This is a genomic window from Paenibacillus caui, assembly GCF_019904135.1.
Taxonomy (GTDB): Bacteria; Bacillota; Bacilli; order Paenibacillales; family Paenibacillaceae; genus Fontibacillus; species Fontibacillus caui.
This window is the reverse complement of the sequence record NZ_JAIOGQ010000006.1, coordinates 57,672-115,055: the sequence shown is the minus strand read 5'-3', so window position 1 is coordinate 115,055 and position 57,384 is coordinate 57,672. Positions and strand designations below refer to the sequence as shown.

Below are 57,384 nucleotides of genomic sequence, written 5' to 3'. Positions count from 1 at the left end.
ATTCTGCTGCTGAAGGTGCTGAGCAAATACAAGCAATCGCTTGTAGTCAAGGGAATGACTCTGCTGGTTCAGCCCGTCATCGCGATCATGATGCTCGAATTGGTATGGCAAAGCGCCAGGGACTCCGTGCAGACGATCGGTTACGTGCAGTTTATCATTATTGCGGCTGCCGCCTACTGGCTGATGCAGCACCGTAAAATGCATCCGGCTCTCGTGATTGTCATCGCGTTTGTGTACGGAGGTATTTTTACTTACCTTAACATTTAAACCATTTTATGTCTGTGTCAAGTTTTATTACATCCCTATAGCCGCCTGGCTCTTCAAAGGTATATAATAAACCCAATACCGGCTGCTGCCATTTTCCTTCATACCACAACGAAAGGGTGAACTGCCATGTACATGACCGTTGAAGATGCGTTGTCCATATATCCGCTCTCAGAAGGCAAGCTTATCGCCGGCAAATCCGGCCTCCAGCGAATCGTCAAATCCGTGAATGTCATGGATGCTCCCGATATTGTAGACTGGGTTCATGAAGGGGAAGTGCTGTTTACTACCGCCTATCTGATAAAAGATCGGCCCGAAGATGGCGTTCAGCTCGTTCAGAAGCTGGCAGGCAAAGGAACTGCCGCTTTAGGAATCAAGCTGGGCAGATTCTGGACCACTGTCCCCGAATCCATCATTGAGGAAGCGGATCGCCTTGGTTTTCCTATTATCGAGCTTCCTTTTCAATTTACGTTTTCCGATCAGATGAACGGGCTGTTCCGCGCAGAAATCCAGAAAAGCACACATCAGCTTCAGCGCATTCTGGAAAAACAGCAGGCGCTTATCCGGTTTGCCCTTATGAACCGAAGCAGCGATTTCTTTCAGGGGCTTTCCGCTATTCTGGAATGCCCGATGGCCGTCATTCATGCCCGGGGACGATTGCTCTTTAACAATCTTCCCCTCACCGAAGCGCAGCTGCTGAAAGGCTGGCCATGGAAGCCGAATGTGCAGTGGCGGCGCAGCGAAAGCGGCAAGCTGACCTTGATCCCGCTGCGGGGCAATGATGCCCAGCCGATCGGATTCGCGGTGTTCCGTTCTCCAGATGGATTCCCGTCCAAGGAAGAAGAAGGGCTGTACCTTCAGGCGGCCGAGATTATTTCGTTCCATCTGGAAGCGATGAGCCGCAAGCAGTTTGTCAGCGCCGCCGATAACGAGCTGGCCTCGATTCTGCGAAGCTATTTGCAGCAGGACGTGTCGATCGATGCGGTGCTTGAGTGCGCGAAAAAAATGGACGTCACCCTTTGCGACGGCCCTTATCAATGCTTGCTGACAACGGTTTCGGAGAAAAGCGGCCGCAGCGAAGACAATCTGCTGAATACGATCCGGCAGGAATTTCAGTATCATCCGCTGCTTAAGGATTTATTTCATCTTCATTTTTTCATAGACGGCGCTCTCTTCTCCATCTTCCCCGCCAGCATGCCTGCAGGGGAACGCAAGCTTTCCGATCTGCTGACCAAGCTGTTTGCCAAAACAGCGGCTGAAACACGCGGCTCTCTTCGTTTTTCCCTGAGCCACCAAAAGGAGAAACCCGATCAGCTCGGCGATGCTTACCGGGAATGCCTGAATGCGAGCGAGACGGCAAAGCAGCTTAACTTAAGCCAGCTCGTCGTAGAGTACGGCAATGTGGAAATGGCCTATCTGTTCCAGTCCGTTCCCCGCGATAAAATGAAGCGGTTCTGCCAATTTGCCCTTGCGCCCATTCTGGAGAAATCGCCCGATTCCGCTCAGGAGATGATTAACACGCTGAGTCTCTTCATCACGCATAACGGCCAAGTAGGCGAAGTCGCCAAGGAGATGTTTGTCCATCGAAATACGGTCGCTTACCGTCTTGAAAAGATCAGCGAGCTGCTGCAAATGGATCTCAAAAATTACGAGCATCTGCTGAAGCTGAACCTTGCCTTTCTATTCCAAAGCATTCTCGAACAGGAAGTTGAGCTAGTGTAAGCAAAATAAATAATCAAAGGGGCTTACTCCAAGGTTGTGTAACCTCGGAAACAGCCCCTTTTTTGTGCGAAAAGCGTTCCTTCCAATTCGTTTATTCAGCTCACATCGACATCCGTCAGCCCAGCTGTTTGATCATGCTCCTGTGCGGAATGCCCACCTCGGTAAAAGGCTCGCCCACCTGCACATATTCCAATTTTTCATAAAAAGGAACCGCAACCTTCCGGGCATGCAAAACGATTGTCTGATATCCGGCTTCCGCGGCCAGCCGTTCGGCAAAGTCCACCATCTGCCTGCCCACGCCCGTTCCTCTTACTGAGTCATCAACGGCAACCTGCTTCATTTGCAGGGTGATTTCGTCTACCTTCCGCAGAAAAAGCACTCCAACTACCCCGGAATCCGCTGCCGCCAAAATATGAATATCATTCTTCTCGCCCTTCAGGTCGTCATTATAAATACTCATCCCGAGCGGTTGTCTGAGCACTTTGTCTCTTAATTTCAACCCTTCGGAATATTGAGGCGTACCCCATTCCACTTTTTCCAGTACAATCTGACTACTCAAGCTCCTATCGCCTCCTGATTTCCGCTTTTCTTCCGTTCGATTTGCATGTAGCTAAGGATCGATCCGGCACAAGCCAGTACGGCCAGCCCGGACGCAAGCAATGGAACGGAAGGCAAACCGGCGTAAACAATGATTCGCCCGCCAAGAAATGCGCCGGCCGCGTTGCCCAGATTCAGGGCGGAGTGGGCGGAGGTAGAGGCAAGCAAAGGCGCTTCATGGGCCAGATTCAGAATACGCACCTGTACGCCCGGCATGATGCCGAAAGCGGCAACGCCCCATACAAAAACCGTAATGACCGCCAGCACGGGGTTAGGCAGCATCAAGCTCAGCACAGCGAGAATAATCGCGAGCGCGATAAAATTGCCGATGAGCGACGGCATCAGCTTCCAGTCCGCGAGTCTTCCTCCGATGATGTTGCCCAGCGTCACTCCAACCCCGAACAGAACGAGAATCCAGGTCACCTCATGCTCCGCAAAGCCGCTGATGGACTCCAGTTCAGGTGTGATGTACGTGAACATGGAGAACAGGCTTGCACAGCCGAATGCCCCCGTCAGCAGCATTAGCAGCACCTGGGGGTTCACCAGGCTGCGGAATTCTTTGGCCAGACTTGGAACCTTAGACTGTGAAATGGCAGGGATGAACCGGATAATGCCGAGCAGCGAAAAAAAGCCAAGCACGGTAATGGCGCCGAAGGAGGATCTCCAGCCAAGCTGCTGGCCGATAAAGGTTCCGAAGGGGACGCCGACGATGTTCGCTATGGTCAGTCCGGCAAGCACCATGGACACCGCTCCGGCCCGTTTGTCCGGACGGACAAGCCGCGAAGCCAGCAGGGAGCCTACGCCAAGAAACGTGCCGTGGGCAAGCGCCGTCATAATCCGCGCAGCGATCAGAAGCTCATATGTAGGAGCAACCATCGACAGCCCGTTGCCGAGAATAAAAATACCCATCAGCAGCACAAGCAATTTCTTCTGCGGCATTTGGTGGGTCAGCACCGTAAGCAAGGGAGCGCCCACGGCAACTCCGAGCGCATAGCTTGTAATAAGCTGGCCGGCCTGAGGAATGGACACATGCAGATCATGTGCCACGTTAGGCAGCAGGCCCATAATGATAAACTCGGTCATGCCTATGGCGAATGCGCCGAGCGTCAGACACAGCAGCGACAAGGGAAAACGGCCGTTCCCTGAAGCGGGCGGCTGCTCCGCAATGGTTGATGAATTCAAGCGTTTCTCTCCCTCTCTCTATATTGATGCGTGCCTTTAAGAGGGCGACAGCCAGCATAGATGCGTATCCGAGTCTGCCGCTTCTTCGGCACCCTTTTATATTGAGCATATCATCCGCGTCAAGAGCCGCAAGAAAAGACCGCTTTGCTTATAGTGCGTGTTCAAAAAGTAAGCTTTTCAGCACATGACATTACCACTTGGAGCTTCCTCCACTGCTTCCGCCGCCAAAGTTGGAATCTCCGCCGCTGCTTCCACTGCCATAATTGGAATCCCCTCCGCTGCTTCCGCTGCCGTAGTCTGTACTTCCCCCTTGGCTGTTTTGGCCAAAGCTTGAGTCTCCGCCGCTGGAAGAGGAACGGTTATCAGCGCTGCTGCGTGACTCCTGACCGCTGAAAGGTCCTCCAAAGGATAGGTCAGGCTGTCTAAACTCTCTTTGGGAAACCACTAATTTTCTCCTGAGCTCTTCCTCATTCTCTTCAAATTTGTCTTCCATTTCACCCACAAGGAAATGGCCCTTGTTTACATACCGGCTGACCTCTTCAAAATTCAGCGCAAGCAAAGCCTCACTCGCAGACTCCCGGATCTGTTTAAAGTCGGAGGTGTATTCTGCGGACTTCAGCCACCCTAATTGGCCCTTCATTTTTGAATAGCTGCGCTCAAGCTCTTCCAGCATCTCTTCAGCATTCGCCTTTTCCTCCTGCACCTTTTCGAAGACGATGTCCAGTCTGTTTACCGCTCGCTCCGCTTGATCTATACACTTGTCCAGCTCATTCAATTTACGCGGTACCGCGTTCACAGCCGCCTCAGCCGACGTCAGCGCTTTATCCGCTTCCCGTCCTCTTTGCTGAATGCGGGGAGCAGGCATCAACTTCTCGTCCTGAATTTTTTGCACAGTCACATTATATCGCTTTTGCAGAGCGCGAAGCTGTTGGAACCATTTATCAAATTTTTGATCCAACTTCGGTTTCAGCCCTTTAATCCTCTCCGCGGTATCCTCAAACTGATCAAGCTGGCTAAAGACCTGCTCCAACTCCTCTTTGCAAGCGGCGTATTTCTGTTCAGTCGGCTGATAGCCGGCCTCGACACTGGAGATCTGTCTGGATATATCCTTAACCTTGCCACTAAATTGGTCCAGCAATTGCTGATGCTCGCTCCAGAGCGAATGATCGTATGCGGCCTTTACTTCATCCAAGCACTTTTCCAGCTCGGCATACAAATTTTCTGCCTTGAAATGCGATCCTTGGCTGACGCAAGCATGCTGCCTACCCAATCACGTGCCGCAATGGTATCCTTGACGATGGCAAGCGCAGTTGCCCGGTCCTGCTCCAGTTCAGAGGCAAGTGCGTCTCCCTTCTTGATATCTGCCTTTTCAATGAATCTTGCAAATTGCTGAATGCGGCTCTCCGCAGCATCGAGCAGTTCATAAGGATTCGCTTCGGACAAAATCAGCCCTTCTTGCTCTGCAAGCTGCTGTATCTCCTGGCGAAGGAGCTTCGGGAGCTCGTCCCATTTCTCTTTCAGCGCAAAAAGGGAGGCTACATCCTGCTTCCATTTTCCAATCTGCTGCTGCATGGTGTCGGAGAATTTTTGAGCTTCCAGCGGATCAAATGCCAACGCACCCTGACTTTGTCCCAGCCGTTCCTTCAGCGCCTGCCCTTTCCGAACAAGCTCCTCAAATTCATTCCCCGTTTCCCGGATTAACCGGGCCAGCATTTCGTTCGTCTCATCCCAATCCTTATGCAGGGATTTAAGTCCGACAGTAACATCGGCTTCCAGATCCCGGTACCTCTCCAAAGCGTTCCTGACATCCTGAACTTCCTTGGCAATAACCAGTACTCTGCGTTTGGCTTCCAGATAGCTTTTGGCTTTTTTGCCAAAAATAAAGTTCCTGGCTTTATCATTCAGGATAACAGGCGAATCCGCAGTAGCCATTTGAAGCAGTCTGTTATACTTGCTTTCCACCTCGGTCAGGAAGGCTTCGGATGTTCCATCCGACATTTTAAGCAGAGGACCGATCTCCTGCTCGATTTGATAGAGACCGGATAAATTTTCCTGATGCTGTTTGGAGATGACAAGAAACTCTTTCGTCAGGTTTCTTTTATTTTTACGTAAATAGAAGATTAAGGCTAATGGCGATAATAGAATGCCTAATGCCAAGTTGAGCAGGAAAACAACAACAATGGTGCCAATAATATTGCCAACTCGCTTAGCCGTTGCCGCTGAATTCGAAGACGCTGCTGAAGACGGAGCAGTTGTAGCTGGCGCTACGCTGGATCGCTCAGCGCTTGCAGGTGCGGCGCTGGATGGAGCAGATGTAGACGGGGCAGTGGCTGCCGGTGCGGCCGTCGCCGGCGTGGCCGGTACCGCCGTCGCTGGCGTGGTCGTTGCAGCCGCCTGAGACAAGGCTGTCCCATTCTTATTCCCGGCTGTATATGTCTGTTCCAGTTCACTCATTCTGCTCATCAAAGAAAGGGTTCCGGAACCAAACTCCCCATCCGCCGCACTGGGGATAAAGACATCGTCGAGCAGTCCGGATACAGGATTAGCATTATCTTTATAATCCGGCGACTCCAGGATGGAGCTCTGCAGGTCGCTGCCTGTTGACAGCTCCAAGCGGGCCTCCCTTTCATCCATCGACACGAGGAGCAAGCCGTCATCTTTACCCAAAGACCAGGACTTAAACACGGATGAGGCGACCGATCCGCTTGTCTTGCCATTCAGGCTGTTGATGGTATAAACATACAAATGAAAAGGCGCAGTGCCATTTCTCTTTACAATCTCCGCCTCATCATCCTTGCTCAAAATATCCGCTGTATCCTGGACATAGCCATTTTTGGCAGGAATGGTTGCTGCAAAAGCGGAAGAAGCATGGACGAGCAAAATCGCGAACAGCACAAGTACCCCTATCGAAATTTTCCTTATTCTCATGAACATTCCTCTTTCTATTAATGCTATAAATTGCATCACTGTATCAACATATAGATTTAAAAAAGCCTGGAAGCACAGCATACTTCCAAGCTTCATTTACTCTTTGGTGTAGAACCTACTTCTGGTTCAGCTCTGCTTTAAGCTTAGCGAGCTCATCCTCGATTTCGTGATCCTTGCCTTGCTTCGCCAGTTTCTCGAATTTATCGTCGAGCGACTGCCCTTCATTAGCCAGCTCCTGCGCAGCTGAAGCCTGGTCCTGAAATCGCAAAATTTTATCTTCCAATTTGGCAAATGTATCACTAAGGTTGTCATCGCCCACGCCGCTCATCGTCTCGTTGATGGTTTTCGAGGCTTTGGCCGCTTCCGCCTGGGCAACGAGCGTGCTGCGCTTCAATTTCATGTCCTGAACCTTTTCCTTCATATCTTCCAGCTGCTCCTTCAGCTTGCCGGAGCTCGCCTTGGCTGTCTGGTAATTCGCATCAAGCTCTTCCCGTTTCTCTATATAACGCTTCTTATCGATCAGCGCCTCACGGGCCAGCTCCTCTTCTCCCTGAGCCAATGCCTGGCGGGCCTGGGCATCCCGCTTCTCGATCATGGCATCCGCCTCAGTCAGTTCCCGCTCGAACCGCTTCTCAACCGCCATCTGGGACGTAACGGCAGTCGTTACCTTGGCAATATTCTCATCCAACTCCCGGAGCACCTCGTCAATCATCAATATCGGATCTTCAAGGTTGTCTAGTGCCGAATTCAAGTTTGCACTCGCGATTCTCTTTAATCTTTCAAAAAACCCCATCTACTTTCCACCTTCCCCTAGAGATCATTAGGACGGACGACACCGTTTCTCTTTTTAGGAAAAATTTCCTACTCAATGCAGCCAGTTTCTCACAATTTGGCCGTTCCGTCAATAAGTGAACAGCATCGCCAATTTAGATCTACAGGCAATGTTTACCATTATATACGGGACTTTAGGCGGATAGTTTCATTTTATGGAATGATATTAACGAAGCATATATTTGCGGGTGCCGATTCGGGCAGCGCCTTCTTTCAATTTACGGATATGCTCAAAGTCAAGAATAAGCACTTCATCTATTAAATAAGCGGACGTCAGGCTGCCCGGCTTTCGTTTCGAATTCAATATAGCGATCATAGCGGCAGAAGAACGGATCCCCGGTCCATGCCCATAAAAGAGATCGGGTCCCAGCAGAACGGCATTTTCCCCCCGCCAGCCCGGTGTGGCCGGATCGAAATCAGGGTTGTTGAAATAAAGCACATCTCCCGGATAAGCCTCCGGAAGAGTCGTCCTGTTAAACCTCAAATCATTATCGTAATACCAGGTATAGAGCAGCAGGTCCTGAAAATAAGTGTTGAACGTGTTCCTGTCAATCAAATCCAGAATCGCCTTGTACATAACGATTACAATCGCTGTCGCGCATTCGAAGGCATAAAGACGTCCGTTCTGAAAAATATCATTAATGCCGTCAGCAGGCGAAACGCCGCTTTTTAACCGGAATCCGCCCTGGTTCGTGCGCATCCAGAATTGCTCGTTGCATTTGCTGCGTTTAAAATCCGAAAAGCTTGCGCCGCTCTCCTGCAAAGCTCTGGCCGATTGTACGATTCGGGTTCTTGCGTTCATTTCGAATTTCAAGCTTTCAAGTGAACTGTACCGGTACTCCGCCGGGCTCATTTGCTTCATATTTACAATATTCCGTTCCCATGGGGTCAGGTTCAAACCGGCGATTTGCTGCGCATCGCCAGACAAAAGAATAATCATATCAGGCCCTCCCATATTGTACATATAGGTTATTGTACGTGGAGAGGGCTTGGCTGGTGTTTTACCGGACAGTCCTTTTTGGCCTTCTTCCGGTCAAACGAAAGAAGCCCGGGGAGATCCTGCTGCATGACCCAATCAAGCAGCGTATGATCTGTCCCGGACTTAAGCGTTAGAAGAGCAAGGCAACCGGATCACTGTCCGCCTTGCCCGGCGGAAACGTTACCTGGGGGACGCCGGCTATACAGCAATACAGATAGAGTAGCTTGATATGAGTCAATTACAACCTTTATTCGGCATCCTCATAGCCTTGTCATTCAGCTTTCGTGCTTATATGGAATGGAGATACATTAGAGAAACAAAAAGCCACTTCATTTCATTGGTTTTGGTTGCTGTTTCACTCATTTTTACAATAGCTTTTTTTATTTTCCGTTGACCTTTACAGGAGCAGGCCAATTTGTTTCTAGGAGTGATCAGGCGGCGCGTCCGGCGTTCTTCCAGCTCTAGCCCCCCTGCCTACAGCTTAGAAAGCGCAACTGCCGTCTCAGCGGCGGCGCGGGCTGCTTCAACAAGGAGAGCCCTGTTCGCTTCGGCCGAACGGCCCTTGGTATGCTCTTCAATGGCCCTGATAATATATGGGGTTACTCCTTTGCCGCCTGCCTTACCTTTTGCCTCCTGCAGGGCGGCGGAAACGACGGACTCAATTTCCTCAGCATCAAATGCGCTTTCTTCCGGAATCGGCACGCCCAGCACGATGCCTGTCTCCAAGCCGAGCTTCCAGTGGGCCGAAGCCATGACGGCAGCTTCCGTCGCCGAATCGACCCGCAGCTTTGCGAATGCCGAGCGGGGGGTGAAATAACCCGGAAACCTGTCGCTGCGGTAAGTCCAAACAGGCACGCCCAACGTCTCCAGCGCCTCCAGACTTTTGCCGATATCGAGAAATGTCTTGATCCCGCCGCAAAACATCAGAACGGGATAATGCCCCATTGCGCTGAGATCTCCGGAAATGTCCCACGTTTCCCCGACATCGCGATGCACTCCGCCAAGACCTCCGGCCAGAGCTACCCTGATACCCGCCCGGTGGGCCATCCAGGCTGTTGTCGCTGCGGTCGTTCCGCCGCTGCAAAGCTTGGCGGCTGCAGATCCCAGATCTGCGAGCGTCAGCTTGATGGTACCTTTAGCCCGGGCCAGCCATTCCTGCTCCTCGGGCTCCAAACCGATGCGGAGCTTGCCTTCCAGCATGGCGAAGACCGCCGGCTCTGCGCCTTGCCCCCGAATATTCTGTTCAATGTCCCGGACAAGCTCCAGCGATTTCGGGTATGACAGCCCGTGAGTCAGCAGGCTCGACTCAACACCGACTACAGCTTCGCCACGGGCCAGTGCAGCCTTGATTCGTGGCGATATCTCCATCTCTTTTCCCCTCCCGGCTTACTAAAGATCAAGCATAAATTTGTAGTTTTCAATGACGGTCCGGCCCCCGCAGACAAAATGGCTGATGTCCGAAGGGCCGCAGCGGTGAACAACGGAGGAAACCAAGTCGTGGCTGTATGCCAACGAGTCCCGGTTCTTGCCAAGGACCAGGAAGGCAGCTTGCTTTCCGGGCTCGATCGAGCCCATAAGGCGGTCAAGCTTGAGGGCCTGTGCCCCCGAGAGCGTCGCCGATTTGAGCAGGTAGCGCGAATCCATCGCCTGCGGATTCTTGGTCAATCCGCGCGCGGCCCTGCTGGCCGTATCCATTTCCCTGAACAGATCCGGACTGGAGAACATCATGTTATCCGATCCGATCGAAATCGGAATCTCCGCGGCATAAAACTCGTGCAGCGGCGGAATGCCGTCCCCAAGCAGCAAATTGGTGCGCGGACAGGTTGCAATTCTTTGGCCGCGGTTCTTCACCTCGGCAATATCCGACGCCGTCGCATGGGTTAGATGGACCATCAGATCCGGTTCAAAGGCGAAGGCGCGCTTCACTTCGGTTTCACCGAATTTTTGCAGGGAAAGCTCGTGATCCCGCGGAGATTCGCTGATATGAATGGCAAACACCTTGTTCCCGGTTGTCAGCTCCCGGATTTGATGGAATACATCGAGACCGAACGCCCCGATGCTGGATATCCCGAATCCGTCCGCTTCTTCCACGACGGCTTCGAGCTCCTTGCGGGTCAGCTCGTATCCGGCCTTGTAATCGGCCATTGGCCGACCGAGTATAACGGGAGTAATCGGCAGCCCCTGGCTTGCCGTCCGCAGAGCGCGGATGCCGTCAAGGCCCCCTTCCCGGAAATCGCCGAAGGCGGCAATGCCGGATTTCAGCATTTCCTTCAAGCCCTGCCGGATCGTTTCAATCAGCTTCTCTTCCGTTAATTGCTGCAAATACCGGTGCTTCAGCCCGTTCGGCGGAAGCACGGCGTCCTCCACCAGCAGCCCGACGCCAAGCTCTTTGGCCCCGGTATCGGCAATATGCGTATGGGCATCCACAAAAGCCGGAATGACGAGCCCGCCCTGTAAATCGATTCCGTGTTCCTTGGACTCTTCCTCGATCGCGACGATTGTTCCATTTTCCACGATAAGCGTTCCGTCCTCAACAAGGTTAAGATCCGGGCCGGCCAAAATATTTGCATGAATGTAAACTTCCATTTAAGCATCCACCTCGTTTTTTTGGAAAATAAGCTTATGCTGCGCAAGCGTAGCTTTGATCTCCTGCACGGAAGGATAATGCAAGGAGCTTCCCGAACGGCTGACGGCTACGGAAGCGGCCGCGGTCGCGTACTGAAGCGCCCCCTCGATGCTCTGATCCTCCAGATAGCGATACACAAACACGCCGGCAAAAATATCTCCCGCCGCCAGCGAATTGTTCGTGACGACCGGAATCGAAGGACTGAAGAAAAGCCGGCCACCCGCCGAAGCCGTACTTCCGTGCCGCCCCCGGGTGCAGACAACCACTGAGGGCCCCCAGTCCGCAATACGGCTCAGCTTTTCCGGCAAATCTTCGCCTTCCGGACAGAGCATGCTGACGGCAGGCTCCTTGATGAAAATGATGTCGGTCAGCTTGAGCAAGCTTTTGACTTTCTCCGTCCCCCACCTTCTGACGGAAGACGGCTCTATGTCAAGCGAACGGGAAATGCCAATTTCCCCGGATGCCGCGAGCATGCACTCCACATAAGGGGCCAGAAACAAGTGGGTATGAATATGATTCGTACCCGTCAAATCATAGGCCGCCACTTCCTCAGGTTCGGGAAGCCGCGAGCGGTCAATGGGCGGAGACAATACTACCGCTTTCTCTCCTGTACGGTCCACCATAATGATGGCAGTAGGGGTCTGCGTATTTAAAATTTGATGAAAAACCGGCTTGACGCCTTTGGACTCCAAGGCCTGCTTCACCTGCAGGCCGATGGTATCGTCACCAACCCAGCCAAGCACGCTCGCATGCGAGCCCAGCCTAGCGGATATCGTCGCGAAATGAATCGCCGGACCGCCGGGCGACCAGGATACCGTATCCGCAAATGCCTTCTCGTCATAGCCGGGCATTTGCGACAACATGAACATGCCGTCCATCACGACGTTGCCGAAACATAAAATTCGTTGTTGTTTCATAGCTCCCTCAATTCCCGGCACCGGAAAGCAGCGCCGTTTCCTTGATCGTAACGCCCTGAACCGCCAGCGTAGTCGCTCCGTCGAAGAGCAAGGCGTTTTCCGGTCGCAGCTCCAGCTCGACCCGCTCGCCCTTTTCCGGTATCCATTTGTTGTGAACTAGCGCTGTGACCCGCGTTCCCGTGGATTCCGTTCGTGCATGAATCAAAGCCGAGGCTCCAAGGTGCTCGGTCACCTCGACGACCGCCGGAACCCCCGTTCCTTCGCCTGCCTCGCGTACCCCGATATTTTCGGGACGAATGCCGAGCACAAGGCTGCGTCCTTTCCAGCCTTCCGCCAAAGCGAGTGCCGCGAACTCGGCTGCAAAGAACACGCCCAGCGCTTCGACACCCGGCGTCCCCCCGCGAATGACGCCGCTGCAGGGCTCCAGATGGATGGGCGGATCGCCGATGAAACCCGCCACGAACAGATTGGCCGGCGCATTGTACAGCTCAAGCGGCCTGCCGATTTGCTGAATGAGGCCATGCTGAAGCACAGCGATCCGGTCGCCCATCGTCATCGCTTCTTCCTGATCATGCGTAACCATAATCGTGGTGATGCCGAGTTCCTTCTGCAGCTCGCGCATTTCAAGACGGATCTGTCTGCGAAGCTTGGCATCCAGGTTGGAAAGCGGCTCATCCAGCAGCAGCAGCAACGGCCTCAGCGCTATGGCCCGCGCTATAGCTACGCGCTGCTGCTGCCCGCCGGACAGCTGCTTCGGGTAACGCTTCTCAAGTCCGGTAAGACCGACCAGCTTCAGAACCGACCGAATCCGCTCGGCCATCTCGGCTTTCTCCGTTTTTTTGCATTTCAGTCCGAAAGCGATGTTCTCTTCCACCGATAAATGCGGAAACAGCGCATAATCCTGAAATACAAAACCGATATTGCGGCGGTTTGGAGGCAAGGCCTGAATCTGCTCGCCCGCCAGTGAAATGGTTCCGGCGTCGGGTGTCTCAAACCCGCCGATCATCCGCAGTATGGTGCTTTTGCCGGATCCGCTCGGTCCCAGCAGGCAAATAAATTCGCCCTGCTCCGCCTGAAGAAATACATCCTGAAGCACCTCTACGCCGCGAAATGTTTTGGACAGACGTTCCAGTGTCAGTTGACTCATGATCGGTTCCCTTCCCTCTGCAGATTGCTGTAATCCAATATTTCCCGCGAAAGCTGCATTTCTCAAGCCTTCAGCTTCAGCCGTTCATCCAGCAGCGCGATGCCGTCAAGCGCCGTCATAATGGCGTGTTCGAATCCGGCTCCGGCCACAAATTTCTCGCCCGTGACAAAGTTGTCGCCGATGGCGTTGACCACGCCTCCTCGGAGGCCGAACAGCGTCGTCAGCGTCAGCAGTATCGACGCCTCCCTTTCCACGTTGAGCACGCCCGCCCGGTGCCACATTTCAAATTCCTGCTCATGCTGCTGGAGCAAATAGCCGTTTCGCGCCGGGCGTCCGACGCCTGCATATTCAGAGTCGCAGGACCGGGTAATGCCGAGATGGTGCCGGTATCCGCGGTCTTCCGCCGCTTTTTTCATGGCTGCAACCAGCTCATAATCGGCGATGGCCGGGAACTGCCCCGGCACATAGCTTCGGCTTGTTCCGTCATCCCGCACAGCTCCGGTCGCGATGACCAGATCGCCGACCGATAGATGCTCCTGCATCGCTCCGGACCCGCCAACTCGAATAAAGGTATGCGCATTCGAATGGGTCATGAAATCCATCAGAATGATTTCAAGCTCAGGCGCGCCGCTGCCGCAGGAAACCACCGTAATGCGGGCGCCTTTATACGTTCCGGTATACGTCTTGGCCATGCCTGTGTCCGATACCAGCGTATGGGTATCGAAATGCTCGGCTACCTCCTCCGCCACGTCTTTGTCACACCCGTGAAGCGGGTCCTTCACAACGAAAATAACGTACGGCCCAACCTGCTCGGGCGTAATTCGGGTAAACGCCGGCAGGCCATCTATCATAAAAGGCCCGATTTTATTGATCATGCTCCGTCACCTCTCGTAAAGTAATGGATTAGAAATAGCGGGACCAACCGGCCAATTTTTCGCCGATCAGCGACAAAATAAAGATCACCAGCGTAATGATCGCCGACCAGGCCAGCACGATCTGGTTGAGGCCCTCGCTGCGCTGCTCCGAGTAGACGCGAACCGGGAAGGTTGGCGAACCGGAACTGGAAATAAACAGCGTGAGCGTGACATCGGTAAAAGACATCAGATAGCCGAACACCGCGCCGACGAGGATGCCGGGAACAATCAGCGGCAGGGTGATTTTACGGAATGTTGTCCATTTTCCGGCCCCAAGGCTGTACGCCGCCTCCTCCAGCTTCGGATTGCCCTCGCGCAGACTCTGGATGATGATCCGGAAAATAAACGGCGTAATCATGACCGTGTGAGCCATTAAAAGAGAAAGAAACGATCCGGACAGACCGATCATGCCGTAAAATTGCAGCAGGCCGAGCGACCAGATGACCAGCGGAAAAAACAGCGGCGCAACCAGTACGGACTCTACCCACTGCTTGCTCCTGGTCCGCAGGGACAAGGCTGCCGGCATGGAAATAGCCAGCGAAAGCAGAGTGGCGAATAAAGACAGCTTCAGACTGGCCATGATGGAGCTGCGGTACTCGCTATTTTCGGCCATCTCTTTGAACCAGCGGAAGCTGAATCCTTCAAGCGGAAAAGAGAAAAAATCGGCTTTATTGAAAGCAACGAGCATCATGAGCAGCATAGGCGCCAGGACGAACGCAAATGCCAAATAGACGGCGATGCGGTAAAGTACCGCGAGGATTCTATGGGGAATCTGGCTACCGGCTGTTGACTTCATCAAGCTTCCCTCCCTTTACGGCCTGCCAAACGGGTTAGAACCAGCACGGTAGCAAGCACCAGCAGCAGGACGAGTGAAATGGCCGAAGCAAAGGACCAGTCAAAGACCTGAATGGCCTGCTGGTAAATGATTTGGGCCAAGAGCTGGATTTTACCCTGTCCAACGATGCCGGGAGTGGCGAAAGAGCCGATCGTGCCTCCGAATACAAGCACGCTGCCTGCTGCCATTCCCCCCTTCGTAAGCGGGAGAGTCACTCTAACGAAGGCCGTGAACTTGTTTGCGCCAAGGCTGGCCGCCGCGTCAAGCAAATTCGCCGGAATGGAGCGAAGCGAATTGACGATGGACAGCACCATAAACGGCAGAAACCCGTGTACAAGCGCAATCGTAACGGCGCCGTACGTTCCCAGGAAGTTGAAGGGTTTCGTGAGAATCCCGGTGTCTCTTAACAATACGTTAATGGGTCCGTAACGGGCCAGCAGCAAATACCACCCCAGCGATTGAAGCAGCGCGCCGCTGAACAGGGGAGTCAGCACCACGGTAATCCAGGTCGTTTTGGCCAGCGATTTGGCCTTGTAAATGTGATAGGCGAGCAAATACCCGATCATAAGCGAAAAGAAGACCACAACGACGCCCATCAGCAGCGTGACTCCGATCACCTTGATAAAATAAGGGTCGGAGAAAAAGCGGGAGAAGCTGGTTAGCGCCCATCCCCGCTCCCACATTTTCTTCTCCGGCTGGTTCGCTTGGAAGCTGCCTATAAGCAGAACCAGCGCGGGAATCATAAAGACGACTGAGTAAATGAATAGTGCGGGAGACAGGAGGGCCGCACCGGACCACGCCTGTCTGCGTCTGAGCTTTTGAAGCGTTCGTGACTCCTCCGCCGTCTCCTTCATCCGTCTCCCCTCCTTTACGGGTACTACCATCATTTTGCGAGGATTTCAGTGTTCCATTTCTGAGTCCACTCGGAACGTTTGGAGATGATATAATTCCAATCCAAAATTTCCAGCTTGCTGACCGCATCTTCGCCATAGACGATTTGCTTGGCCAAATCATCGGACACTTTCACTTCCTTGTTCGTCGGACCGAAGAACAGGTCTTCTGCAAAATGCTGCTGGGTTTCCAGTCCGATCGCGAGATTGACAAACTCCTTCGCCAGCGCTTCATGCTTCGTGCCCTTCGCAATGACAATGGTATCCTTGGCCATGACCGGTCCGGGACTGTTTGGCGAGACAAACTCGACCGGATAGCCTTTCTTGATATATTCGTTCGCATAGCTGTTAAAGATCGGTGCAGCAAGCACGCTTCCGTTCTTCATTTCCAGAAACAGCTCATCCAGATTGGAATAGGTCATAGGCACCGGCGTCAGCTCCTTGAGCTTGTCAAAGTTGGCCTGATCGTCCTTCTCGGTTTTTTCGAAAGCTTTGCCGGCCATGGCAATGAGCGCGTCTCCCTCAAAGCCGGGATAGGTCGGAAAAGCGATTTTCCCTTTCAGGTCCGCCCGCCACAAGTCGGACCATTCCTTGATCGGCTCCTTGACCAGGTCTTTGTTGTACACAATGCCAAGTCCCATAAAAGTCATGCCGTACCCGTTCTCTTGGGCTGCGGGATACAGCTGCGGGAAATTGGGAAGGGTCTTGTCTACGGGCTCTCCGACACCGTCTTCGATGGCCTTTTTGGCTTCATAAAGATTAAGGAAAGCTACGTCCATGGACGGATTGCCCTTTTCGGCATACAACTTGGAAAGCCTGTCCCCGGTTCCGCCAAGCACAAGCTCGACTTTCGCGCCCTTGGCTTCAAGCGGTCCGGCCACATATTTCTTGATCGTATCGCCGTAGGATCCTCCCCAAACGCCAACAACCAGTTTCTCCCCTTTATAAGGCTGGTCATTATCGCTGGCAGCCGCTGATGACGTTTCCGAAGGCGCTGCCGAAGACGATGGCGCGCTTCCATCCGAACTTTTACTTCCACAAGCAGACACAAGCAGCATCAGCATGGCCAGAACAAATGACATGACAACTTGACGATGGTTTCTGATCCTTTTCACTAGTAGCCCTCCTTGATATTTGAATGTTAGGTTTTGAGGAGAAGTATAAAGAACTCCGGATTTCCCCGTCAATTAACCTGACACCAATTTGGATACGGATCTGAAAAAACCAAAAACGATTGGTTTTTTGTCTAAAATGTGACTGAAAAATATGAAAACAAGTGAAATCACCCTGCTTTAGTGTTATATTTTTTAACACATATAGTGGGAGAATCTAGTGAAATAATAGAGATTTGAATCTTGGCGGCATGCTGAAAGGAGCGCATTTATGAATACCCGATATGAAGGAAGCGTGTGGAACGATCGCTTTCTCCCGGCACTTACCACAGAGCAAATCGCCGATATTTCAAAAGAGAAAGCGCTGCTGATCCTGCCGGTCGCTTCCGTTGAACAGCACGGCCTGCATCTGCCGGTGTTTACGGATTCGCTGCTGAACGAAGCCTTGATCACCGGTGCGCTGGATTTGCTGCCCAAGGATGCTTCCATCTGGCTGCTTCCCCCGATTTCCTATGGGAAAAGCAACGAGCACGCGGGATTCCCCGGCACATTCTCGCTCTCAACCGCTGCGATGCAGGCTGTTCTGTCCGACTTGATGCGCTGCATGCATGCAGACGGCTGGAAGAAGCTTATGATTGTCAACAGCCATGGCGGCAATCCCGAAATCATCACGCTGGCCGCCCGGGATGCCCGTGTAGAGCTGGGGCTGCAGGTGTTCTTCATCAATACGGGAGGACTCTATCAAGATGCGGAGATCACAGAAAGGGAAATGGAGTACGGCATTCACGGCGGTGCTTTGGAGACCTCGCTTGTCCTCGCCATAAAGCCGGATTGGGTGAAGCAGGATCGTTACCGCTCCGAATATCCGAAGGCTGCCGAATGCTCCTGCTTCGGGCTTGGCGGAAACATCGGTCTCGCCTGGGCGACCCGGGATCTGTCCGAAACGGGAGTCATTGGAGACCCGGCGCCGTCCACCGCTGAAATCGGGCAGCGGATATATGAAAGAGTCACGCGCCAAATGGCCGACGCCATGCTTGAAGCCGTTTCAACCGATTATTGACGCGAAGCGGTTTGCGATGGAGAAAGGATAGCTACATCACGTGAGGGGGGAACCTGAGAAATGCGTCTCACCATAGAAGAAGCTCTCCGCATATATCCTCTGTCCCGTTCCAGAATTGCAGCCGGCGCAAGCGGCTCGGGGAGAGTCATCAAGTCCGTCAATATCATGGACGCGCCGGATATATCCGATTGGGTAAAGGAAGGGGAAATGCTGTTTACAACCGCTTTTGCCATCAAGGATACGCCTGAGGACTTCGTTCATCTCATCCAAATCCTGAGTAACCGGAAGGCTGCAGGCCTTGGCATTAAGCTGGGACGGTATTGGAAGGAGATCCCCGACATCGCTATTGAAGAAGCGAATCGACTCCATTTTCCGCTCATTGAACTGCCCTACGAATTTACCTTCGCGGATCAGATGAACGCGCTTGTCCAGGCTGAAATTGAGAGAAGCACCAAGAAGCTTCATGATGCGCTTGACAAGCAGAAAAGGCTAATGCGGTTCGCCATTGAGCCCGGTGAAACCTCAAGCTTTTTTGAGCGGATTGGCGAAATTCTGGCCCACCCCATGGTCGTCATCGGATCGCAAGGCCAAATTCTGCACAGCACCTGCGACTGGCCGGAAAGCGAAGTGCTCCGGGACTGGCCATGGGCCACCAAATTTGATAAAACCCGCACGCTCAGCGGATGGCGCTGCAGTGTGCCGCTTCTGCAGGAAGGAGAGTGCTGCGGCTTCCTTGTTATCATGCCTGTCCATACGTCCGCCATTCAGGAAGAAGAGGGGCTGTTCCATCAGGCCGCCGAAATTATTTCGTTCCACATGGACCGCTTTCAGGACGAGCGGCAGTCCGTTGCCGGATACCAGTGGACCTTAATTTTGGAGCGCTATTTGCAGCGGAAGATCTCCCCCGAACAATTCATGGAGCAAACCCGAACTGTGCTGAAAGACGACTACCAGGGCGCTGTTCACCTGTGCGTGACAACCTCTCTCATGCCGGGACTGCAGAAGCCGCCAACCCTGCAAGGCCTACGGAAAATCCGCCGGGAGCTGCTCTATCATCCCTATCTGTCTAATATCGATTCCCATCATCTTGTGCTCGAGAACGAAATGGTTTCTCTCTTTGCGCTCCGAGCAGACAAGCTTGCCGTTTCCACCCTCATTCAGCATATCGTCGAGGCTTTCGGCGAAGTGCTGCATAATTTGCCGGATTCGGGCTTTCACAGTTATGTCAGCAATCCGAAGCTGAAGCTGATCCATGTTCTTGAGGCATACGAGGAATGTAGACACGCCGCAAGGATCAGCGAAAATCTGCCCGTCGAACCGGCTCCCACGGTCATACTCTTCTCGGACCTGGAGCTCAGCTTTTTGTTTCGGCATATTCCTAGAAAGGCACTGGCCGACTACAGCAACAATTTGTTTCTCCCCTTGCTTGAGAAAGACCCCGAATATGCGGGCGAGATGTTTACTACGCTGGAAGCTTACATCCTGAACGAAGGAAATATTAACGATACGGCCAGACAGTTGTTCCTTCACAGAAATACGGTGCTGTATCGTTTGGAGAAGGTTGGAGAATTGCTGGACATCGATTTCAAAAAGATCAGCGATTTGCTTCAATTGAAGCTTGCCCTGTTGTTCCGTCAAATTCTGGAGACGGACAGCAAAACCCAGCGCTTGCGCCATGGCTAGAGCACGAAGCGGATCCTCGTCGGGATCCTTGGCGATTACACGCGAGGCCTGTAGGGCACAATCCACACCCTTATCCGACTTCAGCTTCCATTCATGCACATAAGCACAAAACAGCAAGCCCCGAAAGTGGAAGCTTGCTGTTTTGAATACTTTGCTCTATTCACTTGGAATCAGCTATAAAAATTGCGGATCCAGCGGTGCGGCTTAAGCTTGACAAGCTGGTCATTAGGAAGACCCCGCCCATCGCCAACCTTCACGTTCCGTTCCACATTCCGGACCGATCGCATGCCCGGAATGACCGTTGACACTGCAGGATGGCTAAGGACGTAGCGCAGCGCCGTTTCGGCCATCTCGTCCGCCGAGATTCCCAGATCCTTCGTGATTTGAAGGACCCGGTCGTAAACCTGCTGCTTACGGTCACCCCTGAAATAAGAATTACGAAAATCGCCTTCGCTAAAAACCGTATCTGGCGTTATCGTTCCGGTTAATCCGCCTTCATCGAGCGCAACCCGGACAATAACGCCAATGTTATGCTTCTCGCATGCAGAGAGCAGTTCGTCTTCCGGACTCTGCTCAAAAATATTGTAAATGACCTGCACCGTATCTACGACGCCGGTTTCAATCAGCTTGATCGCATTGCTCGGCTGGTAGTCATTGATGGAAACGCCGAAGAAGCGGATTTTTCCCTGCTCTTTCAGCTTCTGCACCCCATCAAGCCAGTCCCCTTGCCCGATCCACTCGTCGGACCAAACATGAAATTGCTGGACATCAATCGTTTCAAGCCCCAGGTTGCGAAGGCTTTGCTCTGTGCTGGAAATGACATACTCGGCCGTAAATGCCTCGTCTGCAAGTACACCGGCGCGAGCGGGCCACTGTCTGTTCTTCGGCGGAATTTTGGAAGCCACAACAATGTCCTTCGTCCGCTCGCGGACAACTTGCCCGACAAGCTTCTCGCTATGCCCGTCCCCATAAACAAGCGCTGTGTCGATAAAATTGAGCCCCAAATCAATGGAGCGGTTAAGCGCCTTCAGCGATTCGTCATCGTCGGCGCCAATCCATGCCGTTTTGCCAATTCCCCATGCTCCATAGCCGATTTCCGATACTTTGAGTCCTGTTCTGCCCAATGTTCTGTAATTCATGGGTTTCTTCGAGCCTCCTCGGATATTCAATTTGTCCAGCTATTCCCATTATACTTCCTTAGGGTAAACGGATACAATCATCGCTTCGCCAGCTCTATTACTAATTAGACTAATTAATAGAAATGGAAGTATTTTTCTTTCGACTATACTAATGAACAGATAAACTAAGAAGCAGAACAACACGGATCACTCACATGTGAAAAGGTAATATTCCCTGCACCGGCAAGGGATATAAATATGCTCATGATACAGAAGAAAAATTAACGACAATGCAGACGATGCCAGATTCGTTAATAGGGCATGAGTATTACCATCCAACAACTGAAGGTTCAGAAGCTAAGTTCAAACAAAGACTTGAAGAAATCTCGGAATGGTATAAAAGAAACAGCAAATCATAGTTTGAACGAATCATGTTCTGATATAAAAATAATGAGGTATGGAGTGAATTTACGATGACTAAAGATGAAATGATAGATTACTGTCTATCCTATCCAAGCTCTTATGAAGACCATCCTTTTGGAGAAGGATGGACTGCAATTCGGCACAACGGGAATAAGAAAATATTTGCACTGATCTTCAATTATGACGAACACTTATGTGTTAACCTTAAATGCGAACCGGAGAGGGCTCATTTTCTACGTGGCCTTTTTGAAGAAGTAAAGCCCGGGTACCATATGAACAAGGAGCATTGGAATACTCTTATCTTAGATGGGGAACTCCCAGAGCCTGAAATTCATGATATGGTGAGGTATAGCTTTGAACTAACAAAACCAAAAGGTATAAAAGGAAGCACGTCATTGACGGGTAGAACGGATCAATAAGTATAGGAGGAGAGCTCTGATCGAAATAAATGCCATTGTTTCAAAGAAAATCCTTACTGAAGTTAAGGGTTATTTGGATATTGGATTTACGCATTCTTTAAATCCTTATAGCGGCTGCGCTTTTGCCTGCAAATACTGTTACGTGAGAGAAATGCCGATTCAGAAGTTCAAAGATATTCCTTGGGGAGATTGGCTTGACATCAAAACGAATGCGGCGGTTATTTACCTAAAGGAAGTCTCTAATCTTCGTCTCAAAAACAAACCGATTAATCTTTTTATGTCCTCGGCAACAGATCCCTATCAACCAATTGAACGTAAGGCGGGGATCACTCGTAAGATTTTGGAAGAAATGTTGGATCATCCACCTGATTTCCTTCAAATTCAAACACGGAGTCCACTTGTTGCAAGAGATCTCGATTTGTTAGTTGATCTAAATAAAAAATGTGAAGTTCTTGTATCCATGACCATAGAAACGGATCGTGAGGATATTAGACGAATTTTTTCTCCTGTTGCTCCGGGAATTAAGTTACGGCTAAAAGCACTGAAGAAAATATGCGATGCTGGTATTGCCACTCAGGCTGCAATTTCTCCAGTGTTACCGTTCACTCCTGATTTTCCTAAACTTTTGAATGGAATAGTGGATCGAATTTATATTGATACCCTTAATATAGGTGATGGTGCGATGGGAAAACGATCCGAACGTTTAGGTATGCCCTTTTTATTCAATGAGAATGAGCTTTCTGGTTGGTACCAAAAGAATATTCATCTCAAGGTCGAGAAATATTTCAAGAAATTCTTCCCTGATGAAATAATCTATGTGTCAAAAGATAAAAACTATCCGCTGAGAGGGAAGTGATAAAAAATAGTTTTTCACTTCTCTCGAATCTATATTATATAGAAAATAGCTAAATCCACTTCTCCATAAATATTAATTCATCTCTTGTATATCCTTGTTTTTCATAGAAACTCTGCACTTTATGATTGCTTGGCTCAATCAGCAGATTGATCTTCTCGCACCCCTCTTTCTTCAAGAGTCTTTCCAGTTCTCCGATCATTTCTTGCCCGATATTGTTTCCTTGGTACTCAGGGTCGACCGCCAAATGGTTGATCCAGCCTCTTCTTCCATCGTAGCTTCCCATGACAACGCCAATGATCCGACGATCTTCTTCCGCCACAAAGAACAACTCGGGATCTCTTCTTAACTTGTTATGTAGGCCTTCAATTGTATCCGAGCGGGAAAGAATTAAACCAGCCTTTTTCCATAAATCAATCACGGAATCAAAATCATCCAATGTAAAAGCTCTAAATTTCATATCAGCACCCCGTTTTCGTCTCTCTTCAATTTTCAATCAAATATATCCCCTGGCTCTAAAACCTCCGCATTTTGCGGCCTTTTCGGTTCGAATCTATTCCAGGTCTTGAGAATTTGATCCATGAACTGCAGCAAGCGCTCAAACCACTTCCAGCATGCCAGCGAGCCCTCGTCTTAAAAGCGAAGTATACCTCCTAATACAAGCGAATAAAAAACGGCTTTATTCCAGCCGACCTTATTCTGTTAATTTTTGCCTGTGCACTCTTTCGATATCATAATACCATTAAAACAAAAAAATAACCCGCCCGGGGTTTGTCCCCAAAACGGGTTCCTCTTTCTTGTTTGATCGCATTAACCTTGGGATAACAACGCTCTTCCGATTACCGATCACAGCATTCTTCTCCCCAGCATGATGATCTGTTCAAAGAGGGACGGCTTGGGGGCGATGATTGGCGCTTCCCCATTCAAGCCGGCCGACTCCCTTTTCAAAAGCCTCATATGCTCTGCCATTTTATAGCGCTCCAATTCCTCGCGAACATTGTTGTAGTGCTGTTTGGCAATATCATCGTTATTCATGTATAACATCATGATCAACCTCATTTCTTTTAAAGCGAAAGCATTCCAACATTACCCATACCTAGAAACTCCTCTTCTGTGCCCTTTTCTATAATACCGCCAGAGTTGACGCGAAGATAAGGGTACAAAACGGCTTTAATTCTTTTTTCCGGGATGATGATTTCGCCAAAAAGGTCGATGGCCTGAATTTTTTCCTTGAGTACGTCATCCGTCACATCGCCATCCAGAATCAGCTCGCCGTTCACGATAAAATTGACAGGCTGATCCAATGCCAGAAACTGATCCCTGGACCAGGTCTCTTCATCCTCAATCCAGACGAACGAATGTTCAAAGCTCAGAATTTCCGTATCCAGATCCGGGCAGCGTTCAAAGGCAAGATCTTCGACATCCTCGCTGCAAATAATGAACGACGAGGACTTGATGTCCGCAATCGCATGGCTGAGGGCTTCCCTGGATACGTCTGCTTCGATAACAATCGGCTTTCTTGTAAACAGCTTGTGGCCGTTCAAACGCCGGATGGAACGGGCATTCAGGCGAAGCGGCTTGGTCAGAAATTCGTATCCCGCCGGGATCAATTGAACGGAACAGCTTGAGAAGGATGAATTTTTTTTATAAAAATAAGCGGATTGCTCTTCGTATACCACCGCTTTGCCGTTCACGCACAAGCGGTCTATTTGGGCTGCAAATTGCTCCATATTCAAATCCTTCGAAAGCTGGAGCGTACCGTTCACCACCAGATAAAGCGACTCTTCCGCCGACTCCAGATAGGCGTTTGTCAGCAGCAGCGTCCCTTTTTCAAAACGCGGCGGCGCATACTCATAAATATGAATCTCGGCGGCATCCCCACCCGCCTTTGTTAGCGCGGCGGTAACAGCGCCGGCCAGATGCGAAGGGCTGTATATTTCTCCATTGACGATCAGGTGCAGCCACTCTAATCCCTTTTGAAAAGTGTCAAGGCTTACATTTCTATCTATGATCACCACACCGTTGGCATACAGATATTCCGGCTGCTTTAGCAGTTCAAAATAATTCTCGCCCAGTTGCAAAGTACCGGTGCTGTATTGGTATCCCCGACATTGCCGATTTGCTTGCTCATTTCACATCTTCCTCCCATACTTTTCTTAATTTTTTGATGGCGGTTTGCAGCTTGTACCTGACTGTCGCTGCGGGCATCCCCAGCTGTTGTCCGATTTCCTGACTGGACAGTCCAAGCCAGTAGCGCTTGAACACGATATCGCTCAGCTCTTGAGGCAGGCGGCCAAGGAGCTCGGCGACCTCCATACGATGGCTTGCCGCGGGCATTACCGCGAAATCCAAATCTTCATCCCACGAAGTGATCCGCTTCTCATGCCGGCTAATGTCAATCATGCGATTTTTGATGACTTTGAAGAACCAGGCCCGCTGCTTGTAGTCCGGTAGCCCGGCCAGTTTCGGCTCCTGCAATGCCTTCATAAAGGCATCCTGCACCAGATCCTTCGCTTCATGCTCATGCCGCGCAGGCTGACCTTGCGTAGCGGTACACATCGTCCTTCAGCTTTTCGTAAAGATCGCTCGCTTCCATTAGCCCACCACTCACTCCCGCGTTTTGTTGTTCTCGTTAAGATAACGACTCAGGAACCCGAATTGATGGGATTTTCCAATTTTTTTCATAGAATACAAAAAGAAAACGACCGCCTTCGTTGTTTACACAAAGGGGTCGCTTTGGACTTCAGTTCGTCTATTTACCGCAGCACTTCTTGTATTTCAATCCGCTGCCGCAAGGGCAGGGCTCGTTTCTGCCGATCTTGGTCACGCTGACCTGTTCTTTTTTATTCGGAAAATAATGGGCCTGATGCAGCGGCTTCACTACAGCACGGCCAGATCGCTTGCTAAGCTCAGCCGGGGTATGGCCTCCGTTTGACCATTTTCTCGTGTTGTTGTATACATCCACAATGAGTGAGGTTACCTTCTGCGCCTGATCCATGCTGTCAAAATGAATTTGCCGTCTCTCAAATTCATAAATGATTTCTTGCAGGCTCGCTTCCATGGAGCATGCCAACTGCACATCATCTACTAAATTGTCAACGATCTCAGTGTCGGGGCACATGTTTTGAAGCACATAATTCCGAAGCGCCTTAAGCTGCGGCGTGATTTCGAAATAGCTGTCATCCTTGTACTTAAGAAGTGTATCCTGATCAGGAATGTAATAGGGTTTGCCTGCAACATTTGAAAGAAGAGCCTTCAACTCGTCGTCGGATTCATCAGTCACAAGCGAAATATCCACAATGTATCCTTCATGCCAGGTAAAATATTCATCCCGATTCAGGAAATGATTCAGGCAAGCTGCAAACTCATCCTCGCCAAGCGGTACCTCTTTGTTCTGGGCGTTAAATATGTTCACCAGCCTGTCCGGCTTATAAGCGCCATACAAATTCGTTAAAGCCAATACATAATCATGGATGAGACGATATCTGGCCAGGGTATTCCGGAATTCAGCCTGGTCGATTTTGTTGAAAGCGTGCTTGATTTCCTCAGGCATCACCAGATACAGCTTGCTATCCTGGTAAAAAGTGAAGACCAGGCCATGCTCCAGCAGATAGGCGTAATAGCCGTAAGGATAGCCATTGTCTTGCAGCATAGGCTGGCGCAACAGCGTCTCGAACAGCTTCCATTCCACATCTTTAACAAGGAGAAGAACCGGCCTGATGGACGCAGGATCCTTCATTCGCTCCACAAGCGCCTCCGCAAGCTGCTCCTTCTTCATCTTGGAACGGCCGGCCACATTGTATGCTGACGCAAGATAAGACAGTTTGGCTTTGGTTTGGCAAAGGAGCGCCTCAGCCAGGCTGGAGGTCGGGTCGCCCTTGATGGCATGCTCAATATTGATCTGTTCATATAAAGAAATCGTTTCACTTAACATTGCAAAGCCCTCGTTTTCATAAATTTCCCCGTACGTCTTAATTAAATCATATTTGCACACAACAATGTAAACGTCAATAAAGAATATGTCAAGTTTGTCAATCCTTTTACGAGGAATACTTGTCGTATCAATGGTACATGCAATTATTCATATTGCTCGATCGTCTGCACATACTGCTGCCGCAGCTTAACCAGTCTGGCATTCACCGATTGCCGGACTGTCCCGAGCTCTGACACCATGCTCTCCACTTCCGACTGCTTGCTCTCCACCTGGTCCAGCGTTTCCTTAATTCTTCCTTGCACAAGCCAGTCTGAAATGAGACCATCGAAGAAATAATCCGAAAATTTCAGCAATTCGCTGACGTTAAATTCCGCCCGCCAATTTCCCCCTACATCGTCCAGTTCTTCCTCGAAACGGCGAAGGCCGCTTTCGGCAGCGTAAATATGCTCCATCGCTTCGTCAACGCGGCTGTGCTTGATATGGGTAGAAATCATGCCGCCTCCGAGCATGTCATACGTCCCCCAATTTTTGGCGGAGCCAAGCTTCTCTTTAGCCCGGCTTAAATCATACCGGACCGACTCGCCTGCTCGTATCGCCTCTCCCAGTTCCTTGTCCTGGGCGGTCAATTCGGCCACTTCCTCGGCCATTTCCCGAAGTGCCCCATTCTCCTGGAGAAGCCGGGTTTCTTTGGTCTGAAAGATCCGGTCATATTCGATTTTCCAGTTTTGGACTTCCTGCAGACTGGCTCGGAGCTGGCCGATTTGCTGGCGCGCCTCCCTGAAGGCTCTCTCTGCCGCCTCGTATTTCAGCTTTGCCTCGATCGCTTCCACCTGCTCCTGCTTAAGCTTCTCCTCCTTTTTCCCGACCACCGCGTACAGAAATGCCGAAATAGAAAGGCCTTTCAGTCTGTCCACATCTTGTTCCTCGGCGGCCAGTCTCTTTTCCCAATGTGTTCTAAACGTCTCAAGCCGCTCTAATTCCTGCTCCAAATAGGTGAGACGCTTCTCCCATTTTGCCTGTTTCAAGCTCTGTTCTTTGACCTCAGCAAGTCCCTCGTTCAATGCTTCGAACAATCCTCTCTCCCCTTTTCATCCGAAATGAAGTGAAAGCCAATTTAAACAGCAATACGTTTCACTTTTGAAAATGTTGCAATTTTTTTCCACCCATAGTGCGCGATCAGGCACAAAAACGGACCACAAGCGCCTGCTTTCGGGAGCAAGCCGTGTGTGATCCGATCCGCTTGCCTTATGGCAAAGACGTCAATAAAGCCGGCAAATTCACCAAGGCCTGCTCAGCCTATGGAAAAATTGCCCGCCCCTGTGGTAAGTTATTGGTACAGCTTCACCTTGTCCGGTTCACCTGATCCATATTTCTGATGATTGGAGAAACAGTGATGGAACAGAACAACAACTCGTCTTTTTCTAAAGGCTGCCTTTGGAGTCTCATCATTTCCATTCCCGCATGGATTGCGCTCATCTGGGCATTTGTGCGTTACGTTCTGTAGCAGTTCCCGGTTTCCGTATTGATCCAAGCTTTCGCCTGCTCATTTTCCGGAATACATCCGCAGCTCATGGATCGACCAATAGTTGCCCCCGGTCCCTCTCTGTGAGATGCGGACGAACCTGGCTCTTACCTGCGCAAATGAAATGTCCGTCCTCTCTTTCTCTCCTTTGCCCACTGCTGCCTGCTTCCAGTTCATCCCGTCCGCCGATACATCAACCTCATACTGGCGGGGATAATCGTAAGGCGATTTCGCATATTCCAGCGTGATCCGGCCGACCTGCTCCAAATCGCCCAGATCAATCTGATAATAGGAGCCGGGGGTCTGGTTGCTCGCCGTATCCCAGCGTGTACGCGGATTTCCGTCAATAGCGCCCTGCGGGCCGGATTTGCCCCTGTCTATATTGGAGGAGACCTTCCATCCCTTGCGATCCAGCTCCGCTTCCCCGGTAAAGGTTACTAAGGAAGGAACTGACATGGCTTCCGAACCGTTCGCCCTTACCGCATAGCGGTAGGTCGTACCCTCCGCCACATCGTGATCCGTATACTCCGTCTGCTTCACCTCACTCGCAATCGTCTGAAAGCTCCCCGAGGGGCGATCGGAGCGAAGCACATCATAACTCTTCGCCCCTTCGGATTCCTCCCATTCCACCAGCACCCCTGCTCGATTGTCTCCGGAAGCATGCACCCAGGCAGGCGATTGAGCCTTGACTAGAGAGGAGGGCTGCAAAATATATTGGACAGCCTCTCCCGGTCCGAGCGTTACGTTAAACGTTAAATCCGGTGTCGCTTCAAGTCCTGTAACATACGTTCTCGCCTGTTCGTAGGTCTCCCCAGGACCAAACCGTTCTCCTTCATAGACGAGCTTCTCCGGCATGGTCATCTTCACCTTAAGCGTCTGCGCGGAGTTCTCGAAATTGACGAAATTCAGCAGTATCTTGTTCGACGTGGCGCCTGAGCCCGCCAGCGGCTTAAGGGTTGATGTATCCACCGCCCGCACGTAGACCAGCTTATCCCGGGTCTCCTCCGTATTCAAGACCTGGTATGGAAGCGGCTTGCCGTGAGTCGCGTACGCCAGGGTCAGTCTTCTCATAATATCGACCCGCGAATCGCCTCCGGATTTGAAACCGTAAATTTCGGTTTTGGCCGGATTATGCTGCGACAGGTCAAAGCCACTGGCAAACAGGGAATAGTCCTTAAAGAAAGCGGCGTGCTGGATGAACATGTCGGCAAAGCCGATATGCGCGCGCATGATCCGGTCGAAAGCCGCGGACTGCGGCTTCGAAGCGCCATAGGCCGGCAGATCGGTATGGCTATCCGAGGTGCCGAACTCCGTCGTCAGCATCTGCTTGCTAAAGGCATCTTTCGCGCCCTGAAAGGTCAACAGGTTCTCCGTGAGGCTTCCCCCTTCAGGATCGGCGTAGGAGCTTCCGTAGGCATGACCGTTCGTCAAATCGGTCACGCGCTCCAGCTCAAGGCGCTGCTTCGGGTCTCTTTCCCAGCCATCCGGATCTCCGCATGTCCGCGTACGGCCGCTCTGGTTCTGGCATGCGTCGATCGAATAGGCCGGCCAGTAGGCCCAGCCCGGAGCGACCGTCTTCAGGTGGGGTGCAATTTGCTTGCCTTGCTTGTTAAGCCAGCGGGCAACCTCCATATCGACAGCTTTGGAGCGATTGAACAGCCCCGGCTCATTATCCACTTCGTAATATTGGAAGTAGGATCCGTATGCTTTGAAATAATCCGTCAGCTTCCGCCGGGCTGCCTCCGGCAGCGAACCGTCAGCGTTAAGCTTGATGTCGCCCGTGTACAAGTACATGGCAACAGCCTGTGTATTGTACTGCTTCAGCACCTTGTAATAGTCCCCGACGCTCGAACACGCATCGCCGACATTACTGGCGCAGCTGACCCGCATCATATTTCCGCTGTAAGCCAGTCCCAGCCATTTCAGAATATACGGCAGATGCCGGACAGCTCCTTCATCGTAATAAAATTCGTAATTGTTCACATTCGTACCTGTCAGCACATAGCTTCCGTGGATCGGTTCATCAGCCGGAGCCGACAAAGCTTCCAGACTGAGATCATCCCAGCTCAACCAGGTATAAGGGTCTTCGGCGGAGGAGCAATAAAGGCACCGTACGGTTTGAAGCTTCAGCTCATTGCTTCCGGTCTGAAGCTGTTCCTTGGGAATATAGAGCTCATAGGCCTTGTCAAACGAATAGCCGCTTCCGGTGCCGCTCGCGCCCCCGATTTGAATAATCCCGGAGAGCTGACCGTTGGAGAAGACAGCCATCTGCGGTACCGATTTATAGGCATTCAGGATTTTAACCCGAAACAAGACCCCGTATTTCGGGATCTTCTCGAGATTGTACTCAATTTGGAATACCGGATTGACGGAACCGTTCAGACCGGACGGTACTGATCCCGAAACCGCGGTCTCTCCTTTAGAGGCAAGAGTGACGGAATGCGTATTACTTCCGCTTCCCGTAAATTCTTCCGCTGATCCGTCTTCCGTTCCGAGCTGCCACAGAAGCGGATTATTGCCTTTCGTGCTAAGCAAAGCGAGATCGGTTGTCGAAGCCCGGCCCGTAAAAGATAACAAGACGATAAGTCCGATGAGTTCCAGCAAAAATATGAATAGTTTAGCTTTTGAGATACGCCCTATTACCATATTTTGTTATTCACCTCACATTTGTCAGCCGACGAGCAGAAGAAACCGGTCGTCTTCTAAATGCCTGCAGCCTTTTTAGCGAAAAAAACGCAGGAAGCGCAGGGCAGCTGCCTATTTTTGTGTCCGAACATGGCTAAAGGGCTGGAACAACGCGCCGGGGGGGACGATTTCTTTGGACTGGCTCGGGCTCTCCCACATCAATTTGACCATGCTGTCGCCCCTTGCCTCATAATATTCCACTTTGATGTCATAAAGCTGTCCGGCACTTAAATCAATCTTCCCCTTTCGCTCCACCCAGCTTTGCCTGAACCAGCTGTCGATAATCAGATTGCCGTCGATCCAGACGCGAATTCCGTCGTCCGACAGGGTGCTGATCGTGTATTTTTCACTGTAGAGCGGCTGAATCTTTCCCGTCCATCTCACCGAGAAGAAGTCCTTCGGAATTGATAATTCGGGAGACCCGTTTCGCCAATTGAACTGAATGCTGTCATCCTTTCGCATGATGGGGACGCCAGAAAGCTTGGCGTTTGAGAAATATTCCCCATACAGGCCGTTCTCCAAGGGAACAGCCGCTTTCGCGAACGACGATACATTTTGTTGTACAAGCACCAGCTTATCCCTGGAAAGAACATAGCCGCTGTTCATGAACGTACTGATCCTGGATGCCGAGTTGTTCTCGGTCAGCATTTTCCCCCAGGTCATCATATAAGCCCACTTATTCTGGGTGATTTCAAGAGCCTCCAGATCGGGAAGCTCACCGCTTTCGCCGATGGCAATCGGCTTGCCTTGCGCCAAGCTGAGCAACCCGTCGTAGTAGGACTGCCGAAAATCGCTATTGTAAATGTCAATGGCAAGCACATCCACCTTGGCTAGACCCGGAAAATACAGGGAGTAAGGTTCAGCATAGCCGTTTGGCGCGTTGGGACTCCATACCCACAGCAGATTGTTCAGCCCGTGTACATTGACGAAACGGTCATACATGACATTCCAAAGCTTGTTGAAATGATTTTTTTGCCCCCACCAAAACCAGTCGCCGTTCATCTCATGGTAAGGTCTCCACAAAACGGGAACGCCGGCATCGCTAAGCTTCTTGAGGGAGGCAGCCACACTGTCGAGATCCTGAATCAGCTTCCCGTATTCTGCCGTTCCTGGAGTTACGTACTTGTCAAATTCCGATTGACTGATGGACTTCTGGACGTTAGACCAGGCTTTAGCTGTTCCGGGCAAGCTTTCGTGGAACGTGATGCTGACCATTCCGCCTGCTTTGTACCAGCGTATGGCGCTGTCAACAACACTGCTGCGCTGCCGGGCGATCTGATCCTCGGTTTGACCCGAAATTGCGCCGAGCTCATAGCCGTGCAGACCGGCATATTGCCCGCTGATTTTATTCAGTTTGTTATTTTGATCGTCCGGACTTTCCAAATAGTCGTGCTGCCCTGCAATGATATTTTCCCCGGATACGTGATATAAGGTGTTCAGCAGCTCCCGCGCCTCCCTGGTTACCTTCGGATTAACGGGGCTCATCATCATCGCAGCCCAGGACGCAGGAGCTCCAAGCGATGAAGAGCAGAGAGACAGCAGCAGGGAAATGGATAAAATTCGATAAATAAAACGATACATACGTGTACTTCGTATCATGATCTCACCTTTCCTTGAGCGGAATACCGTATGTATTGCCATTCCTTTGGATACGGGTTTGATTAAGAAATAAACTGCTGCAGCACAATATCATTCCAATTCATGCAAATCCGGACAATATCCTCCTCTACCAGGTCGGAGCCTGTCTGAACTTCGATAAACTCCACATCGCTGACGGCAAAAATACTGTGCTTGGTCCCCTCCGGAATCCGCACAACATCGCCGGCCCGAACCTCGTACATTCTTTCGTTCAGAACGACCTTGGCCTCTCCGCTGACCACCGTCCATATTTCGCTCCGCTTATGGTGCAACTGGTAGCTGATATTTCTGCCGGCATGGATGAAAATCCGCTTGGTCAGCACCTTTCTTCCGTCATCATATTGGATATAGTCGACGACCCGGTAATGTCCCCACCGGCGTTCCTCGTACATCGGTCTTTGCTCGAAAGACCCCAGCACCTCTTTGATGCGCGGGCTTGCATCCTTTTGGGTGACCAGGATGCCGTCGGGACTTGCAGCGACGATCAAATCCGGCGCCCCGATGACCGCAACGGGAATATCCAGCTCATTGATGAGACAGGTGCTGGCGGAATCGGAGGTCATCATTCCTTTTCCAAGCTGCGGAGTCGCCATTTCCTCCGTCAGCGTATTCCACGTGCCGAGGTCTTTCCAATATCCGTTGTAGGGAACAACGACGATTTCGCTTTCCCGTTCCACCACTTCATAATCGAAGCTGATTTTCGCCAGAAGCTTGTATTGCTTCTGCAGCTCTTCATAATGGACCGGAAGCCCTTTTCCGCGCAAAATATCCAGCAAATACCCGAGCCGGAAAGCGAACACGCCGCAGTTCCACAGGGCCTTCCGCTGAATCAGCTCCTTGGCCACCGCTTCCGTCGGCTTTTCCTGGAAACGGCTGACGGGCATATACCGTGCTCCGGCAGTCTCCGCAGGCTCAGTTTCTGGAATGATATATCCGTATTTCTCCGATGGATGATTCGGTACTACGCCGATCAGCGCCAGGTTCGCTCCGCTTTCAGCCAACGCTTCCTCCAGCTTCGCCACCGTGTGAAAGAACGCATCCTCCACGTAGGGATCGACCGGCAAAATCGCCACCGCCGTCTCCGGCGAAACCTTCTGGACAGAGTGAAGATACGCGGCTGTCAAGGCAATCGCGGGGAACGTGTCCCTCCGTTCCGGCTCGACGATAATCGGCACCTCCATGCCGAGCTGGCTCTGAATCATCTCAACCTGCGCCCGCCCGGTAGCCAAATAAGCGGAATCCGCCAATCCGGCTTCGCCAAGCTGCCGCCATACCCGCTGTACCATCGACTCCGGCCGCCCTTTCGGATCGTGCAGCACCTTCAAAAACTGCTTCGAACGCGAATCATTGGACAGCGGCCACAGTCTTTTTCCCGACCCTCCTGACAGTAGTACCAATTTCATCATTCACCCGCTCCTTTTCACAAAGCCTCCGCAATTTTGCGGGGATATTCGTAAAACTCGCCCATCTGCGGTCTGCCAACCGAAATATACTCAAGCCCGGTTCCTTCGATCTGCTTCTGTTCATAAACGTTGCGACCGTCAATGAGAACCGGCTGCCTCATCAGGCCGACAAGCTTATGCAGATTGAACTCCTTGAACTCGTTCCAATCGGTGAGCAGGCATACCGCATCGCACCCTTCCGCCGCTTCTTCCGCCGATCCGCACCAAAGCAGCCCCGGATGGTCAAACTTTTCCCTGAACCGGCCGAGGGCAATCGGATCGTACAGCTTGACGACCGCTCCCTCGCGAACCAGCGTCTCGACGATTTCGAGCGACGGCGCATCGCGGATGTCATCCGTTTCCGGCTTGAAGGCGACGCCCCAAATCCCGATGCGTGCTCCCCTGAGCCGCTCGAGCGATCCCTTCAGCTTGGCGATCACATTGTAGCGCTGATCTTTGTTCACCTCTACGACGGATTTGAGCAGCTTGAATTCATAGTCCACATTTCCGGCAATCTGGATGAGCGCGTTGGTATCCTTTGGAAAGCAAGAGCCGCCGTAGCCGATCCCTGCGTGCAGAAACGAAGAGCCGATTCTGCGGTCGCTGCCCATGCCCTTCGCCACCTCCGTCACATCCGCCCCCACCTTCTCGCAAATATTGGCGATTTCGTTAATGAACGAAATTTTGGTGGCCAGAAAAGCATTCGAAGCGTATTTGATCATTTCGGCGCTGCGGATATCGGTAATGAAGATGTTGTCCGTAAACGGGCGATGCAGCTCCGCCATCGTAGATTCCAGATCCCGGTTATCGAGGCCGATTACGATCCGGTCGGGCTTAAGCGTATCCTGTATGGCCGAGCCTTCACGCAGGAATTCCGGAACCGACACGACGTCAAACGGAAATGACGTATGAGCATCGATCACTCTGCGGATTTTCTCGTTCGTTCCAACCGGTACGGTGCTTTTCGTTATGATGATTTTGTAGCTATCCATCGCAATGCCGATGTCGACAGCGGCTTGCTCAATGTACTGCAAATCGGCTTCACCGTTTGGCAGGGAAGGCGTTCCTACAGCGAGGATGATAACGTCTGAGAGCCGAACCGCCTCATGCAAATCACTGGTAAACTTCAGTCTATCTTCAAGCATATTCTGTTCAATCAGTTCCTCGATGCCGGGCTCATAGATCGGCGACAGCATCCGGTTCAGTTTGGCAATCTTGTTCTCATCCTGATCCACGCATATGACCTGATTTCCCTTCATTGCAAAGCAAACTCCCGACACCAGTCCTACATAGCCGGTTCCAATGACTGCCAGCTTCATTTCCATCATCCTCCCTTGAGAAAATTCACATAAGACTCTTCCACATACCGTTTGAGCTGCTCCTTAAATGTGCGTTCATCAAATTTTTTGGCGTGGCTCACAATTTCCCCGACGTCCCAGGCGTGCCTTTCCACCTCGCCGACAGCGGCCAGCAAATCGTCAACCTCCTGGTTCTTAAAGAACACGCCGTTCACATACGGCACGATTGTGTCCAGCGCCCCTCCCGCCTGATAAGCGATGACCGGGCGGCCGGCGGCGTTGGCCTCCAGCGGCGTAATCCCGAAATCCTCCTCTCCGGGAAAAATAAACGCCCTGCACTCCGACATCAGCCCGTTCACCTGGCTGTCGTCCAGTCTGCCGAGGAAGCTGATGTTGCTTTTGGCCATTTCCGCCAGCCGCTTGCGGTCCGGACCGTCCCCGACGATATACAGGGGAAGTCCGCTCCGGTTGAAGGCCTCCACGGCCAGGTCGATCCGCTTGTAGGATACGAGCCTGGAAACGATCAAATAGTAGTCGCCGATCCGGGCCGAGCTTTGGAAGCGCGAAGTGTTGATCGGCGGAAAGATCACATCGGCATCCCGCTGATAATAGTTTTGGATTCTTCGCTTCACCACCGAAGAGTTGGCCACGAACTGGTTCACGTTGACCGCTGTTCTTTGATCCCAGGACTTAAGCTGCCGAATATAGATTTTGAGCAGCCTTTTGATCACCCCGGGCTGGCGCTGACGCTCCATATAAGTGTCGTAATCCCATGCAAACCGCATCGGCGTGTGGCAGTAGCAGAGATGAAACGTATTTTTCGGCACCTGAATGCCCTTTATAAAGGCGCTGCTGGAGCTGAGGACGATATCGAAACCGCGAAAATCGAAATCACGGATGGCGATCGGATAAAGGGGCAGCATCCCTTTGAAATAGGTTTTCACTCCCGGAATCCTTTGCAGCCAGGAAGACCGGATATCCGCGTCCTTAAGGGTATCCAGCAGGCGGCTGCTGCTGTAAACCGTCGTAAAGATCGGCGCCTCCGGATACATGTCATGAAGGACCTCTACGACCCGTTCGGCTCCACCCATTTGAATAAGGTAATCGTGCGCAATCGCAATTTTCATCCCAATCATCCTTTAGCTTAAGGAGGTCGTTTCATATCGTGGAGAGCAGACCTTCATAGTAATCAACAATGTCCTTGACTGTATTCTCGATCACAAAGCGCTCCTTCACCCGCTCTATTCCTTTGCGGCCCATCTGTTCGCGTTCCTCGGGATGTTCCAGCATCCAGCGGATCGCTCTGGCCAGATGTTCCGGCTGTCCCGGCGGAATCAGCAGGCCCGTTGCTCCGGGCAGGACGATCTCCGTCGGACCGCCTTCATTCGAGGCGATTACGGGAAGCCCGGCGGCCATGCCCTCAACGATCACCTGGCCAAACGGCTCCGGCGTGATGGAGGTATGAACCAGCAAATCCGCGGAGGCCATCAGGCTCTGCACGTCGTCGACATGCCCGAGCAGGGACACATTCGTCAGCCCGTGCTGCCGGATGTAGGCGATAAGCTCCTGTCTATAGGCTTCTTCGCCGAACAGGGCATCCCCGGCGATCCAGAACTTGACCTTGCGTTCGCTTAGAAAAGACCGCGCCGCCTCCAGCAGCACATGCTGTCCTTTCCAGCGCGCCAGCCGGCCGACAAGCAGCACATTGAACTCCTTGATCGGGCCGGATGTTCTGCTTCGTTCGCCGCTGATCGCTTTGGCGAAAGCCGAGTAGACGACCAGCGTCTTTTTGGATTTCGGCAGCGCCAGGGCGTTCAGCGTGGAGTTGGAGTTGGCGATTATGCCGTTCGGCAGCGTTCTTGACAGCAGGCGGATCGACTTCGCGACAATCGGCTTCAGGTACGGCGGGCCGATATGATCCCGGATATGCCAGATGAGCGGAACGCCTGCGCTCTTGGCAGCCACCGTGCCGTAAAGAGCCGACTTCAGCGAATTGGTATGAACGCAGGCGACCCCTTCTTCCTTCAGCAGCGGAGCAAGCTTTCTGCCATAAGCGAGCAGCTTGATGGCTGCGCCTGCAATGCCCGGGCTCAGGGCGTTTCGGCCCCGTGTTCTCACCTTTTCATCCAGGGGAACTACGCGGACATCGATGCCTTTCTCCCGCAGCCGGTCGGCCAGCGCTCCTTCCTCGGCAAGGATCACAAGCGGCTGAACCTGCCGGCCGACGTTCGTCAGAATGTTGAACAAGGCAACCTCTCCACCGCTCCATTTGGCGGTGTGGTCGATGTAGGCGATCTTCATCATCCCGATGCCGCCTCCTTTCCCAGCGCTTGCTGGAACACAGCCTCAATCCTGGTCGCTACGCCTTCCCAGGTGTACTTCTCCAGAACATGCTCCCGGCATTGTTCGCGATCCGGAAGCAGTCTCCGGTTGCTCAGGATGCGGAGCAAGCCTTCCGCGATATCCCCGCTGTCAGTGCTCTTGAACAGCAGGTCGGGGCGGAAAGCATTCAGAATCTCCCTGTTTCCGCCGACCGGGGTGGCCATGACCGGCAGTCCCGCCGCCATCGCCTCAACGGTGATCAGGCCGAAGCCTTCGAGCGCCTGGGTAGGGACGACGAACAGGTCGGCGGCCTGATAATAGGACGGAAGCTCTTCGTCCGGAATGTAGCCGAGCAGCCGAACCTTGCTGACCAGACCATAGTCGGCAATCCGGCTTTCCAGTTCGGCCCGCAGCGGGCCCCGGCCGCCGATTAGCAGAATCGCGTTTGGAAAATGAGCCGAGACCCGCTTCCATGCGTCGAGCAGTTGCAGCAGCCCCATCCGGTTCACAAGCCGGCGCACGGTGAGCACCGTTGTCGCCCCTTCCGGCAAATTCAGCTGCCTGCGAATGGCCAGACGGTTCGGAGCGGGAAAGAACCGGTTCACATCGGCCGCGCCGGGGATTATGACGATTCTATGGAGCGGCACGCCGTACAGCGAATGCAGAATATCGCGGAACGTTTCGCTCAAGACGATAAACCGGTCGGCCAGCCGGTAAGCTCTTCGCTCAATCGCCTTCGCGATCGTCGTCTTCACGCGGTGCTGAAAGCCCTTCCCCTCGATCTTCATCTCCTCGTTCCACGGGCCGTGGAAGGTCATGATCACGGGAATGCCCCGCTTCTTCGCTTCAATGGCTGGACCGATGCCGTACGGGGCGAAATGGGAATACAGGATGTCCACGTTCCCCTCGTCCATCCTTGCCGCCGCCAGCCGCTGAAAAGCCTCTTTCCGCTTCCAGATCGTCATCCCCGGGTCTCCGGCAAGATGCATGCTGAGGCCAGGAGGGGCATCCGGCTTCTCCTGGCTGCAGATCAGAGCCTGCACGCGGTTACCCCTGGACAGCTGCTCGCAGACCGATTTGAAATACGTGTTGAGTCCTCCCGGCTGAACCGAGGGCCAGCTTAAGCCTGTGGTCATCACGTCCAAACCGTCATTGTACGGCATAACTCGTCTCTCCTTTCTTTTCCGTTTCTTCCGGCTGATGCTGATGCTGATGCTGGTGTTCGTCGAGACGTGTCCGCCCAATCGTCAGCTCATAATGCTTGAAGCAGGAAAGAAATTCGTACATCATCCAAAAGACGGCTACGGCCAATCCGGCTACTCCCTTCCGGTACAAACCGTGAAGGAAATATTTCTGTACGAAGCGGGCCGGCGGACGGAACAGCAGATTGACCACCCGGAAGGACTTCCCTCTGCTGAAGGCTGTCTGGGCTTCAAGATCCGTATACTTGTTGAAACGCATGACATGATCATTAATGCTTCTGAATCCGTAGTGCCACAATACGCCTTTCAGCTTTAAAGTCCGTGAATGCTCAACATCCGGCATCTCGTGCACAAGACTGTCCGTAATTCTGTATTTCCGGCGGTTATAGAGCCGGACCAGATATTCCCCGCGATCAAGCCATCGGCCCAAAAAGTCTCCTATGCGGTACACCGAATAAGCCGTGTCCGGATCGGTCAGTTCCGGCTTCCGTCTGAGCAGGTCGGCTGCAAGTCTGGGATCCACCACCTCGTCCGTATCGATGAAGAAAATCCAATCATAGGAGGCCCGGTCCTCCCCAAATTGCCGCTGTTTGGCATACCCCGGCCACGGGTTGCTGTATACGCGGCAGCCTAGCGCCTCGGCGGTTTGCACCGTGCCGTCCTCGCTTCCGCCGTCAATCACGATAATTTCATCGGCGAAAGATCTGCAGGAGGCAATAGCGTTAGGAATTCGTTCTTCATCATTCTGGGCAATGATGACAACCGAAATCCGGTTGTTCCTCGAACCACTGACCAATTGAGGCATGGTGTCTTCCCTCTCCTCTCTAAACATTGACTGATTTTTTGCGCATCATGGAATTCATTGTCCCACGCAGCCACCTAATATCTTCCCGGGTGACCCAAAGCGGTGGAATTTTCACCTTTAGCGTATATTTGAAGTTAAACAGGATGAACGCGAAGCGCAGCAGCACCGATGCCAGCATGGCATATCCCGCCCCGACGAGCCCAAAACGCGGAACCAGCAGAAACAGCATCGGTACGACCAGCGCAAGCCCAAGTCCCTGCAGCAGGGTGACCACCTTCGGCTTGCCAAGGGCCATGAAGGCCTGAGCCAGCACCATCGTCCCTCCGCCGATCGCGACCTGGAGAAGCAGAAAGCGAAAAACGGCAAGCGCCTCCTTGAACTCCGGTCCGTACAAAAGCGTAAGCACAAACGGGGCGATCAGCATGAGTGCCGCGGACGCAAGCAGAGCTGCGGCGGTGCTGATCCGGAAAGCCCGGAACGTAATGTTGACTGCCTCTTTTTTGTCAAGTCCGCTGGCCTTCGGGAATAGCACCACGATAATCGAGGTAGAGAAAACGTTGACCATTCTCGCCAGGCTGACCGCCACGGCGTACAGTCCCAGATCGGCCGGCTTCAGAAGGCCGGCGATCAAAATTTGATCGATATAGTAGGATACCTGCCCCATCAAGTCGTTCCCGTAAGACCCGAGTCCGTAGGTGAACAGCCGTTTGAAGTGCTGAAAGCCGAGCTTTAATTTCGCTCCGTATACTTTAAGCATCCGGTAGGTCATCCCGATATAGAACGGAACGGAGGGGAGCAGGTAAGCCAGCGCCGACGTAAAAGCGTTCATGAAGCCTGTCACGATCAGCAGAACGAGCATCGCCAGCGTTGTCAGCGGCACCAGATACCTGAGCCGGTTGTACTGCTTGTATTCGTCCCGGACCTGGAGAATCGCGTTATTGATCTGGGAAATAACGATCAGCGGGCACAGAATCATGGACCACTGGGAGAACTGGACCACATCGGAATGAAAGGCTGTAAGCCAATAGGGCAGGACGATGATGCCGATGATCATCGCGATCCCGCCGCAGCCGGCACCCATTGCCAGGGCGGTCGCATATAATCCGCCGGTGTCCTCGGAACGCCGCTTCGAATTGTAGACCAAAGCGGAAGGAATCCCGAAGGTCATGCAAAACGCGAGAAACTGCGACCAGTTAACCATCGCCGTCTGCTCTCCGCGTCCGGTGGGACCAAGGTATCTTGCCGTCAGCACGCCGGTCACGATGTTGATCATCAGGATGAGGATGCTGAAGAACATCGTCTTTAATGCCGCCGAGCTGTGGGCCTTGCTCCTGGCAAAGCGTCCTACGCTTCTGAACACGGCTCTACCGGGAAACGACTTCACGTTGGACTGCTCCATGACCGCTCCTCCTCCTTTCCGGTTCGGATGATTTCCTTCGCGCCAAGCCCCATGCCGATCAGCATCCAGATCAGGTATCCCCGCATGCCGGGAAAGCCGTTGTCGGAAATCAGGCTGGCAATCGCCCCGGCCCAGACCGCCAGGGATAACCGGGCGTACAGTTGCAGCGGCCCTTTGCCGATGATGACGGCAATGATTTCTTTGCCGAGCGTTCCAAGCGCCCCGAAGAATAATATGCCTCCAGCCAGGCCAAACGTAAGCAGCAGGGCCAGAAATCCGTTGTCCATAATGCCATATTCGCCGAGCGCCCCTTCGTTCCCCAGCTTCGTTCCCGTTCCGACGCTGCCGATCCCCTCTCCTACCGGATTGTGAAGCACGGTTGGCAGCATCGTGTGCAGCAAATCCAGCCGTTCATTGTAGGAATGATCCTCTTCGATCGAGGTTAGCGTCTGCATCCGGGCTGTCAGTCCCTCGGCGCCGGGCAGCTTGGGGAGAGCCCAGGCGACGATCAGCGCAACCGCCGTCAATTGAACAAGCGTTCTCCACTTTCTCCGTGAAGGGGATGTGGCGATATAAACCAGCAGCATCACAATAATCATCAGCCAGGCCGACCGGACCAGCGTCGTCAGGAGACAAAAGGCCACCAGCAAGGGGCCGATCCATCCGAGCGTCCCCCTCCATTTCTTCTCAAGCACCATCGGAACAAGCGCGCAGGCCAGAAAGGCGGCAGCCGGTCCCGGAGAGTTCAGGGTGGAGAACACCCGTACTTCCAGCGGTTCCGGAACACCGATGGAGTTCATCTCCACATGGTTCATCCAAAAGGCGTCCCATGGAGGCACGGTCAAATACTGAATGATCCCGTACACCGAAACCAAAACGGCGATGTTGGCATAGCCGGACAGCATTTTATCCGTATCCTCCCCGCTGAAGCGCCTGACGGCAAAAAACGGAAGCAAGAGCAGCGGAATGCCGTAGTTGGCAAGGTCATACACGGAACTCGTTCCGTTCCTCGCAAGCCCGATTACGCTCCCGTACAGAAGCGCCGCCGCGAAGAAGAGCAATACTCTTCGGCAGGATTTCTCCGCAAGATGAATCCCCCGCAGCACCGGGATGATCGTCATCGAGCTGGCCAAGAGCGGCGCAAGACTCAGTATGGAGACTGAAGTGTATTCCCCGCTTGCCCAATCGGACAGGCGTCTAAGCTCCGGCCCTATCGCCCATACAAGCAAACAATAGGTAATCAACAGCCTTGAGCCGCTGAGAGCAAACAGAAAAGCCGGGAACAGAAGAACAAGGAGAATCGTTCCCTGCTGGCTCATGGCGGGACTGAGCTTCGCGCTGGCTGACCCGATCACAAGCGGCAAGGCCACGCAAACCGCCGCTGCGGCTCCGTAAGTCCAGTACGAACGGAAGCGACTCCAGAAGCCCGTCAGGACCGGGTTCACGATTCTCATGGCAGCCTCCGTTTCGCTGGCGGTATTTTTCGGATCCGCCTGGATTTATACCCCTTCCATCCTGCATACACAGCAATGCCTATCAGCGCTCCGGCCGCATCGAGCAGAACGTCCTGCGGACGCGAGCCCCGGTCTTTCACGAAGATCTGATGATATTCGTCCAAAGCGGCGTAGACGGTACAAAGGAGAAGCGAAGCCAGGGCCGCGGAGGAAAAGCTTGTTTTGAACAAGGTGATGACCGCCCAGGCCAGGCACAGACCGAGTATCGCGTATTCGATAAGATGCGCGAGCTTGCGCAGCAGAAACTCCGCAATAGCGGCGGAGCCCTCCGTTCTGCCGTCAATGGTCAGCGTGCCGTAATGGATCGTCATTTGGGATAAATGACGGCTTACGCTGCTGCCTCTCAGCCATTCCGACAGTGGCTCCTTGATCGACTGGCGTTCGTAGGACTGGGACGAGAACAGGAAGATCATAAGCATGACAGCGATGGGTATGCAGAGCAGCCGAACCGGCCTATTCATGGTCGTCAGCGGAATTCAGCACATCCGCCCCCTCCCTTCTCCTCTTGTTCTGCTTCATAAGTTCCTTCATGAACAATCCCAGAAACTGCGCGTCATCAATCAGGTATCTCTTCCACAGGCGCCGAGGCTCCTGGGCCAGTCGCCAGAACCATTCGAAGCCCGCCTTTTGCATAAAGTCCGGCGCCCGCTTGACAGCTCCCGCCAGAAAATCAAAGGTGGCTCCTACGCCAATCGAAACGGGCGCACGGTACTCAAGGTAATTGCGGTAGATCCACTTTTCCTGCTTGGGCGCCCCTACGCCGACGAAGACAATGTCGGGCTTGCAATCGATCAGCATGCGCACGATATACTCATTCTCTTCCGCATTTTTCTCGAAGCCGTAGGAAGGGGAGTAGCAGCCGACAATGTTCATGTCCGGATACGAACGCTTGAGGTTGCGCGACGCCATTTCGGGCACGCCGCTGGCTGCCCCGAGAAAGAAGAGACGGTACTGTCTCGTTTCAAACGCCTCGCCCAGCCTGCTAAAGAGATCGGAGCCGGACACCTTTTGCTTCAGCGGCCTGCCCAGAAGCCGGGAGGCCCATATGATGGGCATGCCATCCGCAACGACGGCACCCGCTTTGGCATACACATTCCTGAATTCGGAATCCTTGCGCAGCTTGACGAGATGATCGACGTTGCAGGTCAGAATGTAGGAAGATTTCTGCTGCCGGATGGAATTGTCGATATAGTCAAGCAAATCCGAAAAATCATAGTTGTTGAAGTTAACATCAAACAGGTTTATTCGGCTCATCGTATCACTTCTCTTTAAGAGGAATCGGTTGCCGCGGGCCTTGAATACCGGTACAGACAGTTCAAATACCAGCAAAACGGGATAATGAACTGCACGGTGGACAACGTGTTGTCGGAGAACGAGTAAATCAGAAAAGCCAGAATGAATCCGGCATAGTAGGGCTTAATCTGCCGCGGCAGCACTTTGTTTACCTTGATGAATACTGCGAGCAGCGAAAGGAACAGCAAGCCGCAGCCGATAAGGCCGGTATCCACGTAGAAGCGGATATACTCGTTATGGGGAACGACAAACCCTTTAAACAGGGAGCCGTCGTTCGCCACGGTTACGGAGCCGAGTCCTCTGCCCGCCAAAGTATGACCTTCCACTTTACCCAGGAAATAGGTCCAGGCTTCCGATCGGCCCGACAAATCGATGCCTGTATCCGTTGTCCGTTCGAAGGAACGCTTCTTCAAATTGTTCCATTGCAGAAGAACTGCGCCGAGAATAACGAGAACCGAACCGGTCAGCGGAACAATCAGGTGCGCTTTGCCCTTCAGATACTGCCGCAGTGTATCGTAGAAGTAATACAGGGCGATGAAGATCATCGCCAGAATCGGCCCCCGCGTCCCGGTAGCAATCAGTATGGAAAAATTTACAACTATAACGATGTAAAAAAATACCGGCTTCGCCCCTACGCGCTTCAATTCCACAAACGGAATGGCGGTCCCCAGAAAGGCCAGCATCGCCAGGTGAGGGGGAATATTGGCCCCCTGCAGCCGGATCGCTCCTGTAAATTCCACATCGAGCATGGAATGCAGATGCAGGAACTGAAGGACCATGCCTACACCGACGCTAACGGCGGGGAGCAGGCAGATGATTTGCACCTGGCGCTGCGCCACCTCTTTCCTCCAGTTGATCAACAGGAAACAGAAGGGCAGCGAAAGACCGATAAACGACTTTACGGCAATCGACGCCGTTAGAAGCGGCAGCCAATCCGAGACGAAGAAGGTTATAAACACCATGGCGCACAGGGCCAGAACCGGGTAAGCGAATTTTAGCGAAATGCCGTATACCAGAAAGCAGGGAACCAGCAGCAGCAAAATACCGAGCTTGTATAAGGACAGTATTTCAATGCCAAACAATGTTCCGGTATACAAATAGTCGACGGAAAGAGCTGTCGACAGCAGTACGAAATAGCTGATGCGCTCCGGATGCCGGATCGTAACGGCAAGGAAAATGATCGCAAGAGCCAGAGCCGCACAGAGCGCCGGCTGATAAATGACTGCTCCTCCGAGCAGCAGGGCGGATATCAGGAAAACCGCTCCGTACGAATAAATGCTCCGTCTATCGCTCCATAGATAATTGATCATAGGGGTCCTCACTCCGTACCGGGCTCCCTCCCACGGTTCAGGACAATGTGGAGGGTACCGCGGATGCTTTCCATTCTGCATTTGTTCAGAAGCCTCCCGGCTTCATCCCGGGCGAACAGGGAGCTGGCGGCGACATACAGCGCTTTGGCGGCTGTTTTGCCGAGCAGGAAGCAGGTCGACCACAGTCCTTCACGCTTCATTCCATTCGAAATACCCTGGAAATAATAGCGCCTGATGATCCATTCCTCTTTCAGACGGCTTGAAGGTACGAAATGCTCCACCTCCATGTCCGGATGATAGATGATCTTCCCTCCGGCTTTGCGAATTTGCTCAAACAGCCACGTCTCCTCGCCGGAAAGAAGCAGATTCCCCTTCCTTCCCAGCTCCAGCGGAAACATTCCGCCTTTAAAGGCCTCTTTGCGAATCGCCATATTTGCGCCATAAGGGTGCATGGAGGCCGGATATTCCTTGACGGAATCGCCCAGATTCACAATCGTGTAAGGGAGCTCAAACGGCCCCACCAGCCACTTCGGCCGCTCGCTTTCGAAGAAGGGGCGGATTTTCCCGCCCATCGCGGCAACATCCGGATTGTCCTCAAAAAAAGACAGAATCGTGACGATCCACTCCCGGCATGGAATCGCGTCATCGTCCAGAAAAGCCACGATCTCTCCACGCGCTGCGGCAATCCCCGCATTTCGCGCCGCCGACAGGCCCTGAGTTTCCTCAAATATGTAGGTGCACTGAATCGTTAGCCGGTTTCGCTTGATGAACCGCCTGACGACCTCTTCGGTATCGTCCGTGGAACGATTATCCACGACGATGACTTCGATCCGATCCAGATCGTCAAGACTTTTCAGCGACTCAAGCGTTTTGCGCAGCAGAACGGAACGGTTGTAGGTGCACACCACGATCGAGAGAGAAGGCAGGTTAGTATTGTAATTCATCCAGACTCACCCGACTTTCCATAAGAGGTTGATCCAATCGTTAATAGGCGTCTTTGGAGTAAAACATTCGAAGCCCGGTCAGCAGTATAAGTTTGAGATCCAGCATAATAGAGCGGTGCTGAATATAGGCCAGATCCAACTGGACCATTTCATCAAAACCGACGCTGTTTCGCGCGCTTACCTGCCAAAAACCGGTGCAGCCGGGCGTCACCGTAAGACGCTGTTTGTGGTATTCGGTGTACTGCGCAACTTCGTCCGGAAGCGGCGGCCTCGGACCGACCAGGCTCATATTGCCGATCAGCACATTCCAGAGCTGGGGCAGCTCGTCAATGCTCGTTTTGCGCAAGAATTTGCCGATCCGGGTAATACGGGGATCGTTTTTCATTTTGAACATCGCCCCGCTGACCTCATTGAAAGCCAGCAGTTCCTTCTTCAGATCCTCGGCGTTTGCGACCATCGATCTGAATTTGTACATTTCAAACGGACGCTCATCCTTGCCGATCCGGGTTTGCCTGAAGAACACCTTTCCTTTTGGATCTTCAAGCTTAATGAGCAGGGCCACAACCAGAAAAACGGGAAGCGTGACTAAGAGGCCAAAGAGTGAAAGCAGGATATCAAGAATCCGCTTCATGATAAGATAAGCAGCAATATGTTCGCTTCGCGGACCGGCATAAGCCCTGTAAAACATTTTTTGGCCGGGCATGGCATAATCCATTTCCTCAGGAAGCTCAGGTTTGGGCATGCTCATCTATCGCATCTCCTTTCAACCTGTCATCGGCGTTCTATGCTCAATCCGGCTCATCCATTCGGCCATCGCGTCCAGAACGGGATAACACAAGTCTTCACTTTGCATGGCGAATTCAAGGGTGGTCAGAATATACCCCAATCGTTCGCCGACATCGAAGCGTCTGCCTTCGAAGTTATAGGCGTATACCCGCTCGCTCTGATTCAGCTTTTGAATCGCGTCGGTCAGCTGGATTTCGCCCCCCACCCCTTTCTCCTGAAGATCCAGGTATTTGAAAATTTTAGGGGTGAATACGTATCTTCCCATGATGGCCAGATTGGACGGTGATGTGCCTGGCGATGGCTTCTCCACGAAATTGTTAACACGGTACAGCCGGTCCGATTGGAAATCCGGCTCGATAATGCCATAACGGTGAGTCAGTTCATCCGGGACGACCTGTACGCCAATGACCGAATTTTGCGTTTCTTCGTACTGTTCGATCAACTGGCGCAAGCATGGTTTTTGTCCCGTTACAATGTCGTCTCCAAGGAGTACGCCAAACGGCTCGTCCCCGATAAACCGGCGTGCGCACCAGACGGCATGGCCGAGACCTTTGGGCTCCTTCTGGCGAATATAGTGAATATCCACTTTGGCTGATCGCTGAACTTCTCTCAGAAGCTCCAGCTTGCCGTCTTCAAGCAGCCGGGATTCAAGCTCAAACGCGTTGTCGAAATGGTCTTCGATTGCCCGCTTGCCTTTACCGGTCACAATGATAATATCTTCAATGCCTGATTCGATCGCTTCCTCGACAATGTATTGAATGGTCGGCTTGTTGATGATGGGGAGCATTTCTTTGGGCATGGCTTTGGTCGCCGGCAGAAAACGGGTGCCCAGGCCTGCTGCAGGGATGATTGCCTTCTTTACCTTCTTCATTTCGTTTCTCCCTCTCCACTTGTTTTTTTAACAGATTGGGCCTTCTCCTGAACGGTTGTTACGAGCCCTTTCTGTTTATTTGACCTGATTCATTGCGATTCCGAGTACGCTGACTCCGGCTTGATCCATATACTGCTTCGCTTTGCGAACGGCCTCGCGTTTCGATCTGCCGTATTTCACAACGAGCACGGCTCCGTCGGTGCGGGCCGCGAGAACTCTCGCATCGCTAAAATCCAGCACATTCGGGGAATCCAGCAGAATGATCTCATATTCCTGCCTCAGCTTGACGAACAGCTTCTCCATTCGTTCGCTGCCAAGCAGCTCCGACGGATTCGGCGGCGCTTCGCCAGCCGTTATTACGGATAAACCGGGAGTTCCGCAAGGACGGACAATATTCTCCGCTTCTTCATTCCCGATCAGGTAATCTGTAAGCCCGTGTCCATTATTCAGGTCGTAGATCAGGTGCAGCGAAGGGTTACGCAAATTGCCGTCCACCACGCAGGTCTTCCTTCCTTCCTGGGCAAAAGACACCGCCAAATTCGCGACCAGGACGCTCTTTCCTTCCCCCTCATGGGCTGAGGTAAGGAGCAGCACCGTTCCTCCCTTGCTTTCGCGCAAATGCTGGCGGATATAAACCCGCAGCGACCTGACGGATTCGGCAACAGACGAAGTAGGATTGCGTTCGGCTACCAGGCTTTCATTTAAGCACAGCATATGAAGGTTCCTCCACTCTTCCGGTTACTTGTTCCGGCTTATGGCCGAGCTGCTTTCTTCGGATCATCGGAACGCTGGCGATAACGGGAACGCCGATCAACTGTTCGGCCTCCTTCTCCGTCCGGAGTGTGCTGTTGATGCTTTCAAGGAAGACGATCGCTCCCAGAACGACCATCAAAGATACAAAAAAGCTGATCAGCATGTTCATGACGACGCCCGAATTGGCTGGTTCGGGCTTGTGCCCAGTGTCTGCAGGCGTGAGCAGCTTGACATTATTCAAGTTCATAAGCGATGGGACGGCTTTGATAAAAGTTGCGGAAACGGCGTTAACGATGCCTGCGGCCTTCGTATAATCCCCATCTTCCGCCCTGAGATTGATGATCTGGCTTTTGTCCGAAGTTTTGACTTCCAGCTTTTGGGCGATCTGCCCTGCCGTGAGGCCAAGTTCAGGATAGTTCGCAGCAACCTCATTCATAATTTTGGGAGATAAAATAATCTCCTTGTAGCTCTGAATCAGGTTCAGGCTGACATTCACCTCGTTCAAATTGTTGCTGCCCTGCGTTTGGCTGATGTAATTGACAATCAGTTGGCCGGAAGCAGCATAAACCGGTTTGACAAACGTTCGGCTCACATAATAGGTCGTCGTACAGGAAATCAATACGAACACGAGTATAAGCCACAGCTTCTTTTGGATTAACTGAATATAATCCAAAATCGTCTTTTCCATCGGTATCCCCCTTCCGTCATAACCTGCTCACAGCCTTCAAAACTTCCTGCGGCGCCTCCCTGAACTATCGCTTCATCAATTTATGTACTCATTCTAGCACTCACATGTAAGATTACATGACTCCACGGATTACTTTGATTTTCACTTTCGGATAAACGTGGCTGCTACTTGAGAGCAGGAGAAGGGTATACTTTTGTACCATGCCGAAATAGAAGACTACCTGTCTTGTGGGGACCCCGGAAACTAATAAAGCTAAAGCCAATATTCTTGAAAAAAAATGCGCGGATTTCCGTATCCGCGCATCCTTTTCTATGCTTTGCTGCCGCCCGTTTGCGAATGATGCAGGAGCGTTATGAATTTGTCGCTTCGTATTTGCACAGTCCGATTGAATTGGCGTACAGGGCGGCCTGCGTCCGATCGGCCACTTGCAGCTTCGCCAAAATCTGACTCACGTGCTTTTTCACCGTATATTCGCTGATAAACAGTCTTGTTGCAATTTCGCGGTTGCTGTATCCCTGGCCCAAAGAAATGAGCACTTCCTTCTCTTTTGGGGTCAAATCATCCGCCGGGCTCATCTCATTGTCCTGCATTCGGCTCATCACGAGGCCGGGATCATAATATTTCCTTCCCTTGTACACCAGGTGAATCGCATAAAGCAGTTCTTCTGGTAGGGCTTCCTTCATCACGTATCCATCCACTTGAATCTCTTCCGCCCGTCTGAAATCCTCCCTGCTTGCCGAAGAGGTCAACAGAACGAATTTGCTGCGGATCCCCCGGCTCCGGGCGGCCACAATCAGGTCGAGACCCGATTCGTCGGCCAATTTCAAATCAAGCAGCACCAAATCCGGACGTGTAGTCTCAAGAACAACCAAAGCTTCACGCTCGTTTGTCGCCTCGCCTGCGAACTGGACATCCGGTTGCATGGATATGACGGCAGCCAGCCCTCTCCTTACAAGCGGATGGTCATCAACAATGACGATTTTCATCTTTAGCAGCCTCCTAAGCGAACTTTATTTGTATTCAAGTACGCCGACAGGGATCGATAATTCAATTTTTGTTCCCGCCCCAACGTGGCTGGATATGCTGATATCTCCTCCAAGCGACTTGGTTAAATAACGCATATTATGCATTCCGAGTCCGTTTTCATTCTCCTTTTTGGGTAATCGCTCAACTTCAAAGCCGGACCCGTTGTCCGTAACCGACAGCTTGACAAGCTCCGGCCGCAAAGACATATCCACGCGAACCAGCCGGGCTTTGCCATGGCGAATAGCATTGCCGGTTGCTTCCGAAATGACGCGAAAAAGCGCCTTTTGATAAGGGTAAGGCAGGCCGTAATCGTCCCCGCTTACCCGAAGGTCGATCTCCACGTCATTCAGCCGGGACAGCGTGTTGAGATGGGTTCTTACCGTCCCCAGCCAGTTCTGGCCTCCGCTTTTCTTGGAGCTTAGGCTGTGAATGGTTTTGCGCAGATCTTTGGCAACCATCGTAGCGCTTTCTTTAATGAGATCGATTTGTTCTTCAAGCTGTTCTTCCGTCAGCTGACGCCAAACCTGCTTCAGCGAATGCGCAGCATATACAATGCCGAACAGGCTTTGGGATACGCTGTCATGCATCTCGTCGGCAATCCGGTTCTGTTCGTTGATGATCATCAGGCGATTCTCCGTAATCACAAGCTCATGACGCTCTAAAATAATGGAGCTGAGCTCCTGAAGAAGAATGAGCTGCTGGGCAAGCCACCTGCTCGCCTCCGCCCTTTCGACGGACTCCAGCCTAACGCCTATCATGCCTACAAAGCGGGTATTCATCCGTACCGGCATCAAAAGAAAGTCCCCAAAATCGTCTAAATTCCGGTAAAAAGGCTCATCGTTTCTTCTCCATTCCTCCAGGTGTTCTTCCAAATAGGCGAACAAGAGGCTTTCTTCCGTTGACATCCATCCGGTCTGCCGGCTGGCAGGAACGGTTTCACCCGCTCTTTGGGCGAACCAGAAAAACGCCTTGTTCAGTTTTGTCAGCTTGACGACACAATCCGCAATGACTTGTCCGATGTTCATAAATTCATGTTGGCTTGCTGTTTCTACGATGTGATAAATGGATTTGATATGTTCCAGCGTTTCGTCGGTTCGCGCATTTGCCTTCTCCAGCTCGCCGATCATCCGGCCGATCATCTGCATGGCGACAACGGTTACGACCAGTGCGGCGATAAGCCCCGTATTCTCTGCTGCGAAGGCAGGAAAATTTTCAGGCGCAAAATTGAAAAAAATATAAAAAATGATGCCAATAATACCGATATAACTGACAAGAAGACTCCAGGCAAATAACGAGGACAGAAGTTCCGAGGCAACCATCAGTGGGTTGAGCGCGTACCACTTGAAGGGACTGTCCATTCCCCCTGTCGGAAGCAGCAGCAAAACAACACCGATCATCTCCATGATGACGGCAAACCTCAAGGCAAACGGACTCGTGCGGCAATGCTGATAAATTCTGACAGCTACGTTGACGGATAGGACAAGCAAGGCAATGACGGCCAGCCTGGTAATAAGGGAAGTGTTCGAACGATCAACTAAATAAACAAGCGATATTAGGGACAGCGAACCGTAACGGGCAAATAACCATGTCCTGTATTCCAGGGCTGACTTGGTTTTCATCTCACCACCCTATTCTCTCTTTGCAGTACCGAATTTTCGGCCCTGTGTACTAGGTTTAACTGGATCATACATAAAAAGGAAATTGATAACAAGACTCACCTTTTACAAAAAGCGCTTACATTCGATTTTAGAATCCAAATTCCTATATTCCGGTCAATCAAACGTACCATCCTGCATCGTTTGGCCTACCAAAGTATAATATTTCTTTACATATTTTTCCATAGTACTAAATACCTGAAAATAAATGCAACGTAAAGCAAGCATGAAAAAAAAGGCAAAGCCGTCCTCGCACAAAAAACGGATACCCCTGAAGGGAGGTATCCGTTTTTGGCAGTTCTGGCATGTCCCGAGAAACTTGACTGCTGCTTAGCAAAACGTCTAAGTCGAACTTTGCGGAATTGCCAAAATTTTTCCGTTAAGTTACGACAAATTCCACGACTACCGGAGATCCGCCGCTAAGCACGTCTCCGCCCGGAATGGTAATGGAAGTGGTCGTTACGCTTGAAGTATCGGCCGTTTGAAGAATGCCGTTCAGATAAAGATTGTAAAAGGAAAAGGCCGCCGGAAAAGCGGTAGCTGCCACCCCGGCATCATTCGTAAACGCCGTTGCGGCTATGGCGAATGTTGCGCCCGTCCCCGTTCCGGCTGAGGCCGTTGAAGAAAACCGTACGCTATTTAAAAATGGTTGAACGATAGGCATGTTTGCACCTCCCTTCCATACTTCATGAGATGCCGAAGACGCTGAATATGGAAGGCCCTTTCCCTTGATGGAAATTACCATTTTTAAGGAAGTATCTGAGCCGTTATTTCAACAATTTTTAGAATTACAGGTTTTCCTGCGTTAATGACGCCGCCTACCGGATTCAAATTCAGAGCCTGGGGACAGACGCTGTATATTCCGCCCGGCTGCAAGATTCCGTTGATGTACAGGTCGCTGCAGCTGCCTAGGCCAAGTCCTTGAAAGAAGGGCACGGCCGCTCCGCTATCATCTGAAAATTCGGTTGCGGGTATAGAGGCGGGAAAAGCCAAGTCGATGTTGGCGGGTGGAATATATAAATACCTGTTTACGGTCGGAGTGATTGAAACGCCGAGGATTATATCACCGGGCTGCCCTTGCGGGCCTATTGGCCCTGGAGGGCCCGGCACCCCCTCAGGTCCTGCCGGGCCTGGGGAGCCTGGAGCCCCGGCAGGACCTTGCAAGCCCGGGGGCCCGAGGGGCCTTGCTGCCCCTGAGCCCCTGCCGGTCCTTGTGGTCCTTGTGGTCCTTGTCGTCCTTGTCGTCCTGGATGGCCCTGTGGTCCTGCCGGGCCCGGCAATCCTGAAGGACCCCGAATTCCTTGAAGGCCTTGCAAGCCTCGCGGTCCGGAAGGCCCGACTATTGTTCGATAGTGAGTGAAGGCTAGCGGTTTGCAACCCGGTCTCTCTCCGTGGCGCTTTCTTCGCCTCCTGATGTTGCGCAGCATCCAGGGGGCGGGGTATTTGTATTTATAACGGGCTGTTTTTCGGAAGTGCCTCTTCCTTGCAAGACGAATTTTTCGGGTCCGGGCTGCCCGTTTGCCAACCTTTGCATATCCTGATTTCTTCATCTTCGTTATCCTCCTTCCTCTCTGCCGGATAATTCTGAAGCGGATGTTACATCCTTTAGATTCCAACAGGATCGTCAAGCAATATTGGATATTCGCTTATAATTACGTGATTTACGCCTGCCCGGACTGGATGATTAACCACTTGGCGGTAGACAAAAACACCAAATACAGGAAAAATAGGCAGCATGCTTATGTTTATCAAGCTCAAGTTTGGGACTTCCCGAACAATTGTATTTTTCCGTACGACTATGAATCTGACAATTCGCAAGCGTTAACTTTTTACTATTTTTTTCATATAATTATATAGAAGGAACCAGGAAAGTCGATCAATATTCCGAAACATAGGGCTTACAAGTCAAACTTTCGCCTAAGTCTTGGTTCATTCTGCTAGCACAAAAATCCGGTCAGACCAAATGACAGTTATTGTCGTATTTCGAGAGGAAACTATGAATCTTACAACTGATTCCCTAATCCTAAAAACAAAGATCACCCTTCCCGTTCTCAAAGAGCATCTGGCCCCGCGGGACAGGCTTACCGATTCGATCAAGCCCGGGGGCAAACGCGAGACTGCGCAAGGAAGCCGAAGCTCTCCGGCTGCTGGAGCTGCTAAAGCCCCAGACAGCAAGGGAGCAGCAGCTCACAAGCATTGTCGAGATCTCGATTCTTCAAGCCGTGCTTGAATACAGGGCGCGGGCCGCGGATGGCAGCGCAGGAGCTGGGGCTGCTCGAAGATTAACGACTTTACGCCGGATTCACGAATTTTATTTTCAACATTTCAAGGAGGTTCTTTCGAATGAAAAACAAAGTGATCCTATTGACTACGGACAGCTGGGGACATGGTGACGAGGAGCTTGGCAAGACGATCCTCGAATCCTTTTTCTCGCTAATCAAACAGGAGGAAGGCTTGCCCGCAGCCGTATTTTGCGTGAATCGGGGAGTTCTGGCTCTAACGGACATGTCGCTCGCCTCCCTTCATTTAAAGGAGCTGCAGCATAAGGGCGTTCCCGTTCTGGCCTGCAAAACGTGCGTGGATTATTACGGCATAGCGGATAAGCTGGAAGCCGGAGAAATTTCCACCATGAAGCGCTTTATCGAGCTTTCGGCGGAATACGAAGTGATGACGGTAGGCTGAGGGTCATGAACCGAACATCCTGATCCATCTGTACCGGTTTACTTTGACAAGCGCTACAAAGCACTTGAGAATCTGGTCCGATTTAAGGCAAATAAATATAACGAGCGGAGGCAGGTTCCATACGAATGCGCACAGGGCGGAAGACGGCAGAACAACGAGCCACATAAAAATAAAGTCATTATACAGCACGAACCTCGTATCCCCGCCGCTTCTGACCATTCCCGTTAGCGCCGGCATCTGATAGGCGGTTCCGACCACTGTGACGGACAAAACCGTCATGAACTGAAGGGCTAGAGCTTTCGCATCATCCGTGATCGTATAAAAGTTCAGCACAAATCCTTTGCCGGCGAATAAAACGATCCCCGTGCAAAGGCCGATGATGAGATACAGCATCTGCAGCGTTTTGGCGTAGGGCTTGATCCTCTCCATTCGGCCTTCGCCGATCGTTTTGCCAATAACGACGGATGTTGCACTTGCTGAAGCATAGGCGATTACCGTTGCGATTTGAAAGATCGTCGTGGCAATGCTGTTCGCAGCGATGGAAGCCGCCCCCATGTGGCCCAGGATCGCCGTCTGTGCCCCCATGGCAAATCCCCAAACCGTGTTGGACATCAAAATAGGCGAACCCACCTTAATGTATTGCTTGAGCAGCTCCCTGTCCATATTCAGAAAATCCCGCAGCTTCAAGCGGATTTTGGCATCGAAACCTTTGATGAACGTGACAACGATGAGGCACTCTATAATTCTGGCGATAAGGGTCGCGATGGCCGAGCCTCGTACGCCAAGCGCCGGGAATCCCAGCTTGCCGTAGATCAATACATAATTCAAACACAGGTTGATCATCAAGGTTGAGAGTGAAACCATAAATCCGATCCTAACGGTTTCAACGCTTCGCAAGGAAGCGAGCAGAATATTGGTCACCGCAAAAAAGACGTATGAGAAACAGATGATCCGCACATATTTCACGCCTTCGGAAAGGACGCTTTCATCACTGGTGAACAGGGACAGCGAACCGTGAGGGAAGAAAAACACGATAACCCACAGCACAAGACTGAGGAAAAGGGCAATCCGCATCCCGATGCCGGCCACTTTCCGGATCAGCAGCGTATCCTTCGCCCCCCAGGACCGTGAAGCCAGAATCACCACACCTTCGCCTGCGCCCATGACAAGCATTTGCAGCAAAAATTGAATCTGGTTGGCAAGCGCCACGCCCGATAGCGCCGCTTCGCTGTAACCGCCTAGCATCACATTGTCCGACAGGTTGACCCCGAACGAAATCATATTTTGCAGCCCGATAATCAGTGTCAGACTAAAGAATGTTTTGTAAAACTGCCTCTCGCGTACAAATAACTTCAAGAATGAGTACCTTCTTTATATCGAAATGTAAGTTCCTTAACCACTATATAACAACTCACCCGAATAATCAGCCTATTTTTAAAATAAGATCGTAGAGTAGAGAACTGAAATTTCATTGGAGGGCGATTGTCCTCCTTTTACTTTTCCAGCTCCCCCTTCATCAAACCGGAGGGAGTTTTCCCTCATCCGGCTTTCCGATGTTCTTCTTCCTTCAGCGTTACGGTACTTTCCTTAATTGGCGAGCTTCTTAAGTCCTGCAAGCTGTGCCGCCACGGTCGCTTGCCTAGACTTGCTGTATTTGTTACGTCGATTGCGTTTCTTGTTCCAGAACAAGGTGAGGCGCTTTCGAATGTACCAATCGATTTTGTTCAGGAATTTATCAGCGAAGGAGTCTAGTTTGTAGTAGTTCTTCCATCCTTGTATCTTCGGGTTCAGCTCCTCCACCATCTCATTCATTGACCAGACTCATCCCATAACTTATGCCTGATGATGTTCTTGTTCCCGGGTCGGAACCTAGCTAATCGACATGCGTGGCGTACCAAAAAAGCAGCATACCGAAGTAGCTGCTTTCAGGATAAACAAGGGCTCATTTCGTCAATTTGTTGATCAGTTCCGCTTCAGAAATATTCGTTTCCTTAAATGCAGACTTTATCTTATTGTCATTGATGATGGCTACGACTTTATTGTTTTTTAACTGGAAAATATACGGTTCGATCATGCCATAATAACTTGTTGGGCCGGAAGGAGATTTCGCTAACGCAAACACATATTCTTCCCCTTGAACCAGGGTAGCGCGTAAGCTAGATGTCTCTCCTTTATAGCTACCACCAGGAACTGCAACATTGATGTTACTGTTAGGCTTTAAATCACCTTTTAAAACTTTGCTTACTTTCACAACATAATCTGTACCAGGGACACTGACACTTTGGTCCTCTTTGGTTGGATCTACGGAATCCCTTCTTAGATTCCGGGGCTTGCCTTCCCCATTTATAACTTTTCCGATAACGACCACTGGAGAAGTATCCAAAGCAGCATCAATCGTAACTGCCGTCGCATTTCTTGTTTCTCCATGTGAACGGTTTAGTTGCTTGAATCCTGTATAAGCCAGCGTTGCTAGCAGAACCGCCGCTAATGCCGTCAAACCGATGCTTTTAATCGCTTTAGCCTGCATGAAAGTTTCCCCCCTTTATTTTAAGGATATAGCGCATTGACGCCATTAATATCATCTTGCAAAGGTACTGTATCCGTGTACAGCCCGGTTGCCCACATTACAGTAGGTGAGACAGTCGAGTGACCTAAACCAATAAAGTGACCGATTTCATGTAATGCTGTATTGATTTGCAGATTAGTCTTGTTTAAGGAACCCGAGTAATTATAAAACCACAAATTATTTAAGCCCGCTGTTCCGTTATTGGCTTTGGAAGTAAAGATGGTGCAATACAGGAACGCGCGCCCCATATTGGAACCTTCCTCGTTGTAAATTCCAAAAAGATTAAATGATTTCTCGGAGTAGTCATGATACAAATTGATTTTGGTTGGAGTATTGTTCCATCCTACGACCGCGGTTCCAAAGATGGTCCTATAATCGCTCGGCGTATCTGTAATAAATCTGTAGTCGATGCTTCCTGGTGAACTCCATGTCCCGCACATATTATCTGCATTATTATAGGCAAACGCATATGACCCAAAAGTAAAGAAAAACACCGAGACGAAAACTAGGGCGTGTAAAACCTTTGCTTTTTTCAACATCGATCTTCCC

The 57,384-nt window shown here is 51.8% G+C and carries 57 protein-coding genes (1 of these 57 cut by a window edge); 10 read left to right on the top strand and 47 right to left on the bottom strand.

The features are described from left to right. Both K7397_RS05530 and K7397_RS05525 read left to right on the top strand, forming a co-directional pair. Positions 1–267, top strand: partial view of a chromate efflux transporter ChrA gene (locus tag K7397_RS05530; protein ID WP_223066945.1) — the end only. 273 nt of this gene lie to the left of the window's left edge; only the last 267 of its 540 coding nucleotides appear in the window; its start codon lies off the left edge, out of view; the stop codon is at positions 265–267. A gap of 126 nt (positions 268–393) precedes the next feature. Further along, positions 394–1,986: a PucR family transcriptional regulator gene (locus tag K7397_RS05525; protein WP_223066944.1), complete on the top strand. Its 1,593-nt coding sequence runs from the start codon at positions 394–396 to the stop codon at positions 1,984–1,986. 115 nt (positions 1,987–2,101) lie between these two features. Here K7397_RS05525 and K7397_RS05520 read toward each other — a convergent pair whose 3' ends face one another. The 6 genes from K7397_RS05520 to K7397_RS05495 form a co-directional block, all read right to left on the bottom strand. Next, the gene (locus K7397_RS05520) at positions 2,102–2,545 is read right to left on the bottom strand and encodes a GNAT family N-acetyltransferase (RefSeq protein ID WP_223066943.1); all 444 of its coding nucleotides are present in this window, start codon (positions 2,543–2,545) and stop codon (positions 2,102–2,104) included. Beyond that, positions 2,542–3,750, bottom strand: coding sequence for an MFS transporter (locus K7397_RS05515; RefSeq protein WP_420488754.1), 1,209 nt, complete (start codon positions 3,748–3,750; stop codon positions 2,542–2,544). Before K7397_RS05515 ends, K7397_RS05520 begins: the two co-directional genes overlap by 4 nt. A 205-nt stretch (positions 3,751–3,955) precedes the next feature. Further along, entirely contained in the window at positions 3,956–4,957 is a 1,002-nt protein-coding gene (locus K7397_RS05510; protein WP_223066942.1) for a hypothetical protein, read from the bottom strand. Next, the gene (locus K7397_RS05505; RefSeq protein WP_223066941.1) at positions 4,945–6,693 is read right to left on the bottom strand and encodes a TPM domain-containing protein; all 1,749 of its coding nucleotides are present in this window, start codon (positions 6,691–6,693) and stop codon (positions 4,945–4,947) included. The genes K7397_RS05510 and K7397_RS05505 overlap by 13 nt, the downstream gene beginning before the upstream one ends. 115 nt (positions 6,694–6,808) lie before the next feature. After that, positions 6,809–7,486, bottom strand: a complete 678-nt coding sequence (locus K7397_RS05500; protein ID WP_223066940.1) for a PspA/IM30 family protein — start codon at positions 7,484–7,486, stop codon at positions 6,809–6,811. 204 nt (positions 7,487–7,690) lie between these two features. Next, positions 7,691–8,464 carry a protein-glutamine gamma-glutamyltransferase gene (locus tag K7397_RS05495; protein WP_223066939.1) on the bottom strand — a complete coding sequence of 258 codons (774 nt, stop codon included), beginning with the start codon at positions 8,462–8,464 and terminating at the stop codon, positions 7,691–7,693. A gap of 268 nt (positions 8,465–8,732) precedes the next feature. On the opposite strand from K7397_RS05495, the gene K7397_RS22140 reads away from it, so the two are divergent. After that, positions 8,733–8,897: a DUF4181 domain-containing protein gene (locus K7397_RS22140; RefSeq protein ID WP_223066938.1), complete on the top strand. Its 165-nt coding sequence runs from the start codon at positions 8,733–8,735 to the stop codon at positions 8,895–8,897. Positions 8,898–8,977: 80 nt separating this feature from the next. Here the strand turns inward: K7397_RS22140 and K7397_RS05485 are convergent, their stop codons facing one another. The 8 genes from K7397_RS05485 to K7397_RS05450 all read right to left on the bottom strand — a co-directional run bounded on the left by K7397_RS05485 (position 8,978) and on the right by K7397_RS05450 (position 16,947). Next, a complete protein-coding gene (locus K7397_RS05485) occupies positions 8,978–9,871 on the bottom strand; it encodes a pseudouridine-5'-phosphate glycosidase (RefSeq protein WP_223066937.1) in 894 nt (297 codons plus the stop codon). Between the two features lie 21 nt (positions 9,872–9,892). Continuing rightward, positions 9,893–11,089: an amidohydrolase family protein gene (locus K7397_RS05480; protein WP_223066936.1), complete on the bottom strand. Its 1,197-nt coding sequence runs from the start codon at positions 11,087–11,089 to the stop codon at positions 9,893–9,895. Beyond that, complete coding sequence (locus tag K7397_RS05475; protein ID WP_223066935.1) at positions 11,090–12,046, bottom strand: carbohydrate kinase family protein; 957 nt, start codon at positions 12,044–12,046, stop codon at positions 11,090–11,092. A 7-nt stretch (positions 12,047–12,053) separates the two neighbouring features. Continuing rightward, a complete protein-coding gene (locus K7397_RS05470; protein WP_223066934.1) occupies positions 12,054–13,193 on the bottom strand; it encodes an ABC transporter ATP-binding protein in 1,140 nt (379 codons plus the stop codon). Between the two features lie 62 nt (positions 13,194–13,255). Further along, positions 13,256–14,068, bottom strand: coding sequence for a nucleoside phosphorylase (locus K7397_RS05465; protein ID WP_223066933.1), 813 nt, complete (start codon positions 14,066–14,068; stop codon positions 13,256–13,258). Between the two features lie 28 nt (positions 14,069–14,096). Beyond that, complete coding sequence (locus K7397_RS05460) at positions 14,097–14,903, bottom strand: ABC transporter permease (RefSeq protein WP_223066932.1); 807 nt, start codon at positions 14,901–14,903, stop codon at positions 14,097–14,099. Further along, positions 14,903–15,796 (bottom strand): ABC transporter permease, encoded by an 894-nt coding sequence (locus tag K7397_RS05455; protein ID WP_223066931.1) that lies wholly within the window; start codon positions 15,794–15,796, stop codon positions 14,903–14,905. Before K7397_RS05455 ends, K7397_RS05460 begins: the two co-directional genes overlap by 1 nt. Before the next feature lie 29 nt (positions 15,797–15,825). Then, positions 15,826–16,947 (bottom strand): extracellular solute-binding protein, encoded by a 1,122-nt coding sequence (locus K7397_RS05450; RefSeq protein WP_223066930.1) that lies wholly within the window; start codon positions 16,945–16,947, stop codon positions 15,826–15,828. Between the two features lie 268 nt (positions 16,948–17,215). On the opposite strand from K7397_RS05450, the gene K7397_RS05445 reads away from it, so the two are divergent. Then, the gene (locus K7397_RS05445) at positions 17,216–18,004 is read left to right on the top strand and encodes a creatininase family protein (RefSeq protein ID WP_223066929.1); all 789 of its coding nucleotides are present in this window, start codon (positions 17,216–17,218) and stop codon (positions 18,002–18,004) included. A gap of 60 nt (positions 18,005–18,064) precedes the next feature. Then, positions 18,065–19,687: a PucR family transcriptional regulator gene (locus K7397_RS05440; protein WP_223066928.1), complete on the top strand. Its 1,623-nt coding sequence runs from the start codon at positions 18,065–18,067 to the stop codon at positions 19,685–19,687. Positions 19,688–19,857: 170 nt separating this feature from the next. Here K7397_RS05440 and K7397_RS05435 read toward each other — a convergent pair whose 3' ends face one another. Next, entirely contained in the window at positions 19,858–20,826 is a 969-nt protein-coding gene (locus tag K7397_RS05435; protein ID WP_223066927.1) for an aldo/keto reductase, read from the bottom strand. A 209-nt stretch (positions 20,827–21,035) separates the two neighbouring features. On the opposite strand from K7397_RS05435, the gene K7397_RS05430 reads away from it, so the two are divergent. Genes K7397_RS05430 through K7397_RS05420 form a run of 3 tightly spaced genes read left to right on the top strand, consistent with a single transcriptional unit; the run spans position 21,036 to position 22,503 of the window. Further along, on the top strand, positions 21,036–21,224 hold the full coding sequence (locus K7397_RS05430) for an AAA family ATPase (RefSeq protein WP_337926679.1): 189 nt from the start codon (positions 21,036–21,038) through the stop codon (positions 21,222–21,224). Positions 21,225–21,278: 54 nt separating this feature from the next. Then, the gene (locus K7397_RS05425; protein WP_223066926.1) at positions 21,279–21,647 is read left to right on the top strand and encodes an MmcQ/YjbR family DNA-binding protein; all 369 of its coding nucleotides are present in this window, start codon (positions 21,279–21,281) and stop codon (positions 21,645–21,647) included. Positions 21,648–21,666: 19 nt separating this feature from the next. Further along, positions 21,667–22,503, top strand: coding sequence for an SPL family radical SAM protein (locus tag K7397_RS05420; protein ID WP_223066980.1), 837 nt, complete (start codon positions 21,667–21,669; stop codon positions 22,501–22,503). A gap of 49 nt (positions 22,504–22,552) precedes the next feature. Here the strand turns inward: K7397_RS05420 and K7397_RS05415 are convergent, their stop codons facing one another. The 28 genes from K7397_RS05415 to K7397_RS22135 all read right to left on the bottom strand — a co-directional run bounded on the left by K7397_RS05415 (position 22,553) and on the right by K7397_RS22135 (position 52,697). Further along, positions 22,553–22,996 (bottom strand): GNAT family acetyltransferase, encoded by a 444-nt coding sequence (locus tag K7397_RS05415; protein ID WP_237690693.1) that lies wholly within the window; start codon positions 22,994–22,996, stop codon positions 22,553–22,555. Positions 22,997–23,346: 350 nt separating this feature from the next. Continuing rightward, positions 23,347–23,547 (bottom strand): hypothetical protein, encoded by a 201-nt coding sequence (locus K7397_RS05410; RefSeq protein ID WP_223066925.1) that lies wholly within the window; start codon positions 23,545–23,547, stop codon positions 23,347–23,349. Positions 23,548–23,564: 17 nt separating this feature from the next. Further along, entirely contained in the window at positions 23,565–24,581 is a 1,017-nt protein-coding gene (locus tag K7397_RS05405; RefSeq protein WP_223066924.1) for a hypothetical protein, read from the bottom strand. 46 nt (positions 24,582–24,627) lie between these two features. Continuing rightward, positions 24,628–25,059, bottom strand: coding sequence for an RNA polymerase sigma factor (locus K7397_RS05400; protein WP_237690692.1), 432 nt, complete (start codon positions 25,057–25,059; stop codon positions 24,628–24,630). Between the two features lie 193 nt (positions 25,060–25,252). Continuing rightward, complete coding sequence (locus K7397_RS05395; RefSeq protein WP_223066923.1) at positions 25,253–26,434, bottom strand: SEC-C metal-binding domain-containing protein; 1,182 nt, start codon at positions 26,432–26,434, stop codon at positions 25,253–25,255. A 143-nt stretch (positions 26,435–26,577) separates the two neighbouring features. Beyond that, positions 26,578–27,507: a hypothetical protein gene (locus K7397_RS05390; protein WP_223066922.1), complete on the bottom strand. Its 930-nt coding sequence runs from the start codon at positions 27,505–27,507 to the stop codon at positions 26,578–26,580. Positions 27,508–27,977: 470 nt separating this feature from the next. Then, the gene (locus tag K7397_RS05385; protein ID WP_223066921.1) at positions 27,978–30,602 is read right to left on the bottom strand and encodes a discoidin domain-containing protein; all 2,625 of its coding nucleotides are present in this window, start codon (positions 30,600–30,602) and stop codon (positions 27,978–27,980) included. A gap of 111 nt (positions 30,603–30,713) precedes the next feature. After that, positions 30,714–32,240 (bottom strand): glycosyl hydrolase, encoded by a 1,527-nt coding sequence (locus K7397_RS05380; protein ID WP_223066920.1) that lies wholly within the window; start codon positions 32,238–32,240, stop codon positions 30,714–30,716. Between the two features lie 62 nt (positions 32,241–32,302). Continuing rightward, positions 32,303–33,682, bottom strand: a complete 1,380-nt coding sequence (locus K7397_RS05375) for a sugar phosphate nucleotidyltransferase (RefSeq protein ID WP_223066978.1) — start codon at positions 33,680–33,682, stop codon at positions 32,303–32,305. Positions 33,683–33,699: 17 nt separating this feature from the next. Then, the gene (locus K7397_RS05370; protein ID WP_223066919.1) at positions 33,700–35,040 is read right to left on the bottom strand and encodes a UDP-glucose dehydrogenase family protein; all 1,341 of its coding nucleotides are present in this window, start codon (positions 35,038–35,040) and stop codon (positions 33,700–33,702) included. 5 nt (positions 35,041–35,045) lie between these two features. Further along, positions 35,046–36,146 (bottom strand): glycosyltransferase, encoded by a 1,101-nt coding sequence (locus K7397_RS05365; RefSeq protein WP_223066918.1) that lies wholly within the window; start codon positions 36,144–36,146, stop codon positions 35,046–35,048. A 31-nt stretch (positions 36,147–36,177) separates the two neighbouring features. Beyond that, positions 36,178–37,323: a glycosyltransferase family 4 protein gene (locus K7397_RS05360; protein ID WP_223066917.1), complete on the bottom strand. Its 1,146-nt coding sequence runs from the start codon at positions 37,321–37,323 to the stop codon at positions 36,178–36,180. Continuing rightward, on the bottom strand, positions 37,320–38,504 hold the full coding sequence (locus K7397_RS05355; RefSeq protein WP_223066916.1) for a glycosyltransferase family 4 protein: 1,185 nt from the start codon (positions 38,502–38,504) through the stop codon (positions 37,320–37,322). Before K7397_RS05355 ends, K7397_RS05360 begins: the two co-directional genes overlap by 4 nt. Next, entirely contained in the window at positions 38,491–39,348 is an 858-nt protein-coding gene (locus tag K7397_RS05350; protein ID WP_223066915.1) for a glycosyltransferase family 2 protein, read from the bottom strand. Before K7397_RS05350 ends, K7397_RS05355 begins: the two co-directional genes overlap by 14 nt. Positions 39,349–39,367: 19 nt before the next feature. After that, positions 39,368–40,747 (bottom strand): lipopolysaccharide biosynthesis protein, encoded by a 1,380-nt coding sequence (locus K7397_RS05345; protein WP_223066914.1) that lies wholly within the window; start codon positions 40,745–40,747, stop codon positions 39,368–39,370. After that, positions 40,729–42,201 carry an O-antigen ligase family protein gene (locus tag K7397_RS05340; RefSeq protein WP_223066913.1) on the bottom strand — a complete coding sequence of 491 codons (1,473 nt, stop codon included), beginning with the start codon at positions 42,199–42,201 and terminating at the stop codon, positions 40,729–40,731. The genes K7397_RS05345 and K7397_RS05340 overlap by 19 nt, the downstream gene beginning before the upstream one ends. Next, a complete protein-coding gene (locus K7397_RS05335) occupies positions 42,198–42,722 on the bottom strand; it encodes a VanZ family protein (protein WP_223066912.1) in 525 nt (174 codons plus the stop codon). Before K7397_RS05335 ends, K7397_RS05340 begins: the two co-directional genes overlap by 4 nt. Continuing rightward, positions 42,715–43,515: a WecB/TagA/CpsF family glycosyltransferase gene (locus tag K7397_RS05330; RefSeq protein ID WP_223066911.1), complete on the bottom strand. Its 801-nt coding sequence runs from the start codon at positions 43,513–43,515 to the stop codon at positions 42,715–42,717. The genes K7397_RS05335 and K7397_RS05330 overlap by 8 nt, the downstream gene beginning before the upstream one ends. 14 nt (positions 43,516–43,529) lie before the next feature. Continuing rightward, a complete protein-coding gene (locus K7397_RS05325; protein ID WP_223066910.1) occupies positions 43,530–44,864 on the bottom strand; it encodes an O-antigen ligase family protein in 1,335 nt (444 codons plus the stop codon). Positions 44,865–44,872: 8 nt separating this feature from the next. Next, positions 44,873–45,808: a glycosyltransferase gene (locus K7397_RS05320; protein ID WP_223066909.1), complete on the bottom strand. Its 936-nt coding sequence runs from the start codon at positions 45,806–45,808 to the stop codon at positions 44,873–44,875. A gap of 40 nt (positions 45,809–45,848) precedes the next feature. Continuing rightward, entirely contained in the window at positions 45,849–46,550 is a 702-nt protein-coding gene (locus tag K7397_RS05315) for a sugar transferase (RefSeq protein WP_420488753.1), read from the bottom strand. A 21-nt stretch (positions 46,551–46,571) separates the two neighbouring features. After that, complete coding sequence (gene galU / locus K7397_RS05310) at positions 46,572–47,465, bottom strand: UTP--glucose-1-phosphate uridylyltransferase GalU (protein ID WP_223066907.1); 894 nt, start codon at positions 47,463–47,465, stop codon at positions 46,572–46,574. Between the two features lie 75 nt (positions 47,466–47,540). Beyond that, positions 47,541–48,179: a CpsD/CapB family tyrosine-protein kinase gene (locus tag K7397_RS05305; RefSeq protein ID WP_223066906.1), complete on the bottom strand. Its 639-nt coding sequence runs from the start codon at positions 48,177–48,179 to the stop codon at positions 47,541–47,543. Next, positions 48,163–48,906 (bottom strand): YveK family protein, encoded by a 744-nt coding sequence (locus tag K7397_RS05300; RefSeq protein WP_223066905.1) that lies wholly within the window; start codon positions 48,904–48,906, stop codon positions 48,163–48,165. The genes K7397_RS05305 and K7397_RS05300 overlap by 17 nt, the downstream gene beginning before the upstream one ends. Positions 48,907–49,256: 350 nt before the next feature. Next, complete coding sequence (locus tag K7397_RS05295; protein WP_223066904.1) at positions 49,257–49,892, bottom strand: response regulator; 636 nt, start codon at positions 49,890–49,892, stop codon at positions 49,257–49,259. Positions 49,893–49,916: 24 nt separating this feature from the next. Beyond that, a complete protein-coding gene (locus tag K7397_RS05290; RefSeq protein WP_223066903.1) occupies positions 49,917–51,551 on the bottom strand; it encodes a sensor histidine kinase in 1,635 nt (544 codons plus the stop codon). A 415-nt stretch (positions 51,552–51,966) separates the two neighbouring features. Then, positions 51,967–52,251, bottom strand: a complete 285-nt coding sequence (locus tag K7397_RS05285) for a DUF4183 domain-containing protein (protein ID WP_223066902.1) — start codon at positions 52,249–52,251, stop codon at positions 51,967–51,969. A gap of 83 nt (positions 52,252–52,334) precedes the next feature. After that, a complete protein-coding gene (locus K7397_RS22135) occupies positions 52,335–52,697 on the bottom strand; it encodes a DUF4183 domain-containing protein (RefSeq protein ID WP_223066901.1) in 363 nt (120 codons plus the stop codon). Between the two features lie 886 nt (positions 52,698–53,583). Here K7397_RS22135 and K7397_RS05275 point away from each other — a divergent pair. Together K7397_RS05275 and K7397_RS05270 are read left to right on the top strand one after the other, a co-directional pair. Then, the gene (locus K7397_RS05275; protein ID WP_223066900.1) at positions 53,584–53,817 is read left to right on the top strand and encodes a hypothetical protein; all 234 of its coding nucleotides are present in this window, start codon (positions 53,584–53,586) and stop codon (positions 53,815–53,817) included. A 113-nt stretch (positions 53,818–53,930) separates the two neighbouring features. After that, the gene (locus K7397_RS05270; protein WP_223066899.1) at positions 53,931–54,269 is read left to right on the top strand and encodes a DsrE family protein; all 339 of its coding nucleotides are present in this window, start codon (positions 53,931–53,933) and stop codon (positions 54,267–54,269) included. Positions 54,270–54,272: 3 nt separating this feature from the next. On the opposite strand, the gene K7397_RS05265 is transcribed toward K7397_RS05270, so the two are convergent. From K7397_RS05265 to K7397_RS05250, 4 genes are all read right to left on the bottom strand, one after another. After that, complete coding sequence (locus tag K7397_RS05265) at positions 54,273–55,625, bottom strand: MATE family efflux transporter (protein ID WP_223066898.1); 1,353 nt, start codon at positions 55,623–55,625, stop codon at positions 54,273–54,275. A gap of 231 nt (positions 55,626–55,856) precedes the next feature. Beyond that, positions 55,857–56,081: a group II intron maturase-specific domain-containing protein gene (locus K7397_RS05260; protein ID WP_223066897.1), complete on the bottom strand. Its 225-nt coding sequence runs from the start codon at positions 56,079–56,081 to the stop codon at positions 55,857–55,859. Positions 56,082–56,211: 130 nt separating this feature from the next. Then, on the bottom strand, positions 56,212–56,796 hold the full coding sequence (locus K7397_RS05255; RefSeq protein ID WP_223066896.1) for a hypothetical protein: 585 nt from the start codon (positions 56,794–56,796) through the stop codon (positions 56,212–56,214). Positions 56,797–56,816: 20 nt separating this feature from the next. Continuing rightward, positions 56,817–57,374, bottom strand: a complete 558-nt coding sequence (locus K7397_RS05250; RefSeq protein WP_223066895.1) for a matrixin family metalloprotease — start codon at positions 57,372–57,374, stop codon at positions 56,817–56,819. Between the last annotated feature and the right edge of the window lie 10 nt (positions 57,375–57,384).

What these genes read in the sequence shown, in the direction of transcription:
- K7397_RS05330 (WP_223066911.1), bottom strand. Translation starts at nt 43,515, where the DNA reads ATGAGCCGAATAAACCTGTTTGATGTTAACTTCAACAACTATGATTTT.
- K7397_RS05255 (WP_223066896.1), bottom strand. Translation starts at nt 56,796, where the DNA reads ATGCAGGCTAAAGCGATTAAAAGCATCGGTTTGACGGCATTAGCGGCG.
- K7397_RS05370 (WP_223066919.1), bottom strand. Translation starts at nt 35,040, where the DNA reads ATGAAGCTGGCAGTCATTGGAACCGGCTATGTAGGACTGGTGTCGGGA.
- K7397_RS05315 (WP_420488753.1), bottom strand. Translation starts at nt 46,550, where the DNA reads ATGCCCAAACCTGAGCTTCCTGAGGAAATGGATTATGCCATGCCCGGC.
- K7397_RS05360 (WP_223066917.1), bottom strand. Translation starts at nt 37,323, where the DNA reads ATGATGAAGATCGCCTACATCGACCACACCGCCAAATGGAGCGGTGGA.
- K7397_RS05475 (WP_223066935.1), bottom strand. Translation starts at nt 12,046, where the DNA reads ATGAAACAACAACGAATTTTATGTTTCGGCAACGTCGTGATGGACGGC.
- K7397_RS05445 (WP_223066929.1), top strand. Translation starts at nt 17,216, where the DNA reads ATGAATACCCGATATGAAGGAAGCGTGTGGAACGATCGCTTTCTCCCG.
- K7397_RS05480 (WP_223066936.1), bottom strand. Translation starts at nt 11,089, where the DNA reads ATGGAAGTTTACATTCATGCAAATATTTTGGCCGGCCCGGATCTTAAC.
- K7397_RS05365 (WP_223066918.1), bottom strand. Translation starts at nt 36,146, where the DNA reads ATGAAAATTGCGATTGCGCACGATTACCTTATTCAAATGGGTGGAGCC.
- K7397_RS05275 (WP_223066900.1), top strand. Translation starts at nt 53,584, where the DNA reads ATGAATCTTACAACTGATTCCCTAATCCTAAAAACAAAGATCACCCTT.
- K7397_RS05425 (WP_223066926.1), top strand. Translation starts at nt 21,279, where the DNA reads ATGACTAAAGATGAAATGATAGATTACTGTCTATCCTATCCAAGCTCT.
- K7397_RS05470 (WP_223066934.1), bottom strand. Translation starts at nt 13,193, where the DNA reads ATGAGTCAACTGACACTGGAACGTCTGTCCAAAACATTTCGCGGCGTA.
- K7397_RS05260 (WP_223066897.1), bottom strand. Translation starts at nt 56,081, where the DNA reads ATGAATGAGATGGTGGAGGAGCTGAACCCGAAGATACAAGGATGGAAG.
- K7397_RS05460 (WP_223066932.1), bottom strand. Translation starts at nt 14,903, where the DNA reads ATGAAGTCAACAGCCGGTAGCCAGATTCCCCATAGAATCCTCGCGGTA.
- galU (WP_223066907.1), bottom strand. Translation starts at nt 47,465, where the DNA reads ATGAAGAAGGTAAAGAAGGCAATCATCCCTGCAGCAGGCCTGGGCACC.
- K7397_RS05495 (WP_223066939.1), bottom strand. Translation starts at nt 8,464, where the DNA reads ATGATTATTCTTTTGTCTGGCGATGCGCAGCAAATCGCCGGTTTGAAC.
- K7397_RS05485 (WP_223066937.1), bottom strand. Translation starts at nt 9,871, where the DNA reads ATGGAGATATCGCCACGAATCAAGGCTGCACTGGCCCGTGGCGAAGCT.
- K7397_RS05435 (WP_223066927.1), bottom strand. Translation starts at nt 20,826, where the DNA reads ATGAATTACAGAACATTGGGCAGAACAGGACTCAAAGTATCGGAAATC.
- K7397_RS05350 (WP_223066915.1), bottom strand. Translation starts at nt 39,348, where the DNA reads ATGCCTCAATTGGTCAGTGGTTCGAGGAACAACCGGATTTCGGTTGTC.
- K7397_RS05285 (WP_223066902.1), bottom strand. Translation starts at nt 52,251, where the DNA reads ATGCCTATCGTTCAACCATTTTTAAATAGCGTACGGTTTTCTTCAACG.
- K7397_RS05410 (WP_223066925.1), bottom strand. Translation starts at nt 23,547, where the DNA reads ATGATGTTATACATGAATAACGATGATATTGCCAAACAGCACTACAAC.
- K7397_RS05345 (WP_223066914.1), bottom strand. Translation starts at nt 40,747, where the DNA reads ATGGAGCAGTCCAACGTGAAGTCGTTTCCCGGTAGAGCCGTGTTCAGA.
- K7397_RS05300 (WP_223066905.1), bottom strand. Translation starts at nt 48,906, where the DNA reads ATGGAAAAGACGATTTTGGATTATATTCAGTTAATCCAAAAGAAGCTG.
- K7397_RS05250 (WP_223066895.1), bottom strand. Translation starts at nt 57,374, where the DNA reads ATGTTGAAAAAAGCAAAGGTTTTACACGCCCTAGTTTTCGTCTCGGTG.
- K7397_RS05440 (WP_223066928.1), top strand. Translation starts at nt 18,065, where the DNA reads ATGCGTCTCACCATAGAAGAAGCTCTCCGCATATATCCTCTGTCCCGT.
- K7397_RS05380 (WP_223066920.1), bottom strand. Translation starts at nt 32,240, where the DNA reads ATGATACGAAGTACACGTATGTATCGTTTTATTTATCGAATTTTATCC.
- K7397_RS05305 (WP_223066906.1), bottom strand. Translation starts at nt 48,179, where the DNA reads ATGCTGTGCTTAAATGAAAGCCTGGTAGCCGAACGCAATCCTACTTCG.
- K7397_RS22140 (WP_223066938.1), top strand. Translation starts at nt 8,733, where the DNA reads ATGAGTCAATTACAACCTTTATTCGGCATCCTCATAGCCTTGTCATTC.
- K7397_RS05270 (WP_223066899.1), top strand. Translation starts at nt 53,931, where the DNA reads ATGAAAAACAAAGTGATCCTATTGACTACGGACAGCTGGGGACATGGT.
- K7397_RS05355 (WP_223066916.1), bottom strand. Translation starts at nt 38,504, where the DNA reads ATGCCGTACAATGACGGTTTGGACGTGATGACCACAGGCTTAAGCTGG.
- K7397_RS05295 (WP_223066904.1), bottom strand. Translation starts at nt 49,892, where the DNA reads ATGAAAATCGTCATTGTTGATGACCATCCGCTTGTAAGGAGAGGGCTG.
- K7397_RS05505 (WP_223066941.1), bottom strand. Translation starts at nt 6,693, where the DNA reads ATGAGAATAAGGAAAATTTCGATAGGGGTACTTGTGCTGTTCGCGATT.
- K7397_RS05335 (WP_223066912.1), bottom strand. Translation starts at nt 42,722, where the DNA reads ATGAATAGGCCGGTTCGGCTGCTCTGCATACCCATCGCTGTCATGCTT.
- K7397_RS05375 (WP_223066978.1), bottom strand. Translation starts at nt 33,682, where the DNA reads ATGAAATTGGTACTACTGTCAGGAGGGTCGGGAAAAAGACTGTGGCCG.
- K7397_RS05325 (WP_223066910.1), bottom strand. Translation starts at nt 44,864, where the DNA reads ATGATCAATTATCTATGGAGCGATAGACGGAGCATTTATTCGTACGGA.
- K7397_RS05340 (WP_223066913.1), bottom strand. Translation starts at nt 42,201, where the DNA reads ATGAGAATCGTGAACCCGGTCCTGACGGGCTTCTGGAGTCGCTTCCGT.
- K7397_RS05385 (WP_223066921.1), bottom strand. Translation starts at nt 30,602, where the DNA reads ATGGTAATAGGGCGTATCTCAAAAGCTAAACTATTCATATTTTTGCTG.
- K7397_RS05290 (WP_223066903.1), bottom strand. Translation starts at nt 51,551, where the DNA reads ATGAAAACCAAGTCAGCCCTGGAATACAGGACATGGTTATTTGCCCGT.
- K7397_RS05455 (WP_223066931.1), bottom strand. Translation starts at nt 15,796, where the DNA reads ATGAAGGAGACGGCGGAGGAGTCACGAACGCTTCAAAAGCTCAGACGC.
- K7397_RS05525 (WP_223066944.1), top strand. Translation starts at nt 394, where the DNA reads ATGTACATGACCGTTGAAGATGCGTTGTCCATATATCCGCTCTCAGAA.
- K7397_RS05400 (WP_237690692.1), bottom strand. Translation starts at nt 25,059, where the DNA reads ATGTGTACCGCTACGCAAGGTCAGCCTGCGCGGCATGAGCATGAAGCG.
- K7397_RS05395 (WP_223066923.1), bottom strand. Translation starts at nt 26,434, where the DNA reads ATGTTAAGTGAAACGATTTCTTTATATGAACAGATCAATATTGAGCAT.
- K7397_RS05500 (WP_223066940.1), bottom strand. Translation starts at nt 7,486, where the DNA reads ATGGGGTTTTTTGAAAGATTAAAGAGAATCGCGAGTGCAAACTTGAAT.
- K7397_RS05465 (WP_223066933.1), bottom strand. Translation starts at nt 14,068, where the DNA reads ATGATCAATAAAATCGGGCCTTTTATGATAGATGGCCTGCCGGCGTTT.
- K7397_RS05320 (WP_223066909.1), bottom strand. Translation starts at nt 45,808, where the DNA reads ATGAATTACAATACTAACCTGCCTTCTCTCTCGATCGTGGTGTGCACC.